This window comes from Lentilactobacillus hilgardii, from assembly GCF_009832765.1.
GTDB classification, from domain to species: domain Bacteria; phylum Bacillota; class Bacilli; order Lactobacillales; family Lactobacillaceae; genus Lentilactobacillus; species Lentilactobacillus hilgardii.
Genome location: NZ_CP047121.1, coordinates 230,686 through 288,356 on the forward strand (window position 1 = coordinate 230,686; position 57,671 = coordinate 288,356).

A 57,671-nucleotide genomic window follows, 5' to 3' on the forward strand; every position below is an offset into this window, starting at 1 on the left:
GCTTCTCAAGTCTCAGATATTTTTAGTCGCTTTAAAAGAGCCTTTTCGGGTAGTTTTGTGTATAAAGTATCAGGTAGAAATCAGTTTTAGCGCTTTAATAACATTATTAGTCATTTATGGCAGGGCGGAAACAGACGGCCAATGTCACACTAATAGTAATAAATAAAATTAAGGTAAACTCGCCACTTGATGATCCAAGAATCACGATAGCATCACCAGGAATCAAAGTTTTTTGAAAATTAACATTAAATATCATGGTAGTGGAGTTTAAGACTAAAAATAGAAAAAAAACAACAATAAGTCTATTTAGTTGTTCTCTCTTTTTAAAGAATTTCCAATTTGAATATTGTGAAAAGAAAATAATCATATTACCAATTAAGGATAAAGGAATTAACGAATTGTGGAATCCAAAAGGCTTAAACATATGGATATAACTTAGAGTCAGTAAGAAGATATTTAGGTAATAACATACTTTCAAGATCGTTTTATCTCTTTTTACTTGCTTATCCTGTTTGTTAAAGTGTTCAATTACTTTGTTATCATTTTTTAGAAGGTCATCGACTTTAATTCCGAAAACTTTACTTAGTTGAATAATAGTTGAAAAGTTAGGAAAGCTACGGCCGTTTTCCCAACTTGAAACAGTTTTTCTAGAAATTGATAATTTCTCTGCTAGTCCGGCTTGAGTCAATCCCTTCGTTGTGCGATATTGTTTTATCTTATTTGCTAAGTTATCCATAGTTATCACTCCATGAAACAAGAATTAGTTTCTTATAAATTAATTATAAGCCATAACATTGCATTGTGTTGTGCTAATTATGGACAAATTAGATATTTTTATTGGTTTTATTAATTATATTTAAATAAAAATAAAGGAAGTGACGCTTATTATCAGTTACAAAAGGATTGATGATAATTCTCGAAGGATCTTAAGAAAAGCAGAATTAGCTAAAATTACTGGTGGTAGAAATAGAAAAAATAAAAAGAGCCTTGGCATGATTGCTTTATGAAAGAGTTTGAAAAACGTTCGGATAAATTTGGAGGAAATTACATGAATAAAGTAGATAAGGATTTATTATTAGTAACACCACTGGAACTTACCCAGATTTCTGGAGGTGCTTATAAGTCTGAGATTATTAAAATTCTGAAGGGACTTATCAATTCACCTATTGTCACACATGGGCCAGTGTCAGTCGGAAAATTATAAGAAACTGAAAGCTGATAAGTTAGCTTATCTAGAATTCAGCGTCATGAACTTTTGGGCGATCTCCATATTGATTCTTAATTGGGAGATCGCTTTTATGTAGGAGGGAATTTAGATGTTTAAAAAACGTTATTATGTTCATCAATTAGATGAAACGGATTGTGGTGCTGCGGCATTGGCAATGATTTTAAAATATTATCATTCAGATATTTCGATTGCGAAAATTCGTGGTGTAGCACAAACCGATAAGAGTGGCACAACCGCTTTAGGGTTAATAAATGCTGCCGAGCATTTTAAGTTAAAAACTCAAGCAATTAAAACTGATATTTCGTTTTTCAAGAGTAATGACCGCAAAGAAATACTAGTACCATTTATTGCTCACATTAATAAGAATCATGGTCTATTGCACTATGTAGTTGTTTTAAAAGTCCGAAAAGATGACTTAGTCATTGCTGATCCAGATCCCAGTATCGGAATCACTAAATTGACTTATACCGAATTCGCTAAGATATGGACTGGAATTGCAGTTTTTATGGCACCAGGACCAACTTACGTCAATATTAAAGATAATAATGATAGTTTGTGGCAAACAGCTAAGCTTCTGTTGAAACAAAAACAAATTATTGCAACAGTTGTTATATCGACATTTTTATCGACGTTCATTACAATTGTTGGAGCCCTCTTTCTACAAAAAATTGTTGATTCCTATGTTATTGATGGTATGACAACAACTCTAACAACAGCGGCAATTTGTCTTTTTTTTGCTTATGTTTTCCATGGAATCTTTAACTATTTCCAAGGTTATTTATCAACAATCCTTGGTCAACGCCTTTCGATTGATGTTTTGCTAAGCTATATTCTCCATCTATTCAAGTTACCGGTATCTTTCTTTGAGACTAGGAAGACTGGCGAGATAACTTCTAGATTTTCAGACGCTAACAATATTATTTTAACGTTAGCGAGAACGGCTATTTCTACATTGCTTAACTTTGGAACCATTATTGTGATTGGAATTGTATTAATGGTAATTAGTATGAAACTTTTCTTGTTATCAATGATTTCAGTTCCAATTTATGCTGCAATTATTTTCTCATTCTATAAACTCTTTGAGAAATGGAATAACGAAAGTATGGAACAAAACGCATTACTTAGTTCTCAGATGATTGAAGATCTACATGGAATTGAGTCAATTAAATCCTTAAACATTGAAAATAAAATGTACGATACAATTGACACAAGATTCGTTAAGACTTTAAAAGCCGATTATGCTTACAGCATTGCCAGCGTCACTCAAGCGGCATTGAAAGATGTAGCTGAATTAGTGATCACGTTGGCAATTCTTTACTTTGGATCACTAATGGCCATCAAAGGTCAAATCTCCTTGGGGCAATTGGTTGCTTTTAATTCCCTGATGGGCTATTTTTTAGGCCCAGTTGAAGCGATCATTAATTTACAAAATGATCTTCAAAATGCCAAGGTGGCTAATAAGCGGCTTAACCAGGTTCTACTGGCACCTGTGGAAGAAAAACAAAAATGTCCGATGGCCTTGAGGGAGAATGATCTAGCTGATCAAACCGAGTTTTCAAAGGTTTCTTTCGAGTATAAGTATGGACAATCAATTTTAAAGAATATTAATTTAAAAATTAAACGTAATGAATCCGTGGCAATTGTTGGATTTAGCGGTTCTGGAAAGACAACACTGGCCAAGTTATTAGTTAACTTTTACAAGCCAATTACCGGAAAAGTGTTGATCAATGGACAAGATATTAGGTTTGTAACCCAAAAGGACCTCAGAAATTATGTCACTTATTTACCACAAACGCCTTTTATTTTTTCGGGTTCGGTTATTGAGAACATTGCCTTAGGATTACGTAAGACACCTAATATGGAAACCATTATTAGAGCAGCAAAGTTAGCTGAAATTCATAAAGATATTGAAAAATTGCCCAACGGTTATATGACGAATTTGTCGGAAAATTCAGGGCTATCCGGCGGTCAAATGCAGCGAATTGCAGTAGCTAGGGCAATTATCAGCGATGCACCAGTGATGATTTTTGATGAATCAACTAGTAATTTAGATTTATTAACCGAAAAAAGAATTTTAAATAATTTAATGGGGATAAAGAATAAGACGCTGATCTTTATTGCTCATCGTCTGGAAGTAGCTCGAAAAGCGGATCGGATTATTGTAATGAATGATGGTCAAATCATTGAAAATGGAACGCATAAAGATCTGATTAATGAACATGGTAACTATTATCAATTGCTGCAGGAGGCCTAGCTTATGAAAAACAGTGTTTTAGAAAGTACGGAATACTACTATCATCGATATACTCCGGTTTGTATGTTGATTGTCCTACCAATATTCTTGTTTCTTGTAGGGCTAGTTCTGTTAAGTAGTTATTTAAGAATGGATGTAACTGTAGCCGGGGCGGGAGTATACGGGCAAACGTCTCAACGGACAACCAGGACAGAACCAATAAAAAACAGTGTTTATGGTTTAGTCAATGAAAAAGATATTTCTGAACTAAAGAATTCCCAGGAAGCCAGATTTACCATTCAAGGAAATCGTAAATTAGCATCCGCTATCAAAGGAAAAATTGTCAAAATCAGTGGTAGTCCCCAAATTATCCATAGCCAGACCTATTATGGCATAGTGGTTAAGCTTAATAGTTCAAATAAAGAAATTAATTTATTAAAAACCGGTATGAATGGCAAACTATCGGTGGTAACCGGAACGGAAACTTATTTTCAATACTTAAAAGACAATATTTGATGTCTAAGGATTGTAGCAAATCCTATTGTATCAGTGTCTATTGCTGCTAGCTAGTCTTCTTGGCAGGTTGGAGAGATACTGTGACTGTCAATTAGTTTTCGCAAGATTTTCTAGATTTTGTCAAAATTAATTATGACTTTTAAAGCTTAATTTTGTATTTACACTGTCTTGAAAAGAGGTGAGATTTGTATGAGTAGAAATAATTTAACTATTTTATCGACTCATAAATTAGTAAGTGTTATTGGGGGTCAGACTTTTCCAATTCCGAATAAGCCTTTTGGGGATCGATACCCAATTACAATTCAGCCAATTATTCGTAACGCCTATAGTTTTTAAAAAATCGTTCCATTGACAGAAGGTGATATGAAGAACGTTGAAGAGGTATATTTAAGCAGTTTAGGCACATTTTAAAGATGCTTCGTTGGTTTACAGGTGAAAAAGGAAAGGAAGAATATATTATTATGAACAAATTAAGCAAGTTTTCTAAAGTTACAGACAAAGATTTATCACGGATTAATGGTGGTGGAGTTTGGTGGACTGTAATCACCACTATTGGCAAGGTTGGTTATTCAGCTTATAAAGATCGAAATGACATTAAGTCAGGGTTTAATAAAGGATTTAAGAAGCCTTAACTTAAAATTATTATTATTATCTGAAAATTGAAAGGAGTAGGTTATATTGAAAAATATTAAAGTGGTTAAGGATTTGGATTTAAAGGCCGTTACTGGTGGGGATTGGGCATCGCCATTTTGGAATTCTTGGGGATATACACAAGGTAAAAAGGCTACGTGGAATTTAAAGCATCCGTTTGTCCGATTTTAGGTGGGATTTAAATGGCAAAAGTAAATAAAAAATTTTATCTTAGTTTAGATTTTTGGGTATGCTTAATTGTTTTTGTAACTAGTGTGAGTGCAGCTGTACACGTTGATTTAGATAGTGTGAATTGGTATGTAGAAACTGTTTTTTCACTGCTTGGATTAGCAGGAATGGTTTACACTTTGTTCTTTAAAAAGAGAAGCGATTACAAATAATTTTTCTGTTGGAATCTTTTGAGACAAAGATCATTTTATCCTGAATAATGTCTACTTTTAAAATCCCGTAAAATCAGTTTAAAAAAACGCTGATTTTACGGGATTTTTACTTTTGGGTAGGAACGTTATAATATAAATTTTTGACTATTGTCCCAGCCTTTTTTTAGATCATTTTTGACCGCTGATTGAGTTTAAGTAATTGTTGATCTGTGCTCAATTTAAGCTTTGTATGAGGTCAATAAGAACATTCATACGAAAAGCGGCTATTGATCAGCTTGTCATCTTAATACCCAGAATACTGATAAGTAGTAGGATGACGAACATCCACGTCAGCATAGAGAGCTTGTCCCCAAACAGAATAATGCCTGCGATGACTGTTCCAACAGCGCCTATACCAGTCCAAACCGGATAAGCGATCCCAATTGGCAAAGACTTGGTGGCGTGTGCCAGTAATAAGAAACTAATAACCATGCCAACAATTGTGACGAGTGTCCAATCCAATTTAGTAAATCCGTGACTGAATTTCATTGAAATCGCCCAAACAACCTCAAATAAGCCAGCAATAATTAATGTTACCCAATTCATAAAAAGTCCTCCTTGTGGTCAAAAAAAGTACCCCTCCTCAATTCCTTCTTAGACCTAATGGAATTGGAAAGCGTACCTGAAAAGTTGCTACCCGGTGGCAGTCGTGTTTAATTACTATATAGAATATCACATCTGGGATTACTTGCCAATTAGTTAGTGATATCATGAGTGAGTTACTGTTTTCTAAGTTGGTCGTTAATGGCTTCTACTTCCCTTTTAGCAATTCGTCTCATTGTTGTGTAAATAATAAAGTAGACGACTAGAAAAATAATGGTGAAACTGACGATTTGGGGGGAGCTGAGGGGAAACCAACCGCTTAAGATGGCCAGCGGCAGGAAGCCAAAATATGTTATCAGTAGATGGATAATGGTCATCTTGGCAATACTCCAATCAGTATTGGAAAAAATCATTGAGCTTAAAGAGAAAATTGTGCCAATTAATGACCAAATCACAACCGATACAGCCGTTGCGGTCAGTGAACCGTTAAAATGTGAAACAAAGGCAGGTGAAGAAGGATAATACTGAGTTGCGCCGTTTAATGCTGAGAATATCAGGGATAATATCATGCCGACGAAAGTACCGACAACGATGCCGGTCATGATTCGATTAATTACTTTTTTCATAATATACGCTCCTTAATGGCTTTTAAATAACGTCTGGACGAACTGGTTTGATAATGATTTCTGAAATGAATTAAAATAATACCACTCTTTGAGATTTCGAACTCCTGAACATAATTCAAGTTAATGATTTCGGTATTTGAGATTCGAATAAATTGCTTGGGAAGCTTTTCTTGGAGCGTGTATAGCCTATCATTAATTTTGATAGGTTGGGATAATGACACGTTGTTAACATAAACGCTTTTCTGGCTGGTAAAGAACGAAAAGCAGTCGGATAAATGAAGCAGACGATTTTTCCCATTTTCTTTACCAATCACTGTTTGATCATGATTTTCAATATAGGCAATAATTTGATTGATTTGTTCATTTCGTTTTTTAAACCCTAGTAAAACAGTATTTGGTTTTAAATCATTAATAATTTTCATTTCAACTTCCACATTTGCTCACCTCCTGATATTGATAGTAATGGTCATGGCTATTTTTGGAAATATTTTTAAGATAAGTGGTCGTGATTGGATGATCATCGGTCATTCTATTCTTCAAAATAAAATTAAGGATAGAGTAGAAAAAAGCCAAGACGAGTGTGACTCATCTTGGCTTCGATTCTCCCTGTAAGAATTAGTGCTTTAAAACGCGAACTCTAAATACGGCATCAATTTTACTCAATGTATCAATTAATTTATTATCTTCCTCGTTCTTTAGGTTATCAAGGTCGATCATTGTGTAGGCAACATCTTTTCTAGCGGCGTTACTCATGCTTTCGATGTTGATGCCGGCGTTTGCTAATGCAGTAGCAATTTGGCCAACCATGTTGGGGATATTCTTATGGATGAGGGTAATTCGGTATGGTGCTTGAAATGGCACCTGAAGATTTGGCAGGTTAACGGAGTTTTGAATGTTCCCGGTTTCCAAGTAAGTCATGATCGTGCGGGCGCCCTGTGTGGCACCATTAACTTCGGCTTCATCGGTGGAGCCGCCAATGTGAGGTGTGACAACAACGTCATCCCGGTTTAATAAAATATCTTCACCAAAATCAGTCATATATGTTTGTAGATGGTGTGCATCTAGCGCCTCAACGGCTGCCTGATTATCAACAATTCCGCCTCGGGAGTAGTTGAAGAGGTGAACGCCATCTTTCATAACGGCTAATTGTTCTTTACCGATTAGGCCAGTTGTTTCTTCATTCTTTGGTACGTGAACCGTTACATAGTCGGCATCCTTTAACGCCTCATCCAAAGTTCGTGCACGGGTAATAGTGGTAGAAATATGCCATGCAGCATCTGAAGATAAGTAGGGGTCATAGCCAATGACGTTCATGCCCAAAGCACTGGCTGCGTTGGCGACCAATGAGCCAACATGACCAACACCAACGACAGCTAATGTTTTACCTGTTAGTTCGGACCCTTTAAATTTAGTCTTGTCGTGCTCAGTCCGTAACGAAATATCTGCACCACTGTTATGAGCTGAGTAGGCAGCGGCATCAAAAAGGTTTCTGGAACTGGCAACCAGTAGTGAGATAATCAGTTCCTTAACAGCGTTGGCGTTACTGCCCGGGGTGTTAAAAACGGCGATACCGTTCTTCGTTGCTCTATCTAAAGGAATGTTGTTAAAGCCGGCACCTGCACGGGCAATAATTTTAAGACTTTTTGGAAAAGATTCATCATGTAAATTAACCGATCGAATCAGGTACGCATCTGCGTCTTTAGTCTTATTTATTTGGTATTGATCGTTAAATTGATCTAATCCTGCTTGAGCAATTGCATTATATGTTTTTATTTGATACATTCTAAATTCCTCCTAATGTTGTTTTTCAAAATTGTGTAAGAAGTCGACTAAGGCTTGAACACCTTCCAGGGGCATGGCGTTGTATAGGCTGGCCCTCAAGCCGCCAACACTCCTATGGCCCTTTAAGTTCTTCAGTCCTGCCTGATCGGCTGCAGAAATAACTTGTTTGTCCAAATCAGGATCATCGGTTTTAAATGGGATATTTGTTAAGGAACGATCGGATTTTTTAATATTATTATGGAATAATTTTGAGTTGTCCAGAAAGTCATAAAGAAGAGACGACTTTTTTTGGTTAAGTGCTTCAATGCCGGCAATACCGCCTTGCTGCTTTAACCATTTAAGAACTAATCCGGTGGCATAGATGGCAAATACAGGGGGTGTATTAAACATTGAGTTCTTCTTGATGAATAGTTCATAATTTAAAATACTTGGAATATGATCAACGTGCTTCACCAAGTCGTCACGAACGATAACAACCGTTACACCGGCGGGACCCAAATTTTTTTGGACGCCACCGAAGATTAACCCAAAATCTGTGACGTTATATTCCTCAGCCATAAAGTTTGATGATAAATCTCCGACTAATGTGACATCGCCATGTTCCGGAAGTGTATGGTAAGCAGTTCCTTCAATGGTATTGTTAGTTGTGATATGAAGGTAATCGTAGTCACTGCTTGAAATAGCGTGTGGCATGTGCGGTAATTCCTGATAATGCTTATCTTTTGTAGAATCAAGGACATCAACGTCTACACCGAGATTAGCTGCTTCATCACCGGCTCTGGTTGCCCAGTGGCCACTATCTAAGAGGGCAATTTTTTTATGGGTGGTAGCCAGGTTCATCGGGACAGCTGCAAACTGACCGGTACCGCCACCTTGGAAGAATAAAATATGATAATTATCAGGAACATGCATCAGGTCTTTAATATCCTGCTTTGCGGTATTAATGATATCGTCGAACATTTGGGAACGGTGAGAAATTTCGAGAATACTCATTCCGGAACCTTGAAGTGAAGGCAATTCCTCCTGAATTTGTTTGATGACCGGGTCTGGAAGCGTTGCCGGACCTGCTGCAAAATTATATACCGTCATGTGCGAAAACTCCCTTTCAAAAAAATATAGCCCTCACAGTTAGCTTGAACAATACTGTGAGGGCTGGTAATGCTTTTTTTATGGCCTCACAGTGATGTTGAAGTTCATCTATGTGAGGCCTTTTGCTAGTTAATTCATATCAAAAGATGGCCTACACAGATGTCACTGTAGACCAGGAGGATGATGTAACTTGTTTGAAACTACCTAAGATAACATTCATTGGTAAGACCTCCATCTCTTTCTAATTAAAATCTAACAGAACGGTGAGAGAAATGCAACCTAATTTTTGGTAATAAGTAAATAAAATTTGCTTATTCAGGATTATTATTCGGGATTTGCAAATGAAAGTCACTTTGTATTTTTAATCAAATATGCGATAATATTCCAAAACAATGCGGAGGAATCTTAAATGACTGACTTTTATTTTGTGCGTCACGGCCAGACGTCGGCAAATGCTGCCGGCTTAAAGCAGGGAACTATAAATAATGATATGACATATTTAACGGAAACCGGAAAGAAACAAGCACAAACGGTGCACAAACAATTTGACATTTCGTTTGCAGATAGAATTGTTGCAAGCCCACTGCAACGGACAAAAGACACAGCAAACATTTTAAATCAGAGCGCACACTTACCGATAACCTATGACAAACGACTTCTCGAAATTTCATATGGTGAGTGGGACGGCTCAAAGAATACCGAGTTGGAAGATAAATATCCTGATGTCTTTGATCATGTTCTGGACGATGTATTACCATCATATGCATCAATTGCTCATGGTGAGACCTTTGACCATGTGATTGACCGGGTTGATCAATTTATGTCCGACATGGTAAAACAATACTCAAATCAAAGGCTCATCGTTGTGACGCACGGTTTTACAATCAAAGCAGCCGTTCTTGCTGCTTTGGGTCGACCAAAGAATCCGATGGTTGTTGAAGAACCGGATAATCTCAGCGTAACAAAAGTGACGCTGGCGTCTGAGACCAAAGCGTACTATCTTCGCTATTACAACAGGGTGGTTAATTCTAAATTTTAATATAGTTTGACAAGTGCTCATAATTCGGCTATATTAATGGCACTAAGTAACGAAGGAGGAAGTCATCTTGCAATTATCAGCTGCTAAACGAATGTGTTGTTCAATGTGTCCAGCTCAGATTAGCGCTGATGGTGGCTTCTTTGGTAAAAATTCATTTAGCAGATTCAATTAACCCCATGTTACGAGTGGGGAGGGCTGCATAATGACTACCAAGAGTGTCTCGATTTCAGTGTTAATGCTGAAACTGGGGGCACTTTTTGTTTACTTCGACTATTAAAATAAGGTGGCGGTTGTTTGAGTTCCGAATGTCAGATGCAAACTTTTAGAGAAGATTTTAATTTATTGGAGGGAAAAATATGCGTCAATTTAAATCAGCATTATTATTGGTCGTTGCAGGTGCTTTAGTGCTGACGCTTGCAGCATGTGGAAAATCATCAACAAAACAATCTTCATCGACAAAGAACCAAACGTTGAATTTGAGTACAACGGCACCGCTGGATACAATCGATATTTCAAAGTCATCCGGTTATGGTCAAACGGGAAACGTATTTGAAAGCTTTTATCGATTGGGTAGGAAGGGCAAGCCTACCGCTGGGCTGGCTAAGAGCAGCCATGTTTCAAAAGATGGCAAGACTTGGACATTTACGTTACGGAGTGCCAAATGGAGTAACGGTGATAAAATTACTGCGCAGGATTTTGTTTACTCGTGGCGACGAACTTTAAATCCCAAGACTAAATCGACTTATGCTTACCTGTTCAGCGGCATCAAAAATGCGGATGCTGTTAATGCCGGTAAAAAGTCACCAAATTTAGTTGGTATTTCGGCACCTGACAGTAAAACGGTTGTTATTAAATTAAACAAACCGATTGCCTATTTTAAAGTCTTAATGTCTTATCCGCTTTTTGGCCCCCAAAACCAAAAAGTTGTTGACAAGTATGGTAAGAAGTATGGGACCAAATCACAGTACATGGTTTATTCCGGACCCTTTAAAATTCAAAATTGGAACGGAACCGGTAACAAGTGGCAATTCGTGAAGAATAATCAATATTGGGATAAAAAGGTTGTCAAACTTCAAAAAATTAATTACACGGTAGTTGGCAGTCCGACAACCGGCTTGGAGCTGTACCAACAAGGAAAGCTTGATCTGACGCCACTTTCCAATCAACAGATTAAAAATTACCAAAACAGCTCACAGTTCAGGCAGTATCCATACTCATTTGTCGGCTATTTGCAATACAATTTCAAGGATAGTAACCGGATCAAGCGAGAGGCCTTTAACAACAAGAATATTCGTCTTGCAATGTCGTTGGCAATCGACCGTTCTGTTTTGACAAAGAAGGTTATGGGAAATGGTTCGAATACGCCTAAGGGATTTGTGGCTTCCGGACTAGCCAATGATCCAAAAACGGGCGAAGACTTCGCCAAACAACAATACGTTAAGGGAACTGTTGATTATAATACGAAATTAGCTAAACAATATTGGGAAAAAGGGTTAAAGCAAATTGGTCAAAAGAAATTGACGGTTTCTATTATGGGGGCCAATGATAGTTCGGATGATCCGGCAACCAGTGCCATTACGCAGTATCTAAAAGCTCAATACGCGAAAGTACTCCCTGGATTTGACCTTCAAATTCGAAATATCCCAAGTCAAAATGCCCAACAGAACGCTTTAAAAGGTGACTTCGATATTTATCTGTCTGGTTGGGGTGGCGACTTTAATGATCCAATCACGTTCCTTCAAATTCCGCAGACGAATACGTCTTATAATTACGGAAAATATTCGAATGCTAAATATGATGCATTGATTAAACGTGCTCAAAACCAGGATGCAAATAATGCAGACAAACGTTGGCAGGACCTGGTCCAAGCCATTCGACTCTTTAATAGTGATCAGGGTATGACTCCTCTGTATCAACAAGTGACTTCCTATTTACAAAGATCAAGCCTAAAGGATGTCATTCACAATACTGCCGGAACACAGTGGAGTTATAAATACGCTTATAAGAAATAATCTTTACAATTTACCATGATAGAAAACACCTTTCAATACAGTCGCTAAGACGTAATCGGCTGACCATATTGAAGGTGTTTTTATTTTACACTCTATAATTTTTGATTTTAATGGACCATCGTATAAATCCAATACATCAAGAATCCTAAGCACAAGCCCAGTGAACCATTAATTAAAATTTTAACGGAGCAGACAAACGTTTCGCGTTTAACCTGTTTATGCGTGAATAAAATCATCTGTTTAATGATGAATGGCAACGGGATGATAATGGCAATCAGAGCCGGTGGATAGACGCCAACATATATTGCGGCAAATACTAGGACGATTGCTAAAACATTCAGCAGATTCCAAATGGCTACCGAATTTTTAACCCCCAAATAATGAACGATAGTATGGCGCTTGTTCATTTCATCTTCGTGTGCATCACAAATGTTATTGGCAAACATGATATTTGCAATCCAAACAAATTCCGGAGACGCCGCAAGTAAAATTTCCAATAATAATTGACCATTCCACTGGAAAATCTGGTAGGAATTTATGTAAACTGAGATTAATGTAATCATGACACCCATTGTGAAGCCGGATGCCAGTTCGCCAAACGGTGTGCTGGAAATAGGAATTGGGCCGCCTGCGTAAAGCAATCCGATTAAAAAGCAGAAGATTCCCATCCAAAGTAAGGGCAAACCGACTTGAATAGTTAGATAAATGCCAAGAAAGGCCGCAATGCCAAACATTGTTGCCATCATGGTTTGGATAAGGTGAATTGAGAGATGTTCTCGCCCGATAATATTAGTCCCGATTTTATAGATCTCCTGATCCGAGTGTCGATAATCACTATAATTATCCCAGATGTCGACAAACATATTGAATAGGAACATGGCAATAAAAAACAAAGTGGCATCAACCGCATTAACTGAATTTAAAAAATACCAACTGAAAAATAGTCCCACAATGAATGGGAAAACACTCGCAGATTTAGCCTTGAATTCAACTAATTCTAAGAAATTTGCTAAACTCATTTAGAACCTCCATAATGTAATTAATTTGAGACAAGTTAAACGTTAGAAATTAAAACGCCATATACAGATTATATAACAAACAACCAGTAAGTGAGGAAACAAAAAATGACACAAACGAATAAGACGCCCGAACCTAAAGTTGAATCGCTTTTTAATAGGATTGCACCAAATTATGACAAAATGAACTCGTTGATTAGCCTTGGTAACCATAAACGTTGGCGGGAAATTGCGATGCAGCGGTTAGATGTTCAACCCGGTAATTTTGCAATTGATGTGTGTTGTGGAACCGGTGATTGGACTATCTCATTAGCTAAGGCGGTTGGGCCGTCTGGACAAGTCATTGGACTTGATTTTAGCAAAGAAATGTTAAAAATTGCCAGTGAAAAAATAAAGGCAGCCGGTGTTCAAGACCGGGTGACTTTGGTTGAAGGAGATGCCATGCATCTTCCTTTTGATGATCGTAAATTTGACGTGGCAACAATTGGTTTTGGTTTGCGTAATGTTCCCGATGCTGACCAGGTGTTACGTGAAATGGTGCGGGTTGTGCGAACTAACGGCAAAATTGCATGCTTGGAGACTTCCCAGCCCACTAATCCGGCCATAAAGATGGGGTGGAACGCCTATTTCAAGACGGTTCCCGTTATGGCAAAGTTTGCGGTCAACAAGTATCGTGAATATCATTATCTCCAGCGAACCACCAAGCAGTTTGTTTCAGCGGAAAAATTGGCTAAGATGTTTGAGGATGCGGGCATGCATAACGTCACTTATCGAACGTTTACAATGGGTGCGGCCGCCTTACATTTGGGACGCGCATAGGCAACTTAGTTAAAATCCCTAATATAAAGTTTTCTTCTCTTGTGATATAATTTGCGCAACCTTTCACACTTATTGTGTAACGGGAAATGTTAATGCGAAAGAGAAGATGATAAAAATGGCAAAAGAAGTTGCAACAAAGAATGCGCCTAATGCAGTTGGGCCATATTCACAAGCGGTACAGGTGGGAAATACACTATATTGTTCGGGACAGATTGGATTGGATCCGGCAACCGGGAAATTAGTTAGTGCCAACGTTGTGGATCAAACAACCCAGGCATTACATAATCTTCAAGAGGTTGTGAAAACAGCTGGTTTTAAGCTTGACGACGTTGTAAAAGTAACGGTCTTTATGGCCAACGTAGCCGATTTTAGTGAGATTAATAAGATCTATGATCAGTTCTTTGGTAACGCCAAGGTACTACCGGCACGTTCAGCAGTCGGCATTGCCGGTTTACCGCTTGGCGCCCAGGTTGAAATTGAAGCGATTGCCTCAAAAAGTTAACTAGCTACAATAAAAAATCATCATCTCTGTTGATTAACAGAAATGGTGATTTCTTTGTCACGCTGGCTTTAGTCCTTTTAAAAGAAACTCGGTGGCTTCCCGACTCGCGTGCTCAATATCAACCGAACCATGTAATAAAGCGGCTGGAAGTACGTACCCCATCACTGTTGTTGCCACATAGCGGATAATGCGGTCAAGAGGCCAATCGACCAGTTGTTTTTCTTCTTGATAATGTTTAAGTGTCTGACCCAACGGTCCCACAATGAGGTTTTCAAATAGATGACTGAAACCTGTGGCAATCGCTTGATTGGTAATGACTTCATGAAGGATAATCCTTAATTGCGGCATACTATTAAGCGCAAAGACCATTCGATCCTTGATAATTGCATGGAGAAATTCTCCAAAACTCGGGTATGACGTATGAGTTACTTCATTTGTGAATTCTGTGGCGGCTTTTGGCATCACCTGCTGGATAAAAGGACCAATTATTGCGGTGAGAATCCCTTCTTTAGTTTTAAACTGTTTGTACACGGTTCCCTCGGAGACACCTGCCAGTTGTGCAATATCACTAGTGCTGGTGCGATCGAACCCCTTTTCCGAAAAAAGTTTGAGGCTTGCGTTAAGAACGGCTTTTTGTTTTTCGGTCAGTTTGAGTTCATTTAAACTTTCGGCGAATAATGCCTGAATATCACTATGAACCATAATGGATAATCCTCCTTTAAACTTGACGGTAACGGCGCATTGAAAAAATGTTCAGGATCAAAAAGAGTGCGGCAAATCCAACTAAAATTCCTAATTTAGGTAGAATATCCATAAAAGTGACCCCCTTTTCAATGACATTGCTCATTGCACTTGCCCCGTAATAAAGCGGCATAATCCGTGCGATGGGCTGAAGCCAGTTGGCCATTTGATCAATCGGGATAATCCCTGAAAAGAAAATTTGAGGGATAACAACAACCGGAATGAATTGAACCATTTGAAATTCAGAGGAAGCAAATGTTGAAATAAACAAGCCCATTGCCAATGCCACAAATGCCAATAGGATATTGATTAAAAGGATATTCCAAACGCTCCCTAAAATTTGAATTTTGAAAGCCAGGATGGTGAATCCGACAATTAATAACGTTTGGATAAGTGCAAAGATACCATAACCGGCTAAATAACCACTAATGATTTCACCGCGTTTAATAGGGGTTGCCAATAGTCGGTTAAGTGTTCCTGTCGTCCTTTCCCGCAATAATGCGATTCCCGAAATCAGGAAAACAAAGAAGAACACAACGAAACCGATCATGATTGGTAAGAGTGTGTCAAAAAAGGTGGAGTCACTGCTGCCATAAAGGTAATGAGTATTGACAGAATAAGTTGTCGCTGATTTAGGCTTGCCTGCAGTTGTTAATGGTGTCTGTGTCTTTACTTGTCGTCTGGCTGCCGAGGGATTTTCTGAAGCCGCTGTTTTGGATGCTGCAGACAAAGACTTTTGCATTTGAGAAAGGGCCCTTTGTTGTGCTTTAATTGTCTTTTGTTGACCCTTAATAGCTGTTGCGGCAGCTTCCATCTTTAATTTGATTTGCGCTTTTTGAAGGCTCTGTTTTAAAATGGCACTTTTACTTTGATCACTATTTTGCAGGGTTAAAGTGATTTGATCACCTTTTTGTGAAATCAGCCCCGCGTAATCGTGATCACGAATAATCGTTTTGGCACTTTCTTTAGATGATACGTCATGAAAATGAACATGATCATTTTTAATTGCCTTGACTAATGTTGTATCAACGTTGCGAATACCCAGGGATGCTGTTTGATCAGTGTTGGATTGGAAAAGAAAGTACATTAATGTCAAAATCAATAGTGGTGCCAAAAACATTAATGCCAGTGTTCGTTTATCACGAAGCATCTCGGTTAATACCCGTTTAACCATTTTAACTGTGCGCATCTTGCTGCCTCCCTGCTTTTAAAAAGACGTCTTCTACTGTTTTTACCTGATAATCTTTAATCAGCTGATCCGGGGTTCCCTGGGCAATCGCGATGCCGTTTCGAATCATCATTAGTTGATCCGATTGCTCGGCATCCTCCATCACATGGGTAGTTAATAGGATCGTTTTACCTTCTTTGGCAATATTGTGAAGCTCGGCCCAAATTTGCTGACGTAATTCCGGGTCAATACCAACGGTTGGTTCATCGAGAATTAAGAGGTCTGGATTTGAAACCAATGCAATTGCTAACGATAATCGTCGTTTCATGCCACCGGAATAGTCCTTTACATATTTATCAAGATCCGGATTCAAGTTAACGATTCCAGCGGCATATGGAATTTGTTTTTTGAGATCGGCTGAACCTAATCCCTGCATGGCACCGAAAAATTTAAGGTTTTCTCGGGCTGTTAGGGCACTATATAGTGCATCGGTTTGAGCCATATAACCAATTTTGCCCAATAGTTTTCTGTTCGGCATCTTCTGACCCAAGACGGTGACCGTTCCTTCCTGCGGTCTCAACATCCCCATAATTGTGCTGACTAGCGTTGTTTTTCCGGCTCCACTGGGGCCGATCAGTCCAAGAATTTCACCATTATGAACAGTTAAATTGATATCTTCTAGAACAATGGTTTTACCGTAACCTTGTTTTAAATTTGAAACTTGAATGGTCGTTGCCATCGAAATCACCTCTCCTTTTTAATGAGTAAGTCCTCACTCATTAGTATAGCGATTTTATTAAAATATGCAAGTGTGATGTTAGTTTGTTGTGATTGGTCCGTTAGTTCCCAGCTTGTGTAGTCATCAACTTGGACTTGCTTTCACGAATTAAAACGGTTATGATAAATGCGTAAGTTATTCTAAGGAGTTTTTAATGATGAAAAGAACAAGCAAAACTCAGTTGAATACTTGTCGTTATTACTTTTGGTTTTTCCAGATCTGATCTGTGATAAGCCAAGAGATTTTCGTGATGGAAATTTAAAGGCCGCACAGATCAAGTGATTGACTGTGCGGGATAAAACCAATTAAGGTGGGTCCTTTCAGTCAATAGTGGCTGGGAGGACCTATTTTTTAGGAGGAAGTAAAAATGAGTAAATTATCAAGCAGGATGAATAAGCGGGTAGCGGCATTGACGCCATCCTCAATTTTGACATTCAACCAAAAAATTTCCAAAATTCCCGATATTGTGAAATTGACATTGGGCGAACCGGACTTTGATACGCCTGAACATGTAAAACAAGCTGCAATTGAGGCAATTAATGACAATGAGAGTCATTACACAAATTCCCGAGGTACCCTTGGATTGCGGAAAGCGGCGACTCATTACTTAGATAAAAAATATGGAGTAGAGTATGATCCCGAAACACAAATTTTAATAACTGCAGGTGCAACCGGAGCAATTTATTCGGCCCTGACGGCGATGCTGAATCCGGGAGATACAGTGATTATTCCGACACCGATTTTCCCACTCTATATCCCAATCGCAATGTTGGGTGGTGCAACACCGATTTTCGTTGATACTTCTGATAATGGGTTTATTTTGTCACCGGAAAAGCTTCAACAGGCGATTGAAGAAAATAAGGATACCGTTAAAGCGGTTATTTTGAATTATCCAACCAATCCAACAGGTGTCACCTATCATAAAGAAGACCTTCAAAAACTGGCTGATGTGATTTCCAAATACGATATTTTTGTACTTAGTGATGAAATTTACAGTGAATTAACCTATGATGGTACCCATGTATCAATGGGATCGATTTTACCGGAGCAGACACTTGTTATGAATGGTGTTTCGAAGTCTCACGCGATGACCGGATGGCGGATTGGTATGATCTGCGGACCAGCGGATGTGATTAACGAAATTGGTAAAGTAAGCGAATTTACCATTACATCCGCCACTACCAATGCTCAGGCAGCCGCCGAAGAAGCTTTCAAAAATGGTATGGATGACGCCGCTCCGATGAGAGCAGCGTATATAAAACGTCGTGATTTACTGATTGATGGGCTTTCAAAATCCGGTTTCTCGTGCCCTAATCCTAATGGTGCTTTTTATATCTTTGCAAAGATCCCAGATAGTTTGAATCAGAATAGTGTTGAATTTTGTAATCAATTAGCTGATGAAGCCAAGGTTGCTGTCATTCCGGGTGCTTCATTTGGACCTGGTGGTGAGGGCTATGTTCGAATCAGTTACGCTGCCAGTGAAGCAGATTTGAAGAAGGCGATTGAACGCATTCAAAAATTTGCCGAGCAGAAGGTTTAGGTATCGTTTTAGACGACAAATTACTATCATATCAAAAAGAAATCGAGGCAATTTAATACGATGAAGATCTTAATGTACACAGTTCGGCCGGATGAACAGGGACCAATTAATGAGTGGGCGAAGCAACATCCCGATTATCACATTGATACCAATACGGTTCCTTTAAATGCCGACACGGTAGATTTAGCTAAGGGATACGATGGGGTTGTCATTTTACAGCATGCTTCGATTCCGGATCCTATTGTTTATCAAAAGCTGCGGGAATTTGGCATTAAGCAATTGTCACTTCGCAGTACCGGTTATGAAATCATTGATTTAGCCGAAGCAACCAAGAATGGTTTGGCAGTGACAAATGTGCCGGGATATTCACCTCGTTCGGTCAGTGAGCTGGTCCTTGCGGATGTGATGTATTTGTTGCGCCACCTTGGGGAAGTTCGCGAACGTGAACAACATGGAGATTTCAGATGGACGAATACCGAAGCTAAAGAAATTCATACCTTAACGGTTGGCATTATTGGTGCTGGAAAAATTGGCAGCGCTGTGGCCAGAATATTTAGAGCATTGGGAGCTACAGTGATTGCGGCTGATCCAATCCATCGTCCGGATTTAAACGATACGTTGACATATGTTGATCATGAAACGGTTTATAAAACAGCGGATATTGTCACAATGCATACACCGTTAACTGATGAGACCCACCACATGATTAATGCAAAAGTCTTTAAGGAAATGAAGTCTACGGCTATCTTTATTAACGCATCACGGGGACCGGTTGTTAAGACAGAGGACTTAGTGAATGCACTGGATAACAAAGAGATTGCCGCTGCCGCGATTGACACGTTTGAAGGTGAAACGCCAATTGTGAACCATGATTTAACCGGAAAACCGATTCATAATGATAATTTGGAGAAATTATTGGCAATGCCAAATGTTAATGTGAGTCCTCACATTGGTTTTTATACGGAAGTTGCTGTTCAAAACATGGTTGAGATTACGTTGAATGATGTAGAGACAATTCTTCAAGGCAAGACGTCATTACATCAGGTTAATTAGAAGATTAATATCGTTTCACTGTTGTTAAGGTGAAGCGACTTTTTTTATCTTCTTTTCAGAAGATGAGCGGTATACTAAAGTTTAATAGGTTGATAGGAGCGTGATTTTATGCGAAGAACTGATCGTGAACTAACAGATATTGGTCAAATTAAATCAATTTTGGCAGATGCCGAGGTCATTCATTTAGGAATTAGAACGGATCGTTATCCATACGTTGTTCCAACCAATTATGGGTATGAGTTTGATACTAATAATCAATTGACATTGTATATCCATGGTGCGCCTGTTGGACATAAACGTGATCTGATTGCTGAGGACGGTCGTGTCGGGTTTGCGATTGACACTGATGGTCAAGTGTTAAATCCAAAGGATCCCGATCACGATACGCCAAGCTTTAAATATAGAAGTGTCATGGGTTATGGGGATGCTAAGCTGGTTGATGACTTGGATCAGAAGCGTTATGCCCTGCAACGGATTGCGTTACATGAGGTTGGTCATGAATGGGCTAACCTGCCTGATGCTGCAGTTGAACATGTTGGCATTATCCAAATTACGGTCAATCAATTTACCGCTAAGGCAAATCCTGGGGATAGTCAAAAGTATGTTCAGAAGTAGGATTGCTGATTGTATAAACCGGGTACGCGATTTATGATGATGGTAGCGGTAACAACTATTTTTATGATTTGGGGATGAAATTATGTTCTTTATTGATACATCACGTCATGGCCAACCGGTTTATGATCCAGTTGTAAATCAATCACTTGATAATTATTTGGTGAACGACCTGAAGCTTCCCGGACACGGGTTAATCATGTATGTTAATCAGCCGGCAGTTATTGTTGGCGTTAACCAAAACGCCTATGCCGAGGTGAATATGCCGTATTTAAAAGAAAAGGGCATTAAACTTGTTCGGCGGACATCCGGCGGTGGTGCCGTTTATCATGACTACGGCAATATTATTTTTGAAAACATTGTCATTAATGATGACACTCATTTTGGCGATTTTAACTATTTTGCGCAACCGATTATCGATGCACTGCATGATATGGGGGCCAAAGATGCTCAATTGCGTGGCCGTAATGATATGGTCATCGGTAACAGTAAATTTTCCGGTATGACGATGTTTAAAGTCGGTCAATCGTATGCGGCTGGCGGAACACTGATGTTTGATTTGGATATGGACGTTGCCACCAAGGTGTTAACGCCTGAGAAAGACAAACTAGCATCAAAAGGGGTAAAGTCGGTTCATAGTCGGGTGACAAATGTGAAGCCTTATTTGGATCCACAGTATCAAAAAATGGATATCGAGGCCTTCAAAGAGGTACTTTTACGACACCTATTCAAGGCGAATTCCCTTGATGATATTGATACTTATCATTTAAATGATCATGATTGGTCAATTATCGACGACCGCTTAAAGGGCAAATACGATACAGATGAATGGAATTATGGCCAAAATCCGGGGTTTGATTACTATGTTTCCAAGCATTATGATATTGGCACAGTTAGTTTTAATTTTTCCCTTTCGCAGGACAATCGAATCTCTGCTATTAAAATTTATGGAGATTTTATTACCGGGGGCAATATTAGCCTGATTGAAAAAGCTTTGGCGAGAACCGAATTAACTCAAAAGGCATTGGTAAGGGCACTTGATTCCGTTGATTTAAAAGCAAATTTAGGCGATATCCAAGCCGATACTTTGGCTGATTTATTAATGGAAAAAACACGTACAAAATAACTTTAATAATTTCATTTACAAAAGAGCCCGCAGGCTGACTGTCTGCGAGTTCTTTTCTTTGGTTTTGATATTTAAACGTGTCATACTAAATTGCATGATTAAAAGTGGTACTCAAGCTAAATGATTGAAATGATCAAATAAACTCGATATAATTCATAAAGTTAGGTACCTAAATACATGAAAATGTTTCATTTGAATAGGGGGCATGGGATGATGCAGCAAACTCAAACCCAAAATAAAGCAGCAAATAAAGCAACGGAAGATGAGAACCAAAGCAATGTTACGATGGCCGGGATGTTTAAATTTGTTTTCGGAACCGTTCTAAAACGACCATGGGTGTTGGTATTGAACGTCGTTGTATTGACGATCCTCTCTTTAATGGATTTCCTGCTACCACAGTTTAACCAGTACATTATCGACCATGTGATTCCAAACAAGAGTGTGTCCCAATTGATTGTCGTTGTGGGGTTACTACTGTTAACAGTTACTATTTCCGGGATCTTTACGTATCTTTCAACCTATTGGATGGGCGTAATGAGTCAGGGCGCTATCACTAATTTAAGAAATCAGTTGTATCGTTACCTGATACGGTTGGATACGCACTTCTTTGAATCCAGTAAAACAGGTGACCTGATGGTGCGGTTAACGTCAGATATTAATAACCTGCAAAATCTGATTTCGCCAAATATGCTTTCTTTAATTGGTAGTTTGTTTACGTTTGTCGGGGTATTGGTTTTCGTGTATTTTGTGAATTGGGAAATGGCTTTGGCAGTCAGCTTAACATTTCCGTTTATTTTCCTGGTTGTCAGAATTTTTCGAACCCGGATTAGGGAATCTTACCGTAAAGCCCGTCAATCTCAAGCTTTGATGACTAACCAATTACAGAATACGCTGACTGAGATTCAATTAATTAAAAGCTACACAACCGAAGATCTGGAAACCAATCGTTTTGATAAGTTAGCCAATATGAACAAGGACAATATTATTGAAGCGACTCGTAACCAAGCAATTTTTTCGCCGTTGATTAATTTTATTGAATACTTGGGAACTGCCATTGTATTATTGCTGGGAACAATTTTTGTTTTCAAAAAGCAGTTAACACTTGGTGAACTGGTGGCTTATCTGAGCTATGTTGGTATTTTACAAAGTCCGATCAGTTCGTTTTCAAGATTACTTAATCAATTCCAACAATCATTAGTTTCTTATGGGCGGATTATGGATATTATGGCGTTAAAGCCGCAAATTTTGGATGCGCCAAGTGCAGTAGATTTTCCAAAAATTAAAACGGGCGTGGTATTTGACCATGTCACATTCACTTATGATGTAGATGATCCCGAAGCGTCCCATAAGCCGGCGATTCGAGATGTCAGTTTTGATATTCCATTTGGCGAACAGACAGCGTTAGTGGGCCATTCTGGAGCCGGGAAATCGACGATCACCGAACTTTTGGATCGCTTGTATGACATTGACAATGGTCAGATCACCTTTGATGGGGTTTCGATTAAGGATATCAAGTTACGGTCGTTACGGCAAAATATTGCGATTGTATCTCAAGACATTTTTATTATTGATGGTACGATTGCAGATAATATTAAATACGGAACGCCCGGTGCTACGCAGGATCAATTATGGGAAGTTGCCAAATTGGCGGATATCGATGCCTTTATTAAAGGGCTGCCGGACCAAATGAAAACCCAGGTTGGTGAACGGGGGATTAAACTTTCCGGTGGTCAAAAGCAACGGATTGCCATTGCCCGAGCCCTATTAAAGGATGCCCAAATTGTCGTGCTTGATGAAGCAACCGCTTCTTTAGACAATGAATCTGAAAAAACAATCCAACATGCATTGGAAAATCTGATGGAACAGCGAACGTCACTGGTTATCGCTCATCGGTTATCGACGATTCATAATGCTGATCAGATTTTGGTCGTTGATGATGGTGAAATTGTTGAACGCGGAAATCATACGAGTTTAATGGCTCAAGATGGTTACTACAAACAATTATACGAAGCACAATTTGAATAGCGTAAACAAAAAAAGGGGGGATCATGACAAAAATAATTGTCTGATCTCCCTTTTTGGTTGGTCAATATTAATATGAATGGTTGGAAGTCAACACTTCGGGAACGTGGTTCAAAAGCAGGTTTGCAATGCCATCCTTACCATCATAAGCAATTCCTTCAAATTCACGTTTAGGGCTAAATTCATTCCATTGAAAACTATGATTGGTTAAATGTCCGAGCCCCTTTAACTTGTTTTTAGGGAAACTTGCGATCGAGGCATCCGATATCATTAGTAGCCGCTTTCGGGTTGAATTGTAAGCCATACTTTGAATTCGGGTTCCGGGCAAATGGCGCAACTTCTGTTTGGTTAGTTTGAACTTGACGGATTTGTGATGAATTTTCCCTTTAAAAATATAGGCACACCAGCCGGGAAATGACCAAAAATAAGCGTTACCGTTTTTATCGAAGGTTAGGTTATGCCCACCCGGCACGCTCAGTCCACGGTTTCTTAAACGAAAGCGAATGGCATGATCTGGACGCAGCCTTTTTACATTGATGTGTTGAATATACCCCCAATTGTTGACAGGAACTCGTGGCGCTTTTTCTTTATCACGCCACATATACATACCATGGCTTTTCCAATTATAAGCGAGTGATTGACCATGTCCGGTAGTAAATAGTGGGCCGACCTTAATCGTTTTATGAATCTGTTTTTGAATAAATGAGTAGTGACCATCCTTTTTAACATAGGCGTCCCGCAATTCATTTGGATGTAATCGGACGCCGAGCAAGTCTAATTCCTGAGTATTAAAGCGAACAATTCTCCCTTTATTATGTAATGACGTGGGGCAGTAAACAACATACATATATTTTTTACCCGTCATGGCGATTGATTGTGGATTTCCCCAATGCTGGCCGTCTTTACCCGGAAATGGCAATACATATCGAGTTGTGAAGGTAACGGGTTTTCCTTTAACGGATTTAATAGTGTGACGCTTGGTTGCGGCCGCTGCATGATGATAGTGTTTTGGAACATGGATATAATGTACCTTCGAATTATTCAGGTAACGCATGTGATGACGATGATAAATCAAACCGGAAGAGCGTTGATGATAGACAACAAATTTTGCGTTTATGGTTGTTGGCCGACATGCAAAGAAAACAGATAACCCCAAAACAAAGAAAAAACATTTTAACAATTTCATAGAGATATGCCCCCTCAGGCATTAATAAAAATAAGTGAACTATTTTATACTAGTATATCTTTATGGAAAAGTAAATTTTATGTAATGGATATTACAAAAAAACGACCAACTCATGCCTTTCGGTGGTTGATCGTCATACCAATGATGATTACTGTTGGTTTATTGCTTTTGAAAGTTCTGCCTCAATTGCTTCTGGTTTTGTAATCGGTGCGTAACGATGAATGAGTTTTCCATCACGGCCAATTAAGAATTTTGTGTAATTCCACTTGATCTTACCGTGACCGGATGTTTCTTTCAAATAGGTGAATAGTGGATCTTCATCATCGCCATTTACAGCGACTCGTTTAGTCATTGGAAAAGTAACGCCGTAATGCAGTTGACAATATTCTTCGGTTTTTTCGTCGCTTTCAAGTTCCTGATGGAATTGATTTGACGGCAGGCCCAAAACAACTAAGCCCTGTTCTTGATATTTTTTATACAAATCTTCCAAGCCTTCTAATTGTGGTGCAAGGCCACACTTGCTGGCTGTATTAACAATTAGCAGTACTTTTCCTTGGTAATCTTTTAAATTAAGTGGTTTCCCGCTCATTTCCGTTTCAGAAAAATCATAAATTGTTGCCAAAACTCATCACTCCTTATGGCTGATTTGATGTTATATAAATTGTACGCTATTAATTAATGGCAAACAAGAAACGGCTTTGAGAAATGAACGCCTTATATTCCGGGTGCTAACCGCTTTGATCCGCACACTATTCGTTTGATTTCAACGCTTCTACCATGTCTACCCGCTTAAGGTGGCGGTGGGCGACCATGATCACAATGAGGTTAAACAGAATCATTAGAATGGTTGCCACAAAATACCATTGAATATGGATGGTTAACGGAAAGACAACGGTTGGCGTTTCTGCCTGATAGAGGACGTATGCTGTTAATAGGTTTCCAAAGCCAAAGCCAACGATAATTCCGATAATTGCCAATACAATATTTTCCCTGGCGATGTACATTGTTACTTCACGATCAAAGAAACCGAGAACCTTAATAGTTGATAGTTCGCGAATCCGTTCCGAAATGTTGATGTTAGTCAGGTTGTAAAGAACCACAAATGATAGGATTCCGGATAACAGGATGAAAATTAAAACGACCGGAGTCATTTGTTGGGACATATTGCTGACGGTCTTTTTCTGATCGGCAGTAAAGTTAACACCTAAAACGTGTGGATTGTCAGCAAGCCATTTTTTACCCAAGTTGGTCCGCTGACTGCTGGTTGTTCCCTGTAATCTGACAAAGAGAGTTTTAGCGATTGCTTTTTTATGAAAAGCATTTTGATAAGCTTGCGGTGAAAGGTACATAAAGTGGCCGATATAGTTTTTAGTGACCGCTGCTACTTTGATTGACACAGCTTTTCCATTGCCGAAAACGATCTTAATTTTATCGCCTTTTTTAATCGCTAGGGTTTTAGCGATTTTTTGAGAAATAATAATGCCCTTGGAAGGGAAACGGAGCTTATTTCCTGAGCTGGTACTATTTAAATGCACGTAACGACCAAAGAATTCGGGCTTACTGGGGACATACATATTAACGTCGTTTAATTGGTTGTGTGTTGACCTGACTTTCACAACAGAGGTGCCAACCGGTGTACTGCTTTGATAATGAGAATTATTTTGAATAGTATGCTTAACATTTGATAATTGATCTTTGTGAGTTGCCTGCACAATAGCCTGATAATGAATCACTTGGTTGAATTGAAGGTGACCTGAAGCGCCAATTGAATCCGAAATGCCAAATCCCGTTAGGATCAGCGCCGTACCACCGGCAATTCCAAGAATAGTCATGATAGCTCTGGATTTAAAACGAAACAGATTTCTATAACTGACTTTCTGGTAAAATTTCAGTTTGGACCATAACCAGGTAAAATGTTCCAGCCAAATGCTTTTGGCAGTCCTGGGGGATTTTGGTCGCATAAGCGAAGCAGGGACCTCGTTAACCTGTTTCAAAATTACATATAGTGCTGCACCAACCGTTGCGACCAATGAAAAGATAGCTGCTAAGAGGATTTGGAACCATTGATAATGAATCACCGGAATGTGGAAAATATATTCTGAGTAAATTGAAATCACAAACCGAGGTAGAAACTGGTTTCCGATAAAACTGCCCAAGATAACGCCAAGTATGCCTGCAAGTAATGCGTAGGCGACATAGTTCCTGGCGATTGAAGCATTAGAAAATCCCAGTGCTTTGAAAGTTCCAATTTGCATTCTTGCTTCCTCAACCATTCGGGTAACAGTTGTAAAGGTAATAAGTGCTGCTAAAAGGAAAAAGAATACGGGGAAGACATTTGCAATTGCCGCGATTCGATCTGCACTTTCCCCATATGCTGAGAAGCCAGCCAAATCTTCTCTTGTTGACCATGTATAAGTTGGGGTTGCAGTCTTGGACAGGTCGTTTTTAGCGTTTATCAGCTTCTGTCTTTCCAAATCTAATTTTTGTTGTTGGGCTGTAAGTGCAGCTGTTGTTTTAATGCGTCCCTGGGAACGAGAGGAAAGCCTGCGTTTAGCTGAAGTTATTTTCTTTTGAGCAGTAGCCAACCTTTCTTGAGCAGGTAATAGCTCCTTTTCCCCCACAGACATTATTTCAGCTTTTCGCTCAGATGTTCGTGATTTAAAAGCAGATTTTAAACGTACGACCTTTTGATTTACAGCATGTTTATATCGGCTTGTGAAACTTCCAAGGCTTTGAAGAGAAGAAAACCTCACGTTAATGGCCGTTGCGACAGGTAAGTTCATTTGGCTGCTTGGGATATAGGCAAAATAGGCGACTTGGCCGGTCCCAATATTGGTTGCACCACGGGTCGTATTATCAATGTATTGAGGCGAATTTGCGAAGCCGACAATCTTGTAATTTTGCTGTTTTAAGTTTGCACTTTTTTTGAATGTATAGGTATTCCCTAATTTATAATGATTTAAACGCTGTGCACGTTGATCCAAAACAATGTCATTTTTTGTTTTTGGCAGGTGTCCACTGACCAGCTTGAGTTGGTTTAATCCATGATTTTGACTAAAACCATAAAGTGCGACTGCGTCTTTATGACGTCCTCCAAGAACGTACTTGAATTTGATTTTTTCAGCTTTGGCCCCAGCAACTTTTTCGGCAGTTTGAACGTCTTTATTGGTAAAACCTTTATCGGATATCACTTGAACATCGCTTAATTGTTGTTTATGAAGAACCGTTTCAGCTGAGTCAATCAGTGCCGGCCCCGTTGCTTTGACCCCGACAAAAATCAAAACGCCCAGCAGGATAATGAGTGAAATCGCAATGAAGCGCCCCATGGATTGGCGAATATCTCGCCATAAAAGTTTGTGCATGATGTCACCTCCTACCACTCAATGTCTGAAACCGGTGTTGGCTTGGCATTGTCAATGACTGAGCGGACTTTAGCATCATTAATATGGATGATCCGGTCTGCTATTTTGGCAATTTCCGAGTTATGCGTAATGATGATAACGGTTTTATGAAAAGTTCTGCTGGCGTCGCTTAGCAATTGCAAGACTTGTTTTCCGGTGGTGTAGTCCAACGCACCTGTCGGTTCATCACACAATAACAGTTTTGGGTTTTTGGCTAATGCTCTGGCAATTGCGACCCGTTGCTGTTCACCCCCTGATAGCTGAGAAGGGAAGTTATCAAGGCGTGCGCTCAGTCCGACTTCATTAAGAACATTAACGGGATCCAGTCCATCTTTAACGATTGAAGTTGCCAGTTCGACGTTTTCTTTGGTGGATAGATTTGGAATGAGATTATAGAATTGGAAAATGAATCCCACATCGTCACGTCGGTATTGCGTTAATTGGTGGTCATTAAATTGAGCGATATCTGTGCCGTCAACCAGGATTTTGCCACTGGTTGGGCTGTCCATGCCGCCCAGAATATTCAAAACGGTTGATTTCCCAGCACCGCTTGGCCCCAGAATAACGGCAAGCGAGCCTTCATTGACTTGAAAACTGATGTTGTTATTGGCCACAATCTCAGTATCGCCCATTTGATATTTTTTGAATTCGTTTTTTACATCAATATATGCCATGTTAAAGTCCCCTTTAGCTCATTAACTGAACACATTGTTCCATTGATACTAGTATGATAGTTTGGAGTAGGAATCGCAATCATCAACTAAAAGCGAAATGTTGTCAAATACGCATCGGTGATCAACATTATTTCAGAATGGCTTTTTAATGGAAAAAGTGTAACGGCACAGCAGGTTGCAAAAATAACTGAAAACAGTGTTTCTTACTAAAAACAATCAATTTTTTGTGGGTTCGATGCCACTTGGGGTTAAAATCAGGTTAGTACTTAATGGGGGTTAGGCTTAAAACATTAGGCACTGAATCTAACAGGATAAAAGTGTGTTCAAACCGGACACTTTTATCCGAATCTGGAGGGAATAGTTGTGAAAGTTAAACAGTTATTATTGGGGACAGTTGCAGGAATTGGACTAGTCGGATCTGGCATGGGGATTGCCAGTGCTGCAACTTATATTCAACGAAGTAATGCATTGATTCAGTATTCAAGCAGTAGTTTGCGAACCGTGAATAATAGTCATGTTCATTTTGTCAAAGCCAACTCGAATTATGCTTGGTCAAAGAATCCAAGTGGTGCTGATACAATAAAGAGCGCTAGCGGTACAAAGTGGGCGTTTGAAACCAAGTACCTGCTGCCAACGACACATGCAGCACTCGGTAAATCCAGTCATGATATGACAAATCCACAAGCAGCAACCTATGCGGGAAAATACTTATTTGTACTTTATGCACCGCATAATACTGTCGGAAGGGGATTTGTTGTTCGCTATGATACGAATGAACTGAATAAGATGAGTTTCAATGCGACACAAAATGCATTATTGACGAAGCGTCCGTCGGGTATTAAGGTTGGCCCACAATTTACGGTTGGACATGGTCAATCGTTGGCATATGATCAAAAGCATCATTCATTGTGGATGTGGCGTGACCGAGCAGATATGAAGTCAACGGCGACTTCCACCATTCAAAAAATCAGTTCATCAAAATTGAAACCCGACAAGGCCATTAAGTTTTCAATGAACAATCGTGGTGCAATGGTACCAGCTGGGCATAATCTAACCTTTGATCGTTCCGGTCATGCTTATTGGTGGGGCATTTCCGGTGGTAAAGTTAAAATTTATCGTGGAGTATTTGGCAAACGAACGGTTAAGGTATCATTGACCAAGCAATTGTTGGCAAAACGAACCGGCACGCATGAGCAGGCGATGGGATACAATCCACATAATGGTCGGCTGTACCTGGTTTCTGATGATTCAATCCAGACATTGCCGGCACGTAAGACATATGGTCGTGGCAGTTTGAAACCCGGTGATATTAAATACACCAGATTTCATTCGGGACGGGAATTTGAGAGTATGACATTTGATAAATCAGGTCACGCCATGCTTTTGACCAATCGAAATCCGGAATTGATGCGGTCGACAAGTCGGTATTAATCATCAGATTTTTATTTGTGGTCTGAAATGGTATCATTAAATTCATCAACAACTAATACGGAGATGGATTATTTGGAACTTTCAGATCATACAAACTGGTTAATCGATTTTTATGAACAGCGGAATTGGTACCAATATTCACCATTTATCAGATTAAACTTTTTGACAGAAGAAGTAGGGGAGTTATCCAGAGCCATTCGGGCTATTGAAATTGGTCGGGATCATCCCGGTGAGAAGGTCAAATCAAAGCCTGAGTTGCGAGATAATTTGGTGGAAGAGTTGGCTGATACGATGGATCAGGTACTGATTTTGTGTGGCAAATTCGATGTTGATCCCGAAAAGTTGATGATGGCCAGTGAAAAAAAGCTGAGAAGTCGATTTCAAAAAGATTAAAAAGGACCAAGGGATACCGTCAATTAGTATTTTTACTGACGGTATCCCTTGGCCTTTTGTGTATCTTAATTTTTTGAGGAAACTTTAAAATTGTTTGAAGTAGACAATAACGGGATAATTAAATTTAAAGCAAAATGTCAGTTATTAAAGAATGGTCCGTTTTTAAAAAATTGAGACTCTAATTGTTGACACCGTGTCACCTACCTGCTATACTCATTTTAATCAATAAATGACACGGTGTCACAATTGGAGGGGATAAAGGATGGTATCAACAACCTTTCTTAATTTGAATAATGAAAAGAAGACGCGAATTCAAAAAGCTTTAATTGACGAGTTTTCAAGTAAACCACTGGCAGAAGCCGAGGTCGCTCCGATTGTAAAGCAGGCGGGAATCGCCCGGGGCGCTTTTTATAAGTACTTTGATGATCTAAGGGATGCCTATCAATATATTTATGAGTTGGCAATGAAGAGTATTCATGGCCGAATCGATCGGGAGGTTGCCGATAATCGTTTTGAACCGGATTTTTATGTTAACCAAGTGACATCGTTTGTTGACGGGGTTTGTCAAAGCGATTATCGTAACTTGGTTAAAATGCATTTGAGGCGAAATGAGTCTCTTATTGACGATCAATTTGACGATGTTCATTTGCAGGGCCGACAATGGGCCGCAATGGTTTTGAGTCATCAGGTTATCAAACAAATATTGTTGAATCCAAAAGAAAAAGATGTGCTGGTTAAACGGCTGCAGGATGTATTGACACAACTGGCACGCGAAAGGAGTTAATCTATGTATTTAGCCTTAAAGGAAATTCGCCATGAAAAACTACGATATACGTTGATTATTGCAATGATCGTTTTAATTACGTATTTAATCTTTATTTTATCCGGACTGGCAACCGGTCTGGCGGGAGAAAATACCCAGGCTATTGAGTCCTGGGATGCAAAAAGTGTTGTTTTGAATCGGGATGCTAATGTTAATTTATCCCAATCAACCATCACCGACGCACAGGTTAAAAATGCCAAACTAACTAAGAATCAAGCGCTTATTGGGCAAGCACCCGTGGTCGTTAAACACAGTGATCGGAAAAAAGAATCTGCACAGTTCGTTGGGGTAAAGAAAAATCAGTATATTGCAAAGGCGTTAACCCCATCCAATGGGCGTCAAGCTCGCAATAACAAGGAAGTAGTTGCCGATGAACAATTTAAAGCGGATGGTTACAAATTAGGAGATAAGATAAAGTTCAACTCATCGTCGACTAAGTATACGATTGTCGGTTTCGTTAAAGATGCAAAATTAAATGTCGCGCCGGTGGTCTATGGGTCACTTAAAACCTGGCAGGAATTACGAGACTTCCCGGGAGGACGATTGGCCGGAAGTGCGATTATTTCAAAGACGGCTAATTTTAATGGCCATGATAAAGCTTTGAAGACTTATTCAAACAGCTACTTCATTTCTAAATTACCGGGATACGCTGCTCAAAATACGACCTTTGGTTTTATGATTGGTTTTCTGATGATTATTTCGTTGGTCATTATTGCTGTGTTCCTGTATATTTTGACGATTCAGGCTCTGCCAACGTATGCAGTACTCCGGGCTCAGGGAATACCGGCGGCAGTCCTTGTTAAAACCATTATCAGCCAATCATTGATCTTAATGGCTGGCGGGATTGTAATTGGCGCACTTTTAACATTTATCACGGCAAATATGATTCCATTTGGGGTGCCGATTTCCTTTAATGTGCCGATGCTGGCAGGGATGTCGATTGGGTTACTCCTGATGGGTGTGATTGGTGCGGCTATTCCGGCTCGAAAAATTGCGACCGTTGATCCTGTACGAGTAATTGGAGGTTAAAGCATGGCAGTTATTGAATTGAAAAATATTAATAAGTATTTTGGCTCTGGAACCAGTCGGGTTCACGTGTTAAGCGATGTTGACTTTTCAGCTGAAAAGGGACAATTGATTTTAGTCATTGGACCATCCGGTTCGGGTAAAAGTACCTTCTTAACGATTGCCGGCGGTTTACAAACACCTTCTTCGGGAGACGTGATTGTTGAAAACCAGTCTGTGGATCAGCTTAGTAAAAAGCAACGGGACAAATTAAGGTTGAATCACGTTGGTTTTGTTCTTCAATCCTATTCACTGGTGCCGTATTTGAAGGTGAAAGAACAATTGGAATTTGTGAGAAAAGTTAAGCCCAAGGGGAATCTGAGTGACTCTGAGCTTAAGGATCTATTGGCACAGCTAGGAATTACCGATTTAGTAAATAAATATCCGGGACAGCTTTCCGGTGGGCAGACACAACGGGTTGCCATCGCCCGGGCATTGTACGCAAACCCGGAGATTGTATTAGCCGATGAACCCACGGCCGCTCTTGATTCGGCCCGGGTAGTAGAAGTCGGTAAATTATTTAAAGAATTAGCCGATACCCGAAAAAAGGCCGTTGTAGTGGTTACCCATGATACCCGGTTAATGGAATTTGCGGATAAAACCTATGAAATCATGGATGGCAAACTTCATTTAAAAAATACAGCAGAAATGGGTCAAACATCTAAATAGTGTGTGTAGCAAAGCGTTTAGCATTCGGAGTGTAAGGCGTTCATTTCGGAAATCCCGGGTTTGGATTTTTGGAATGAATCCCTTACATGCAGAATGCTGCTTTGAGGAGCAGTCCTAAATAGTGTGTGCAGCAAAGCGTTTAGCATTCGGAGTGTAATAGTCACAGGCCGAACAAAAGATAAATTTTGTTCGGCTTTTTTTATTGAATCGGCAGATATTTGTCATAAGGACGATGCTATACTAATAAGTGTAACCGTTTCCTATAACGTATTGAAAGGCGATGATGGCTATCCTCTATGTGGATGTCTCAAGCGGTGATGATTATTTAGCACAACCTGCGATTGGTCAATATCTGTCGACGTATTTTATTACCAATCCGAAGTTTAATGACGAAGTTATCTTCTTCTATCGGCCCAAAACGCCGATTATCATTTGTGGTGTCAACCAAAACGTTTATTCAGAGGTTGATTTAGCCTATTGCAAAGCGCACGGTATTAAAATTGCCCGTCGGGGAGCCGGTGGCGGTGCCGTTTATGTTGATCCCGGGAATTTAACGTATTGTTTTGTTGATAATGATGACAGCCATCATTATTTGGATTTTAAACATTATGCTCAAAATGCAATTGCAACGTTAAAAGATCTTGGTGTTGATGCCGCGATGACCGGGCGAAATGATTTAACGGTTGACGGTAAGAAGTTTTCCGGCATGTCGGCGCTAAAAATCGGCAATCGTTTTTCAACCGGCGGAACCTTAATGGTTGATGTTGATTTGGATAATGCTTCCAGAGCGTTACGACCACCAAAGTCAAAAATGGCGTCTAAAGGCGTTAAGTCTGTTCATAGTCGGGTAACTAATTTAAGGCCATACTTTAGCAGCCACTATCAAAATATGACTTTGTCACAATTGCAAACCAAGTTTCTTTTAAAGCTTTTTCACACAACTAACCTCAATCAAATTCCTACCTATGTGATGACAGATGAGGATTGGCGGGCAATTGAAAAAGCTGCCACCAAAAAGTTTGGCGATCAAAAGTGGATTATGGGTGAACAAACGACAGATATGTATTACCATTTGCAACATTTTGCCGGAGTTGGTACCGTAGAAATCAGTTTTTCTGTTGATAGCGGTGTCCTTACCCATGCTAAAGTATTTGGTGATTTCAATAAAATGAATGGCAATCTGCACCAAATCGAAACCCAGTTGATCGGAACGCCTTATAACACTGCGAGCTTGACCGAAGCGTTCACACAGGGTGACGTTGCCCAAAATATTGGCAATATTGAGCCTGCTTCTTTAGCCGAAATGTTGATCGATCAGCAGTTTGCTGACAAGGCAACAATTAATTAAGGAACTTTTTGAATGCTCATCGCTGACAGTCTTTTGTGTATGGGGTAACATGAAGATAAGCACGTGAAAGGCTGAAAGCCGAAGATGCTTCTCAAATTCTATCATTAGCAATAGTGAAGAGGTAATGCATAAATGAGTGGTGAAGTCCTTGGATCCATGTTTAACCAAAATGGCTATTCAACGGCACGAATGCGAGCGGTTTGGTCCGATGAAAATCGATTGAAAATCGTTTGTAAGGTTGAAACGGCTGTTGCCTATGCAATGTCGAAAAACAAAAAAATGCCGCTGTCTGCTTACGAAGAGATAAAGGAAAAGATTGTTCCCGAGAATTATGATATGACCAAGCTTCGGTTATCTGCAGCTAGAGCAGGACACTTTTTAGCGGGATTTGTCAGTTATTCCCAACAGTTATTTGAGGATGGCGGGGGTCAGTACCTGCACTATGGTGCCGCCAGTGAAGACGTGGAGGATACCTGTTATGTACTGCAACTAAAGCAGGCTGATAAGATCATCATGGATTACTTAGTCAAATTTGGTTCCGTTCTTTATGATTTGGCTGATAAATATAAAAAAACCATTAATGTGGCAATGGCCCATCGAACTTATAGTTCACCTTCGACATTGGGATTTAAGCTGGGAATTATTTTAAACGAGCTTGACTACCTGATGCGACGTTTGGACAGCCTGTCCGACTTTACGTTTGCCGGTTCATTAACCGGTGTTGAAGGGCTGTCAACAATGGTTGGTGACAATTACGATCAGGTTGAAACTGATTTTTGTGATTATCTTGATTTACAAGTCCCGGAAATGTATTGGCATACACAGCGTGAACGTTTTACAGAATACTGTCATGTTTTAACAATGATTGCACAAATGCTTGGGAAACTGGGAAAAAATCTGCTGACAATGAGTCAAACACAAGTTGGCGAATTCCAAGAAGCATATGCACCCGGACGTCAGGGATCAACCGTTATTCCGACAGTTCGCGAACCATATATGTGTGAAGCAATTGTTAATTTATCGACAATTATCCGAAATGAAATGCCATTAATGTATGATACCATGCAGGTAAGCGGCGAAAAGGATACCGCAGTCTGGCGGGATATTTACGTTGTTTTGCCTGAAATGACCATGTATTTATCCGGTCAGCTTAACTATGCGACAACTATATTGAAGACAGGAAAGTTTGATACCAAACGAATGGCTGAAAATTTTATCTTGGGCGATGGCACAATGTATTCAGGTGCATTGATGATGGCATTGGCTAAAAAAGGAATGGGCAGACAGGATGCACATGAATTATTGGTTCGATTACGGGTTAAAGCGGATGAAGAGAATAAATTATTAAAGGATCTGTTTTACTCCGACGACACGATCGCAAAGTATCTAAGTCGGCAGGATTTGGATAAAGTGATGTCGCCGGAAGCGGGCGTTCCCCATGCACTTGAGAAAACAAATAAAATTCTCGGCTTGTATCGGAAACGTCATCCACTAAATAAAAAAGGGGTAATTAACAATGGCACAAACAGCTGATGATGCAAAGTATTTATGGCAGAAGAAACTAGATAACGTACATATCCGAATTGGGTTTAATGACGTGGCCCGTCAGGAAATCGGCGAAATTTCATTTGCTAAATTTCCAGATAATTTGACGGAAGTGAAGCTTGGTGACGTTATTTTATCGATTGAGGGTGCCAAAGCGGTTTCAGAAGTGCATACGCCGGTAGCCGGCAAGGTCGCAAAGGTTAACGTAGCACTTAAAGACCATCCGGAATATTTAGAGAGTTCGGACGAGGATAAGAATTGGGTCGTTGAACTGTTTTAGAAGATAGCGTGCAGTTCGGGTATGTCAAGATACCAAAAAGCTGATGCCATTATGAGACATCAGTTTTTTGGTAACATAGTTAACTGCCAGCTGGCATATAACATCGTCGTTTTCTGTAACATAAGTTTCCGTCATTTTAGCCTTTAGCTGCTTCCAAGGCCTTGACATAGGCATCATAGGTCATTGAATCAAAACAAACCATCGTGACGTCGAGTGGGGTGTCGAAGTCTTGAATAGCCGCTGTTGCAATCCCAGCGGCTTTGTCTAAAGGGAAATCGTAAATTCCGGTACTGATGGAAGGAAATGCGACTGTTTGGCAATGGTGCAAAACCGCTTGTTTTAAACTGTTAACGTAGGAATCTTTTAATAGCTGTGGTTCATTTCGCTGACCACCGTGCCAAATTGGACCGGGTGTGTGGATAATATACTTAGCCGGTAAATTAAACCCAGGTGTTGTTTTGGCTTGGCCCGTTGGACAGCCGTTTAATTTCCGACAGGCTTCATCAAGCTGAGGACCGGCAGCTCGATGAATGGCACCATCAACACCGCCACCACCGGAAAGTGCCCGATTAGCCGCGTTGACAATTGCGTCAACGTTGACTTTTGTGATGTCACCTTTAATCACGTTTAGTTTTGCCATATGGAAACCTCCTTGTACGATCTATACTAGTTTTTATTATACGACGATATTAATAGGTTAGAAGCTTCCAGTGCGGATGAGACGCATCTTGATGAGACAGGTTAACAGTAGCCTTATTGTGTCTTAGTAAAAATTTTTATTTCCTTTTGGAATATTTTTGTTATAATTAGAATACATAAAGAGCCTAAACCGCGTTATAAGTGCTTTTTACATAAATAATCACATTTATTTTTAATTGATTATATGTTTTATGAACATGGATTGGGTTGCGATTCATAAACAATGGTCCAGCAGGTTACTTGGCACTTGTCGCAAGGGTCATTAATGAAGTATCAACTTACAAGGAGGGATCCCTTTGGATAAATCAGCGAACGGACTTTCACCAATTGAACAAGCGGCGATGGCATCATTACAAGACGTGATTGATCCTGAACTTGGGGTTGATCTGGTTAATTTGGGCTTGATATATAACGTTAGTGTTGATGATACACATTGCATTGTGACCATGACATTAACAACAATGGGGTGTCCACTGGGGAATTTGCTGACGGATCAAATCAAAACCGCTGTGACAGCTGTTGACGGGATCACGACTTGCAAAATTCATTTAGTTTGGGACCCGGTTTGGGATATTAATAAAATGAGCCGATTTGCAAAAGTTGTTTTAGGGATACACGGATAGACATCATAGAATGGGTTGGTAATGATATGGATATTAAAAAATTTGTGGATCGACGAAAAGCCTTGAAGTTATCCCAAATGAAACTTTGTAAGGGAATTTGTACACAGGCAACGTTAAGTAAATTTGAACGGAATGGCCGCGTACCCTCGCTTTCAATTTTAAATAAATTGTGTTCCAGAATGGGCATGACGGTTGATGAGCTTAATCAAGACCCTTCTTCCTCGGTCACGGTTATCAGAAGACGGTTGAATGCGATTGAGAAAGACTTGATGATGGAAAATTATCTACAGGTGCAATCAGCGCTTAAAAAGATCAACGAGGCTCATATCACAGCGATTCCTTTGAGAATGCAGTTTTTCTATCTGAGAGGCATGTTAAACGCAGTAACTAACAAAAAGCCTGATGAGGTATTATTTGATTTTTCACAGATTCTGGATGAATTAGACGAAAAACACCAAACAATTTTTACTCAACTAGCCTACATTGGCTCTGGTATTACTTATACGCGAATCAATCAGCCCGTACGTGCAGATTTCTTTTTTAAGAAGGCACATGAATTTATTAACGAGGCACTGAAAACGTCCTCCGATGATGAGGAAGGGCATGATAACTACTTACGACTTTTAACGCTCATCTTTTATACTGCTAACTATTATGCATCAAAAAGTAATTTAACTTTGAGTGACAAATTACTTAAATCAGGTGTTGAATTATGTTCGCAAAACCACGTGACGTATTATTTACCGCGGTTAAAATTTTTAGCCGCACAAAATGCCGTTCATGAAAAAGCTAACGAGGATGACATCAGGCAATTACTGGATGAAGCGCTCGCCTTTGCCCGCTTAAATCATAATCAAGTCATTGAATTACGGGTTGCGGCATTGAAAAATGGTTACGTTAGTAATGTTTAAATGAACAACTAAATAGAGATCGCAGGGCGTACTCAATTAAGAGCCGCTTCCTGCGATCTTTTTTAGGCTGATGCTCGTTAAATAACGTTAAAACTCGATTAAATGGTGGTGGACAGCGTACCTGACCAACTCCGGTCGGGAATTTAATGAGAGTTTGTGCATGATACTGGCCTTGTGAGCTTCTACCGTTTTGGTTGAAATAAAGAGACGATTGGCAATTTCTTTGTTTGTATATCCCAGGGCCATTAACGGGAAGACTTCCCGTTCTCGTTTGGATAGGCTCCGGTAACCTTGAAGATGGGCATCAACGCCACCGGCCTCAATTTGCTTAATATCGGATTTGGATAGCGTAATATTTTGATCTATGTATCGCCGATTTGCCGACAAGGCATTCAATCCACTAATGAATTCGCTGTCTGGCGAGCTCTTTAGGATATAAGACAAGGCGCCATTATGAATGGCTTTGTTAATGTATTCCTGTTCTTCGTGCATTGAGAGAATGAGTATTTTGACATCGGGAAAATGTTCGTGAATTCGTTGAGTGGTGACCAGCCCACTTTCACCAGGCGGCATACTGAGGTCCATCACTAGGATGTCGATATTGCCCTGTTCAACACGTGCATAAGCGTCAGTACCATTGGCCGCTTCCGAAACCACTTTAAAATCGGGTTGCCCGTTGATTAAATAGGCGAGTCCCTGACGAACAACCGCATGATCATCTGCAATTAAAACTTTTAGCATAAGCATTTACCTCACTACGAAAGTACAACCGGAAACTTAGCGGTGACCGTTGTGCCGGATCCGGGTTGGGACTTGATTTCAAAAGTCCCGTTTAAGGCTTTAATTCGCTCGTTCATATTCATTAAGCCAAGCGAACGACCATTAAAACGATGGTGCTTGGGAACATCAAACCCGATGCCGTCATCAATGATTTCCAACATAATATAATGTTCATGTGCAACTAACAAAATATTGATTTCACTGGCTTGAGCATGTTTAAGGGCATTATTAATAGATTCCTGGCCAATTCGATATAAGACACTTTGAACGTCTGTGGATAGATTATCCGTTTTGGCATTTCCAACGACAGAAATGTTCACCCCGGAATTTTCTGAAAGCCGCTTTGCCAAAACGCGTAAGGCAGGTAGTAGTCCAAAATTATCCAAAACCGAAGGGCGAATATCAAGCGCCATACCCTTTACCTCGGTCAACGTATCGTTAAGCTGATGCTCAATTTCTCTGGTTAATTCAGTAACCTGATCATGTGTCAGCACATCTTCACTTAATCGGCGAACACCCATAATAGCGGAATAAACACCTTGTGCAATACTGTCATGAAGGTCCTGCGAAATGCGTTTGCGTTCTTCTTCGTGCGCTCGGTTAACATATTGATTGAGTTGGCGCTGCTGTGCTAATTGATCCATCCGTTTGATGACGCCACGATTTTTAAGCGTGAGTGAAAAAACATGGTCATCCTTATCGATTAGGCGATAAACCAGGAAATATCTCAGCGGATGGGCTGATTCCTGTGCTAAGGTAATTGGGATGGAAATTTCCTGCATATGGTTTTTAATGGCGCAACTAAAGCAGCTATCGGTTTGCGAAAAGCGCTGCTTGACGGCGGTATTTGCAACTTCCAATAGATATTGCGGATCAATTTTGACTATTTTTTGAAGATCATTGGCAATTCGATTACAAACAATTAGGTCATTGTTTTCAAAAATGAGAATAGCATCCGTTGCATCGTCAAAATAGCGTTTGATCCAGTTGTGGGTTTCCAGCATTAATGGTCCTCCTTTCGTTCAAAGATAACATGTCTCTGACAGGAGTTATAAAATAATTCCGTTTAACATAAGATTATAACAGGATTAGAGGAAAATGAAAGATGCCTTTAACGAAAAAGTTGTAAACCAGAATGGCTGTTGGTACATAGGTGTTAATTTAACAAGTATTCAAACGGTTGCTCTGCAATGATGACAAGATGATTAATTCTTATTTTTTGTTAGTGTGATTGGTCAAAATCACGGTACTGGTACTTGTCAGCTGATCGTAATTTGTAATAGTCACCTGCCAGGTTTGAATGCGATGACCAAGTTGCAGTGGGGTTGCCGTTGCGATGATGAGACCGGAAGTCACTGGCAGTAAGTGCTGTGTATTAATACTGACACCAACCGCGTACTCATCCGGTCCAACGTTTTGATTTGCGCCGAGCGACGCAGCCGTCTCTGCCATGACAGCGTTGACGCCACCGTGTAAAAGTCCATATGGTTGTTTGACAGAGTCGCTTACTTCAAGTGATATAATAACCTTAGTTTTGTCGATGGAGATCGTTTTAATACCAAGTGTTTCCATTAAGTTACTCATTATAATCACACCTCATAATTTGAAAGGATTGGAATTTAAATGACATCAGTCAATTGGAAATCAGTTAAGAAATATAAAGAGATTATTTTTGAACGTGCAGATAAGATCGCAAAGATTACCATGAACCGACCGGAAAAGATGAATGCTTTTACACCGGTTACGGTTCAAGAGATGATTGATGCATTTAATATCTGTCGTGATGATAGCACAATCGGCGTGATCATTCTAACCGGTGCAGGTGACAAGGCATTTTCTTCCGGTGGTGATCAAGGTGTTCGTGGCAATGGTGGGTATGTTGGACCGGATCATATTGCCCGATTAAACGTCTTGGATCTGCAACACTTAATTCGAATTATTCCCAAGCCGGTTATTGCAATGGTTAAGGGATGGTCAGTTGGCGGTGGCAATATTTTGCAGCTGGTTTGTGATTTGACAATTGCGGCTGATAATGCGCAGTTTGGGCAGACGGGACCAAAAGTCGGCAGTTTTGATGCCGGTTATGGTTCTGGATATCTTGCTCGAGTTATTGGTCATAAACGAGCCAAAGAAGTTTGGTTCTTGAATCATTTTTATAGTGCAGAAGAAGCTTTTCAGATGAATTGGATCAATAAGGTTGTTCCGTTAGCTGATGTTGAATCCGAAACCCTTGACTGGTGTAACGAGATTCTGACAAAATCACCAACTGCGTTACGCTTTATCAAGGCAGCAATGAATGCGGACACTGACGGATTGGCCGGCCTGCAGCAATTAGGCGGTGATGCAACGATGTTATTTTATACGACTGATGAAGGTAAAGAAGGTCGGGATGCGTTTAATGAAAAGCGGAAACCGGATTTTGACCAGTTTCCGAAATTTCCTTAAAGAGGTTAAGCAAGTTGGATAATTGGATGACAAAGCAAGCAGCTCTTTTTCCTAAAAGGATCGCCGTTGATGATGGAGAAGAACGGTTAACATTTTCAGAATTGGTTAAACGACTTGAACAACTTTCCGGCCAATTGGGTCGCGTTGGAGTCTTGCAAGGCAGCCGGATCGCAATTATGACTAAAAACGGATTGTTGGGTTATCAAATGGCATTGGCTGTTCTTGGAAGCGGGCAAACAATTGTCTGGATTAATTGGCGGCTGGCCGATAATGAAATTAAACGACAGGTGCGTGATAGCCGGCCAACAATATGTTTGGTAGAAGATGCATTATGGCGCGACAGTTTTCACAATGGCTTTATGAAATTCAGTCAGGTTCAGCAAATCAAGTCACAACCGAGGCAACTGGTTTCTCAATTCAACTCGGGTGATGTTGCCAGTGTGATGTATACGTCCGGGACAACCGGTGAGCCCAAAGGTGTCATGCAGACGTTCGGCAATCACTTTTCATCTGCAATTGCCTCGTCACTGAATCTGGGCTTAACGTCACATGATGACTGGTTATGTGCTGTTCCGATTTTTCATATCAGTGGTTTTTCAATCATTATGCGTGGGCTTATTTATGGGATGACGGTACGATTGGTTTCCCATTTTGATCCTGTTTTGGTCGATAGACTGCTGAGAACAGAACCTGTCACAACAATTTCGGTTGTGCCATATATGTTAAAAAAATTGCTTGATTTGAGAGACCAAAAATCAGGGGCTTATAATCCGGACTTTCGTTGTATGTTATTAGGTGGCGGCCCCATTGATCGACAGACTTTGACCAGGTGTCAGACATATCATGTCCCGGTTGTTCAATCGTATGGGATGACGGAAACCTGTTCACAGATTGTTGCCTTAAACGATGTCGATGCGGATACTAAAATCGGTTCTGTTGGCAAACCACTCTTTCTCACACAGCTTAAATTGTCAGAAAACGGTGGTGAAATTTTAATCAAGACGCCGGCACTCACTTCCGGTTATCTCAGTCGGCCAGAAGCACTGTTTAATAAGAAAACAACGGACGGCTGGTACCGTACCGGAGATGTCGGACACCTTGACAGTGATGGTTTCCTGTACGTTGATGGCCGTATTGACGACATGATCATTTCCGGTGGTGAAAATATTTTTCCGGATGAAATCGAAGCGGTTTATTCGGCTTATCCCGGGGTTGATGAGGTTGCAGTCATTGGTGTTAGTGATAAGCAATGGGGACAATCTCCCGTTGCATTTATAGTCAGTTCAAAGCCACTTTCGACTCAGAAGTTAGTTGCATATGGTCGTCAAAGATTAGCTCACTATAAAGTTCCCAAGCATTTTTATCAAATTGATCATTTGCCAACGAATGCGGGTGGCAAAGTACAGCGGTATAAATTAAGAAAACGCCTGAATGATAGATAGAAATCTAAAATAAGCAGTGGAAAGGATCTAAATAGACCGATCAACACCACTGCTTTTTTGACGAGTTGTCAACCGGCTGGTTTTAACAAATTGGAGGAACAAAAACGGGATTATGAGAAATGATTATTTGAAGAAATTGATGTTAACCACTATTTTTTTAGCACTTTGTGTTGTTGGCGCAAACGTTAAGATACTGGGATCAATTGCGCTGGATTCAGCTCCGGCTTTCTTGGGAGCCATTTTATTAGGGCCGGCAATCGGTGCATTTTTAGGCTTTTTTGGTCATTTATTGTCAGCGATGCTGGCCGGTTTTCCATTAACGTTGCCGGTTCATCTGATTATTGGGGTGATGATGGCTGCCTGCATGTTCGTGTTCGGTCTGCTTCGTCAGCGTTTAAACTTGTCCCGTGGTTTGGTCATCGTCATTTCCGACGCGATCGGTTATTTGATAAACGTCCCTTTGGAATTAACACTGCTGTATCCGATTTTAAAACAGTCGGTAGTTGCTCTCTTTCTACCACTAACGATTGCGACTGTATTGAATTTGATTTTGTGTGAATTGGTTAGCGCGGCATTGCCGAAACGAGTGAGAAGGACTTTTAAAGCCTTGAAACATTGATGATCGTGGTTCGGATTAAAGGAGGGTTCTGTTTTGAAATTTCGTGATTTAACGATTAAGCCGATTAGCGACAAGACTGCGTTGGTGATCGCATGTGACGTCAGTGCCGGTATTGGTGAGAAGCCGGATGATCTGGTACACGTTACGGCCGATGTTACAGCGGCATTTGCACTAAGGGTACCTTTAATGGAACTGCTTTGTTTTGGGGCGACACCCATTTCGGTTGTTGATACGGTTGGTAATGAAATGACCCCAACCGGTGAAAATATGATTGCCGGACTGAAGCAGGAATTAAAAAGGGCTGGATTGTCGGATATATCGCTGAATGGTAGTACTGAAGACAATATGCCAACCCGGACAACTTCAATTGGGGTAACGGTGATTGGGATCGCGACAAGACGAGTTGATGATTTATTTCAAAAACAGCCTATGGTCATTTATCAATTGGGACGACCATTAGTAGGCGACGCCGTTAAACAACATTTTAGTGATCTATTTTCCTACAACCTGATTAATGAACTCAGGTCTGATTCAGCAGTGATTGACATGTTGCCGGTGGGATCAAAAGGCATCGCATTTGAAATTAATCAACTGGCGAAGACACATCAACTGAAAGTAGTAGACGGTAGTGTAATGGAAACAGAAGAAATGGTTAAATCTGCCGGCCCGGCAACCGTTGCCTTGATTGGTGTCAAACCGGAGAAAAGACGGGTATTTGAACGGCACTTTCCGCAGGTCAGTTATCTAATGAGTTTAACCTAATTGTGATTGGAGACCGAAAAGACATGATTCAAGGATTTATTTTATATACTCAGTTTTTTACCCGTATTCGAATCCCGGTTGAAATTAAAGACCCCGGTCATAAATTTCGAGATAATATCCAGTACTTTACGCTGTTTGGACTGATATTAGGGTGCTTGGAGGCCACTTTATTTTTAGGCTATACATATCTTTTCCCACAGTGGTTTGCATGGATGTTGTTTTGGATGACGGATGGCATGATAACCGGTGGTTTTCATTTGGACGCTTTGGCGGACACGGCAGACGGTGTTATGTCATCGCGGACACCGGATAAAATGTTCAAAATTATGAAAGACAGTCGGCTGGGTACGATGGGAACCCTAGCGTTAATTTATTTTTATGCGATCCTTTTTGGGGTAGGGGCAATCTTGGCCGTCAGGTTTGATCGCTTTCAGTTAACGATGCTTGTACTAATCAGCGTTATGATGGCCAAAACAGGTATTTCACTATTATTTTATAAAATGACGTATGCTGGTGAAGCACCGGGACTTGCGACTATTTGGCAGGGAATTAAGACGTGGCGGATTGGTATCAGTCAGGTTGTTTCTCTTGTTGTTATTGGCGTATTGCTGGGATATCCCGGCCTTATTAGTTATCTGGCTGTACTGATTGTCGCGTACGGCTATCGACGGTATATGTTGGCCCTGCTGGGTGGCTTCAGTGGTGATACGCTGGGCGGTTTTGCGGAAATTTCGCAGGTCATTTTCCTATTGGCGTATGTCATTGTTACCAAATTAATGTAGGTGGTATCGAGATGAAATTATATGTTGCCAGACACGGTCAGACTGATTACAATCAACAGAAAAAGTTTTACGGTTCATCTGATGTGCCGTTGAATGCAAATGGGCGCAAAGACGCGGCTAAACTAGCAGATAAATTTGAAGCATTGCCCTTAGGACTCATTGTAACAAGCGATTTAAAACGAGCCCGGCAAACTGCCCGGCCTATTATAGCGACACACCCGGAAAGCGATAGTCAACTATCCTCAAAATTGGAGGAAAGTCATTTTGGTGCATGGGAAGGTCTTAATGCTGATGAAATCCAAGCAACATTCCCTGAGGATTGGCAAAACTGGCTTGATGATCCCTTTCATGTTTCTCCTACGAATGGAGAGAACTTTCAAGACTTTAATACCAGAGTATTGGCGGGCCTTAAGAACATTCTTTCAGACGCTGCTTCAAACGATCACATCTTACTGGTCGCTCATCTTGGCGTGCTGCGAGTGATTAACCAATCATTTTTTCCTGAAAGTAATTTTTGGGAGCAGAAATTTCCGGCGGGGACTTATTCAGTTTATCAACTGGATGAGGTCGGAAGGTGTGTGGGAGTGGTGTATGACGTTTAGTGAAAATAAGTTCGATAGTTAAATTAGCCTGTACGGATATGATGACAAATAGTTTATGACAGAATATGCTCTTTCAGGGATAAAAATAAATTAGAAATTTAGCTGAAAGCATAGACGAAAACAAGAAAGCGCTTCCATATAATGTAAGTGAAGCATTTTTACAATATTAATTTATGGGAGTGAATATAATGGATGGCAATATTCAAAATATCGATGCCAAATCAAAAGCTGCAGTGAACGTATCGAGACGATATTGGTGGAAAGTTGTAGCGCTTTGTTTCGTAGGATGGATATTAATTTATGCTGATCGGACTATTTTGAATCCTGTGCAGGAGCAAATTGGTGCTCAGTTTCATATTGGAAATACACAGTTGGGATTAGTCAACAGTATTTTCTTTCTAACATATGCAATTTGTCAAATTCCCTTTGGGATACTTGGTGATCGGGTTGGTAGACGTTTAGTTATCATGGGCGGTTTTATTGTATTAGGAATTATGACATTTTTTAGTGGGTTTGCATTTTCGTTTGGTATTTTTCTATTATTTCGTGCATTAGCTGGTGCTGGCCAAGGAACTTACTATGGGCCTCAATATGCATTATCTACAGAGGCTATTCCGACTAAAGATTTAACCTTAGGAACTGCCATTATTAATAGTGGGATGGCATTCGGAACATCTGGCGGCTATCTTTTATCGAGTAGTATGGTGCTCCAGCACGGAATGGCATGGCAAACACCATTTTATGTTATGGCATTACCAACTATTATTGTTGGCGTTTTGTTTTATGTAGTATTAAAAGAAAAGGTTATTCGTCCTGAAGATCAAGGAAACACTGAAAAAACTGCAGAAGTTAAAAAATCGGAAGAAAGTAAGGTCCAACTTAAGGATCTATTCAAGAATCGGAATTTAGTATTTGCATTTATCTTATGCTTTTGCTCTATTTACGCAAATTTTGTAATTTTAACTTGGCTGCCCCAATTTTTGCAGGTAGAAAGAGGATTTCAAGGAAGTAGTGTTGGCTTTATTTCATCACTAGTACCATGGGCTTCAATCCCTGGTGCAATTGTATTCGCAAGAATTTATGATAAATTAAAAAAGACAAAATTAATGATTGCATTTTTAGTGCCGATTTCACTGGTTGCGGTGTTTGGAATTGCTTTTGTAACTAACAAGTTATTATTGATTGTTTTATTAATTGTTTATGGCCTAACCGGTAAATTAGCAATTGATCCAATTCTTGTGGCATTTGTTACTAAGAATTCACCAAGAGGATCATTATCAACTGCGCTGAGTGCATATAATTTTATTGGAATGTCTGGTTCTATTTTGGCTCCCTACTTAACGGGATGGATTTCAGATCAATTTGGTTCAATGCAAATCGGATTTTATTTAGCAGCTGTTCTACTGTTGGTTGGATTAGTTCTATTCACGTTTACGAATGATAAAAAGAATTTGGTTCAAGGATAAACAGCTAACAGAATAAGGAAGTCAGTACAGCAGTCCTCAATGGCAAACATTAAGGACTGCTTTTATTGTTCTTGTACCTTTAGGGCCTTGTTTATCTTAAAAAATGTTTGGTTTGGATCGAGCATGTCATTATTGTAATTAGTAATCCGTGAGGTACTTAGTCTTACAGGAGTGCTTGTGAACTAGAGCAAGTATTACAGTAGAAGGCGTTTCCGCTCTTATGATGAATAATATTATTGTTTGATAGGTTGGCTTATTTTATAAGCTATAACTAAAAATAATTAAGTGGGCTTATTGTGGTCCTAAAAAAATATTTCGCTAAATATATTCGCCCTTGTCAACAAAAAAACAGCCATCTTTTTTGATGGCCGTAACTATAATTAATCTATTTTAACTTTTTTATTTGATTTTGGGTCGCTCTGATCCTTATCCTTTTCGGGAAACCAGCGATACATAACGGCTTTAAAAAAGTCGGAACCATAATCTAAGAAGAAAACACCTAAAAGCATACAACAAGCTAACTGGAGAACAAAGACGTACCAATTATTGATTTTTATATTTAGTGATATTTCCATAAATGTTCCCCAAGCTAGTAACCAAGCTGGAATAAAAGTTGCTTTAAGAAGCGTTCCTTGAAGTAGAATTGCAATGAGGGCCATTATACCGAAGACACTTGAGGTCCACCAAAGCATATTCATATTTGGAATTTGAAATAAATTATAAGCAATTAAGCCCCAAATAATTCCCATTCCAAAACTTAGAGATACGTTCCACGGATTTTTCTTTGATTCGTCCATTCCAGCATAAAATGCTGATGTGATGAATGCTACTGGGGCCATCCAGAAAGCTAATGATCCGGATATAAGACCATAGAAAAAGGTAAATATACCAATTCCCAATGCGCTATAGGTGACCTCTTTGCCACTAGCAATATATTGTTTCATTTAAACCGCTCCTTGTATTAGCAAAATCTACGGTAAAGATGCTCACAGTTGAACAACTTATTTAACAAGTTCATCATAAACAATTCTGAAAGCGGTTACATGGTAGGCAGTAGATAAAAATTCACACTCCTGTTTATCTCTTAAAGCTAATCAGTGTTCTGTTACGGCATCTAACCAGCTAATTAATTTTCGATAACAATCAAGGTTGGTTTCATTGACTTCTCTATCAAAATCATGTTCCTTTGAATTGATAGGAATTAACTTAGAATTTGGTAGCTTTGCTTTTAACATGATTGAATTAATGAACGGGACATCTGGATCAGATGAGGACTGACACATGTAAGTCGGTGGAAAGTTTTGTAGTGTACTTTTTGAAAGTTGCTTTTCTTTACTTTGAGTTTCCTTAAAGATCATTTTCTGCCACTGACTGCTTTGACGAGCATAAACATACAATAAGAACCGTTCTTCTACAGAACTTGAGGTGACAGGAGACGTTGAAATCATCGATTGTGCCTCTTCGAAGGTCACTTTTGGGTAACTGGCATACATTGAATTTTTCTTTTGTAAATTAGTGGATAATAAGCTTTCAAAGCCATAGAAGTCGACGAATGCTTTGGGCTTTTGGCTAAGATTTTCTGTCATTAATTGCAGACAAAGGTAAGCACCAGCTGAGCGACCAAAAAGAATATAGTCATTATTGAGTAATCCTAGTTTTTTACTGTTCATTAGAAAGAACTTTAATCCATCATTAACGGATTGAATTATTGCGCTATAGGAACATTCGGGAGCTAAACAATAATCAATTGAAAATAGTGAGTAACCTGACTCTAGAAGAAGTTTGACGTAAGGAGCTGGTAAGTCGTTTCGATTACCGTAAATTAGACCGCCACCGTGAATATAAAAAATGGTTGGTTTTTTAACTTTTGCCTCAGATTTCCAAAATGTGGCATGAACTGTAATTTTCTCACCTGTGCTGTAACTAATAGTTTGCAATTAAAATCATTCCTTTCATACTGTTTCATCATTTAGTACATTAAGCACCCGAATACCAACGTTTAATCTAAAGACTTCATCTACATCTGAAAAATTAATACTTGTTCTTTCCTGAATTTTATTTAGTCTATAGCTCATTGTCTTGGGATGGATAAAGAGCGCGCTTGCACTAGCTTTGGCATTTTGATTATGTTCGAGATAGGTCTTTAACGTTGTATATAGTTCTGGTTTGTCTTTGTAAATTTTTAGAAGATCTTCTGGAACAAAAGACCTTAATTTTTCTGGATTATCAACTTGAAATAGGAATCTGTAAAATCCGAGATCGTTGTAGTTGAAAATCTGGTTCCGTTTATTTAAATGGCTGGCAATCTGAAGTGTTTTCAATGCCTGTGATGCATAGACCTTAAAGTCCTTTGGATGACAAGTTTCACTTAATCCAATCTGAAAGTTTAGATTAGGATGAGTGTCCTCAAGTGTCTGCAGTATTTTTTGTAAGTTATCCTGAAGCTTTTCGGGAGTTTGCTGATCCTCCGAAATGATTAGAATAATTCTATTTTGGCGAATACGATAAACTGTATTAGGCCAGTATAGTTTAAATTGACTAACGACGCGATCAGCTTCTCGGGGATTATCTCGATAGTAATCTGGCTGTACTTTTTCTTCTTTTAAGGCTTGCACAACGGTGACGCGATAATTGCTTGTTTCTACAAGGTTAAAGTGTTTCAAAGTAGCTTGGAATTCCTCTTCACTTGCAATTTTTCCGTTAATAAGATCATCAATGATGTCGTTGGCATATGTTCTTAACCCTTGATTTAAGGCGGTTTGTTTTAGAACTTCCATTTGTGTGAAGTTAACAGCATTTTCAATAGCCATAAAATCGACATCTTGAAGGATCTGATTTTCTTGTAGCACTCCAAGGTAAAGCTGATCTTGGCTCTGAGGAATTTTTACCATTAATAATTTAAAACTCTTGTCAGTTAATGTTACCTCATAGTATTGATAATTTGTATACTCCTTTTTTGGCACAGGTCTTCTTTGGGTGAAATCAATTTCTTTTAATTTATGCGTATTTTGATCATTATGAATAATATTGGAGGCAATATTATCTTCGATTTTAAAAATAAATGTTGGATTACTTACTAAAGATGAAAGTAAGTTAACGATGGCGTTGAATGAGCTGTTTTGGATTGCTAATTGAATAAATTGCTGATTTATTTTTTTGTATTGATTCAGCAATAAATTTTTTTCGTTGAACAGTAATTGCATTGATTCCAGCATGATGTCGTTATATTTAATATTTTTGGGGATTTCAATTAACGGAATTTTGTACTGATTGCAATCATCAATAATAGTCTGAGGGATTTCGTTAACAAATCTTGAAGTCTTGATAATTAATCCACTGCAATTGTGATTATGAAGTGATCGCATGAATTGGCCGATTGCTTTTTCTGAAAGGTTATCGAATCCATATAATGATGATAGCAGAACTTCGTTTGGTGTAATCCATTGCTCAACGTCAGGTGCTTCGGTGATCATAATATTTTCAACGGGATTATTTAAACCTGCTGATCCAGCAATTAACTTTGAATTATTAAGCGATTCTATTTTTTGAATATCTTTTAATATGATGGCCATATTCTTTCCTCCTTGTATTAATGTTCAACATTAAGGATACTCTTGAAAGGATAAAAATCAATTTAAAGAAAGCGATTTCTATTATCCTTATAAGATATAAAAGCGCTTTCTTTATTATCTAGATAAGTAAATGTAATTGACTCCAAAAATTCTTATTATAAGAGCGTAAGTTAAATTGTTAACCAGCAAAGGGAGGAAACCAATTTGCTATATACAGTAATTAGAAAAAATAGTTATCAAGATTCTATCAATTTGATGCTTCTAACCAAAAATATTAGTTCAATGCCTGGTGTTAAAGAAGTTCAGGTAATGATGGGGACAGATGCAAATAAGGATATTTTTGATGAGGCAGGGTTATTAACTGATGAAGCTAAGTCTGCTGAGCCAAACGATATGATGATCGTTCTTGATGCTGATAAAAAAGATGTCATGGATGATGTTTTGAAACAGATTGATAAATTTCTAAATGATTTATCAGTAAAAAGTGATGATTCTGATAGTGATTCTAAAAAAGTTACCAATTGGGATGACGCTATGAAGAGTATTCCAGATGCTAACTTAGCAGTTATATCGGTTCCTGGGTTATATGCAGCAGATGAAATTGATAATGCATTAGATCATAATTTAAATGCTTTTGTCTTCAGTGATAATGTATCGCTTGAGGATGAAAGCAGATTGAAGAAAAAGGCACATAAAAAAGGGTTGCTTGTAATGGGCCCCGATTGCGGAACAGGAATTATTAGTAATGTTCCGTTAGCTTTTACTAATGTGGTTCGCTCGGGCAATATTGGATTAGTGGGTGCTTCTGGTACTGGAATTCAAGAAGTTACCAGTATGATTGAACGCCTTGGTGGTGGAGTCACGCATGCAATCGGAACCGGCGGTCGAGATTTATCGGATAGTGTAGGTGCGATAACCATGGAGGATGCGATTGCTGGTCTTGCCCATCATGATCCAACTGAAGTGATAGGCATTATTTCCAAGCCACCGGCAAAAGAAGTTCGTGATGATGTGGTTAGTTTACTTCATAGCATTGATAAACCAGTGGTTGCAATTTTCTTAGGTGAAAAACCAGATCATCATGAAGATTCGGTATATTTGGCTCATACATTGGAAGAAACAGCAAAAATTGCAATGGATTTAGCCGATAATAAACCCGTTAAAGATAATTATTATTCTAAAAAACCACTTGCAGATGCAGATCCTAAGCTTGAAGGAAAGCATATTATTGGCTTGTATTCTGGTGGCACACTTGCGTATGAAGCTGGAATGTTGGTTTCTGAAGCATTAAATCTGGGTGGTATTATTTCCGAAGATGGTTATGTTCTTAAAGCAAAAGGCAATGAGGTATTGGATCTTGGTGATGATATTTACACTCAAGGACGTCCACATCCAATGATCGATCCACGAATTCGGATTGAAAAAATTAGTGAGTATGCTAACGATCCTAAGACTGGCGTTATTCTTTTGGATGATGTTCTTGGATATGGTACCGATGATACAATGGCTGAAAGCCTTGCAGATGCTGTTAATAACGTTTCTAGAAAACATCCACGTATTAAGTTTGTTGCAACAGTTGTTGGAACAAGAGATGATCCCCAAGATTATGATGCTGCAAGAAAAACGTTACAAGATGCGGGTATCATTGTTCTTGATAGCAATGCACAAGCTGTTAGGTATGCACTCAACTTAATTGGTAAAGATTTAAATGAACCCGATAAAAAGGTTGTTAACTATACAGGTGGAACACGTGAAGTGCCAACTCCAAGTGAATCCGTTCTTGATCTATTGTACACAAAGCCACGAGTAGTTAACGTTGGACTTTCAGAGTTCTTAGATCCAGTTATTAAGTTTGGTGGTACTGGTGTTCAATTCGACTGGAAACCAGTTGCTGGTGGAAATCCGAAGCTGATTAAAATTATTAAAAAAGTTAAGGCTCTTCAAAATCGAGATCAAGAAAACGCAAAGATTGTTGATGCATATAAGAAAGCCGCTCCATTTTTGGTAGACGTTGTTCCTGCAGGAACAGTTATTTCAGAGCTTAAGGGACATACATTACTTCATGCCGGTCCTCCAATTGAATATAATGAAATGACAGAACCTATGCAGGGTGGTTGTATTGGCGCAATCCTTTTTGAAGGCTGGGCTGATAATGAGGATGATGCACGTCAAATGCTTGAAAGTGGGGATGTTAAATTCCTTTGCAATCATGATGTTAACGCAGTTGGCCCAATGGGAGGCATTACGTCGGCTCATATGGCGGTACTAGTGATTAAAAATGCACTTAAGGGCAATGACGCGTACTGCACAATGAACGAAGGTATTGGAAAGGTACTTCGGTTTGGTGCTTATTCTGAAGAAGTAATAACTCGTTTAAAGTGGATGGCAAATGTGTTGGCTCCAACATTAAGCGCTGCACTCAAGAAACTTGATGGTGGTCTAAATGTTAATGTTATGATGGCTAAAGCAATTACTATGGGTGATGAATTCCATCAACGTAACATCGCCGCTACATTAGTATTCCTCAAAGAAGTGGCACCGTTGATTGTTTCGCTTAATATTAGCGAAAAGGATAAGCAAGATGTTATTCAATTCTTGGCAGATACTGATCAATTCTTCTTGAGCATTATGATGGCAACAGGAAAGTCAATGGTTGATGCCGCAAGAACTTATAAGCATGGAACAGTTGTTACAACAATGACTCGAAATGGTAAAGACTTTGGTATTCGAATCAGTGGTTTAGGTGATCAGTGGTTCACAGCACCGGTTAATACACCGCAAGGACTGTTCTTTACTGGCTTTTCTCAAAAAGATGCTAATCCGGATATTGGTGATAGCGCAATTGCTGAAACTGTTGGATTTGGCGGAATGGCTATGATCGCTGCTCCTGGTGTAACACGATTTGTTGGTGCAGGCGGTTTTAAGGACGCACAAAAGATTAGCAATGAAATGGCTAAGATTACGCTTGATCGAAACCCTAACTTTACGATTCCAACTTGGGATTACCAAGGAACAGCTATCGGGATCGATATTGTAAAAGTTGTTGAAACTGGGATTACACCAATTATTAATACTGGAATTGCAAGTAAAGTTGCAGGTGTTGGTCAAGTAGGCGCTGGTACTGTCCATGCTCCGCTAGCTTGTTTCGAGAAGGCCTTAATTGCTTATGCCAACAATATGGGACTGCTAGAAGACGATGATGCAACGTTATTAGAAAAAGAATTAGTTAAGGAATAAGTGATGTTTATGAGCCTTAATCATAATCAAACAAATGGAGAGAAGAGCAATATGCTCCCTCTCCATTTGTTTAATAAAGACCATGGAATTATCAATACCATGTTTCAGCATAGTTTTAATATTGATTTCCCAGACCTACTTTTTCACGTCGGAAATGAATCTGATTCACTTTCTTGTACGGGGATTACTCTGGAAGATGATGTAGTGGATGAATTATTAAAATATATTGATGTAAATGATCCTGTGTCTTTTATTAAGGGAAAGTTGTACCTTTATACAAAGAAAGAAATAAGAACGATTGATTTAGAGCCTTTAAAAACTGTTGATTTAAGAATTCCACAAATCAAGCTAGATTTAAATTTCCTAAAAAAGATTATTGAGAAATTTAATATTATTGATTTTCAGAATGATTGGGGACTAAGTGATGAATATTCTCCCAATAAGGTTATTAAAATGCTCATTGAAAGCTGTGATCCAGAGCAAATCATGGAAACTCTGAAGTTTCTTTATGGGCGAGGGCGAGGTCTTACCCCAAGCGGTGATGATATTATCGTTGGCTTTACAAGCGTTCTTAGCGCCTTTGGATTTAAACAGTTAACCTTATGGAAAGAGCAAGTGAAAATCATCTTAGAAAGTCGTGCAACGACTGATGTTTCTGAATCATATATTCAGGCAGTCTTGGAAAACTATACTTCAAAGAAAATGGTTCAATTCTTGAAAGTTATTCGAGATAAAGATAAGGAGCAGTTGGCTTCTTCACTTTTGGATATTCAGAATTTTGGCCATACTTCAGGAACGGATACGCTACTGGGAATGTATGCTGCTTTTATGTTATTGAAGAGTAAATTTATCCACTGAAGATAAAAAAATATATTCGAGTTATACTCGGTTACCGGTGCTTTTGAAGAAGATGTGTGTGAGAATATGTATGTAAGCGTTATCATACGATGAATTGTTGTTGCCAATAGGTTTAATCATTTGAGGTGAAAATAATGATAGACATTTTGTTGAAGCAAGTACGTTTGAACGATAATCAGTCATTAAAGGATATTGCGATTTCTGATGGAAAAGTTCAGAAGATTGCTGATGAAATTAATAGTCCAGCAAATCAAATTATTCAAGGGAATGGGCATGTTTTAATACCTGGTTTGGTTGAGTCGCATATTCATTTGGATAAAGCATTAATTTCTAATCGAGTTCATAATCAGTCTGGAACTTTAAAGGAAGCTATTCAGGTTACTGCTGAAGCTAAGCCAACCTTTACAGAAGATGATATTTATCAACGAGCTAAAAGAGCACTTGAAATGGAAATTGAGCACGGGGTCACCAATATGAGAACCCATGCTGAATTTTCTCCTGAAACTGGTTTTGTCGGTTTTAAAACTATCCTTAAACTTAAGGAAGAATATAAAGACATGATTGACATGCAAGTTGTTGCGTTTCCCCAGGATGGTATTTTTAAACTTCCGGGGATGACTGAGATGATGGATGAAGCTATGAAGATGGGGGCTGATGTTGTCGGTGGTATTCCTTACGTAGATCCAGATCCAAAACAACATATTGACTTCTTATTTGATTTAGCAAAGAAGTATGATAAAGATATTGATTTTCACCAAGACTTCTTTGATGATGCAGATAATATTTCTATTGAGTATCTAGCACGTAAGACGATTAAAGAGGGATATCAAGGAAGAGTGACAGTTGGACATGAAACTGCATTGGCTGCGTTACCACTTGAAAAGCTAAATCCAATTATCGATTTGTTACATGAGGCTCAAATTAATGTTATTTCATTACCAGAAACCGATTTACATTTAGGTGGACGAACAGACACCTATAATGTTCGCCGGTGTGTCACACCTATTCGTAGACTGCGAAAGGGTGGAGTAAATGTTGCGCTTTCTACTAATAATATTCGAAATCCGTTTACCCCATTTGGTAATGGTGATATTATGCAGGTTGGTTTTTTAGCCGTACCTGCGGCACATCTTGGTGGTTTGGCGGATTTACCATCAGTATTGGATATGTTGACGGTAGATCCGGCAAAAATTTTGAAGCTGGACCATTATGGAATTAAAGAAGGTAATATTGCAAATCTGGTTCTTCTTGATACCAAACGAAAAGCTGATGCAGTTATTGATATTCCAGAGCGACTTTATGTTATTAAAGATGGCAGAGTCACGGTCAAAACTGAGAAAAAAGTTTCAACTTATCGTAAAAATAAGGAAAAAATAAACATTTAGAGTGATAAATTAAAAATAGAGAAGCAGGAGGAATTACTTTGTCAAAAATCGTCGTTGCCCTTGGCGGCAATGCTATCCTTTCCAAGGATGCATCCGCACAGGCTCAAATGAAAGCAGTTAAAGAAACAGCAAAGGAACTCGTTAATTTTATCAAGAATGGGGACCAGCTCATTATTACCCATGGAAATGGACCACAAGTAGGAAACCTACTACTTCAGCAGAGTGCTGCAGACAGTGATGAGAATCCGGCTATGCCACTTGATACCTGTGGTGCAATGACACAGGGAAGTATTGGCTATTGGTTCCAAAATGCTATGAAAGAGGAATTACTGGATAGTGGCATTGACAAAGACGTTATGGCAATTGTGACCCAAACGATTGTGGATGAAAATGATCCGGCTTTCCAAAACCCATCCAAACCAATCGGACCGTTTTATAAAGAAACAGAAGTCGAAGGTCTAAAGGCTCTTCATCCGGACTGGCAGATTATCGAAGATGCCGGTCGTGGCTACAGACGGGTTGTGCCGTCACCTAAGCCGTTGGAAATCAATGAATATCGTGCCATCAAGCAGGTTGTTGATGCTGGCATCGTTCCAATTGTTTCAGGCGGCGGTGGCATTCCGGTTGTTCGAAAAGGTAACCGGCTGGTTGGAACGGAAGCTGTTATTGATAAGGATTTCAGCGCCTCAAAAATTGCCCAACTAATCGATGCTGATAAACTGATTATTTTAACGTCTGCCGGCGGTGTTTTTTACAACTACGGCAAACCCAATCAGGTTGAACTTAAAGAAGTTAGCGTTGATGAGATTCAAAAACACATTGATGCAAAGGAATTTGCCAAAGGCAGTATGCGGCCAAAGGTTGAAGCAGCTACCAGCTTTGTTCGAAATACCGGTAATCCGGCTGTCATCGGTGATCTTGAAGATGTTAAAGAGATCATTAAAGGCAATGAAGGAACCACTATTGTCAGCGAAAGTGTGCCGGCTACAGTGAAGTAGTTGAGATTGTTTTGAATAAAATAAAGACGCCATACAAGAACAAAACCTTGTATGGCGTCTTTATTTAGAAAGTCTAAGCTGATGCGTATGATCATGCATGGTGGGCTTAAAGGGCAGTCAAAGGAATCAATAACCTGATTGTACCAGCAATGGTAATTCC

General features: G+C 39.4%; 60 protein-coding genes (2 of these 60 only partly in view). 38 read left to right on the top strand and 22 right to left on the bottom strand.

What is annotated here, in order from left to right; genetic code table 11:
- Positions 1-90, top strand: the 3' portion of a protein-coding gene (locus GQR93_RS01050) for a hypothetical protein (RefSeq protein ID WP_155114970.1). It extends 84 nt beyond the left edge of the window; the window shows 90 of its 174 coding nt (coding positions 85-174); its start codon lies off the left edge, out of view; its stop codon occupies positions 88-90.
- A 16-nt stretch (positions 91-106) separates the two neighbouring features.
- On the opposite strand, the gene GQR93_RS01055 is transcribed toward GQR93_RS01050, so the two are convergent.
- On the bottom strand, positions 107-736 hold the full coding sequence (locus GQR93_RS01055; protein WP_003551433.1) for a helix-turn-helix transcriptional regulator: 630 nt from the start codon (positions 734-736) through the stop codon (positions 107-109).
- Positions 737-1,048: 312 nt separating this feature from the next.
- Here GQR93_RS01055 and GQR93_RS01060 point away from each other — a divergent pair, with 312 nt between their 5' ends.
- The 7 genes from GQR93_RS01060 to GQR93_RS01090 all read left to right on the top strand — a co-directional run bounded on the left by GQR93_RS01060 (position 1,049) and on the right by GQR93_RS01090 (position 5,008).
- Positions 1,049-1,204, top strand: coding sequence for a hypothetical protein (locus GQR93_RS01060; RefSeq protein ID WP_159298618.1), 156 nt, complete (start codon positions 1,049-1,051; stop codon positions 1,202-1,204).
- A gap of 112 nt (positions 1,205-1,316) precedes the next feature.
- A complete protein-coding gene (locus tag GQR93_RS01065) occupies positions 1,317-3,482 on the top strand; it encodes a peptide cleavage/export ABC transporter (RefSeq protein ID WP_003551455.1) in 2,166 nt (721 codons plus the stop codon).
- Positions 3,483-3,485: 3 nt separating this feature from the next.
- Positions 3,486-3,977 (top strand): hypothetical protein, encoded by a 492-nt coding sequence (locus GQR93_RS01070; protein WP_035444224.1) that lies wholly within the window; start codon positions 3,486-3,488, stop codon positions 3,975-3,977.
- Between the two features lie 189 nt (positions 3,978-4,166).
- Positions 4,167-4,313, top strand: a complete 147-nt coding sequence (locus GQR93_RS01075) for a hypothetical protein (RefSeq protein WP_003551458.1) — start codon at positions 4,167-4,169, stop codon at positions 4,311-4,313.
- 125 nt (positions 4,314-4,438) lie between these two features.
- On the top strand, positions 4,439-4,609 hold the full coding sequence (locus GQR93_RS01080; protein ID WP_155114971.1) for a hypothetical protein: 171 nt from the start codon (positions 4,439-4,441) through the stop codon (positions 4,607-4,609).
- A 46-nt stretch (positions 4,610-4,655) separates the two neighbouring features.
- The gene (locus GQR93_RS01085; RefSeq protein ID WP_003551462.1) at positions 4,656-4,799 is read left to right on the top strand and encodes a hypothetical protein; all 144 of its coding nucleotides are present in this window, start codon (positions 4,656-4,658) and stop codon (positions 4,797-4,799) included.
- A gap of 11 nt (positions 4,800-4,810) precedes the next feature.
- A complete protein-coding gene (locus GQR93_RS01090; protein ID WP_003551464.1) occupies positions 4,811-5,008 on the top strand; it encodes a hypothetical protein in 198 nt (65 codons plus the stop codon).
- Between the two features lie 270 nt (positions 5,009-5,278).
- Here GQR93_RS01090 and GQR93_RS01095 read toward each other — a convergent pair whose 3' ends face one another.
- The 5 genes from GQR93_RS01095 to serC all read right to left on the bottom strand — a co-directional run bounded on the left by GQR93_RS01095 (position 5,279) and on the right by serC (position 9,087).
- Entirely contained in the window at positions 5,279-5,593 is a 315-nt protein-coding gene (locus GQR93_RS01095; protein ID WP_003551466.1) for a DMT family transporter, read from the bottom strand.
- Between the two features lie 173 nt (positions 5,594-5,766).
- Complete coding sequence (locus tag GQR93_RS01100; RefSeq protein WP_003551468.1) at positions 5,767-6,216, bottom strand: DUF3021 domain-containing protein; 450 nt, start codon at positions 6,214-6,216, stop codon at positions 5,767-5,769.
- A complete protein-coding gene (locus GQR93_RS01105; protein ID WP_003551470.1) occupies positions 6,213-6,650 on the bottom strand; it encodes a LytTR family DNA-binding domain-containing protein in 438 nt (145 codons plus the stop codon). Before GQR93_RS01105 ends, GQR93_RS01100 begins: the two co-directional genes overlap by 4 nt.
- Before the next feature lie 181 nt (positions 6,651-6,831).
- Positions 6,832-7,998: a phosphoglycerate dehydrogenase gene (locus tag GQR93_RS01110; RefSeq protein WP_003551474.1), complete on the bottom strand. Its 1,167-nt coding sequence runs from the start codon at positions 7,996-7,998 to the stop codon at positions 6,832-6,834.
- Between the two features lie 12 nt (positions 7,999-8,010).
- Positions 8,011-9,087, bottom strand: coding sequence for a 3-phosphoserine/phosphohydroxythreonine transaminase (gene serC, locus GQR93_RS01115; protein WP_003551476.1), 1,077 nt, complete (start codon positions 9,085-9,087; stop codon positions 8,011-8,013).
- A 409-nt stretch (positions 9,088-9,496) separates the two neighbouring features.
- On the opposite strand from serC, the gene GQR93_RS01120 reads away from it, so the two are divergent.
- Both GQR93_RS01120 and GQR93_RS01125 read left to right on the top strand, forming a co-directional pair.
- Complete coding sequence (locus GQR93_RS01120) at positions 9,497-10,126, top strand: histidine phosphatase family protein (RefSeq protein WP_003551479.1); 630 nt, start codon at positions 9,497-9,499, stop codon at positions 10,124-10,126.
- Positions 10,127-10,482: 356 nt separating this feature from the next.
- Positions 10,483-12,138, top strand: coding sequence for a peptide ABC transporter substrate-binding protein (locus GQR93_RS01125; RefSeq protein ID WP_003551480.1), 1,656 nt, complete (start codon positions 10,483-10,485; stop codon positions 12,136-12,138).
- A gap of 107 nt (positions 12,139-12,245) precedes the next feature.
- Here GQR93_RS01125 and GQR93_RS01130 read toward each other — a convergent pair whose 3' ends face one another.
- Positions 12,246-13,157, bottom strand: a complete 912-nt coding sequence (locus GQR93_RS01130; protein WP_003551481.1) for a 1,4-dihydroxy-2-naphthoate polyprenyltransferase — start codon at positions 13,155-13,157, stop codon at positions 12,246-12,248.
- Between the two features lie 105 nt (positions 13,158-13,262).
- Here GQR93_RS01130 and GQR93_RS01135 point away from each other — a divergent pair, with 105 nt between their 5' ends.
- Positions 13,263-13,973 carry a demethylmenaquinone methyltransferase gene (locus GQR93_RS01135; RefSeq protein ID WP_003551482.1) on the top strand — a complete coding sequence of 237 codons (711 nt, stop codon included), beginning with the start codon at positions 13,263-13,265 and terminating at the stop codon, positions 13,971-13,973.
- A gap of 106 nt (positions 13,974-14,079) precedes the next feature.
- Positions 14,080-14,475 carry a RidA family protein gene (locus GQR93_RS01140; RefSeq protein ID WP_003551483.1) on the top strand — a complete coding sequence of 132 codons (396 nt, stop codon included), beginning with the start codon at positions 14,080-14,082 and terminating at the stop codon, positions 14,473-14,475.
- A 57-nt stretch (positions 14,476-14,532) separates the two neighbouring features.
- Here GQR93_RS01140 and GQR93_RS01145 read toward each other — a convergent pair whose 3' ends face one another.
- From GQR93_RS01145 to GQR93_RS01155, 3 genes are read right to left on the bottom strand one after another with little or no spacing between them, the layout of a single operon-like run.
- Complete coding sequence (locus GQR93_RS01145; protein WP_003551484.1) at positions 14,533-15,177, bottom strand: TetR/AcrR family transcriptional regulator; 645 nt, start codon at positions 15,175-15,177, stop codon at positions 14,533-14,535.
- 16 nt (positions 15,178-15,193) lie between these two features.
- Entirely contained in the window at positions 15,194-16,405 is a 1,212-nt protein-coding gene (locus GQR93_RS01150; protein ID WP_003551485.1) for an ABC transporter permease, read from the bottom strand.
- Complete coding sequence (locus GQR93_RS01155; RefSeq protein ID WP_375711584.1) at positions 16,392-17,129, bottom strand: ABC transporter ATP-binding protein; 738 nt, start codon at positions 17,127-17,129, stop codon at positions 16,392-16,394. Before GQR93_RS01155 ends, GQR93_RS01150 begins: the two co-directional genes overlap by 14 nt.
- 400 nt (positions 17,130-17,529) lie before the next feature.
- Between GQR93_RS01155 and GQR93_RS01160 the strand changes: the two genes are divergently transcribed.
- From GQR93_RS01160 to GQR93_RS01180, 5 genes are all read left to right on the top strand, one after another.
- Positions 17,530-18,702 (top strand): aminotransferase class I/II-fold pyridoxal phosphate-dependent enzyme, encoded by a 1,173-nt coding sequence (locus GQR93_RS01160; RefSeq protein ID WP_035444229.1) that lies wholly within the window; start codon positions 17,530-17,532, stop codon positions 18,700-18,702.
- A gap of 60 nt (positions 18,703-18,762) precedes the next feature.
- Positions 18,763-19,755: a D-2-hydroxyacid dehydrogenase gene (locus GQR93_RS01165; protein ID WP_003551491.1), complete on the top strand. Its 993-nt coding sequence runs from the start codon at positions 18,763-18,765 to the stop codon at positions 19,753-19,755.
- A 108-nt stretch (positions 19,756-19,863) separates the two neighbouring features.
- A complete protein-coding gene (locus GQR93_RS01170; protein WP_003551492.1) occupies positions 19,864-20,370 on the top strand; it encodes a pyridoxamine 5'-phosphate oxidase family protein in 507 nt (168 codons plus the stop codon).
- 82 nt (positions 20,371-20,452) lie between these two features.
- A complete protein-coding gene (locus GQR93_RS01175; protein WP_003551496.1) occupies positions 20,453-21,493 on the top strand; it encodes a lipoate--protein ligase in 1,041 nt (346 codons plus the stop codon).
- A gap of 177 nt (positions 21,494-21,670) precedes the next feature.
- Entirely contained in the window at positions 21,671-23,518 is a 1,848-nt protein-coding gene (locus GQR93_RS01180) for an ABC transporter ATP-binding protein (protein ID WP_003551498.1), read from the top strand.
- A gap of 67 nt (positions 23,519-23,585) precedes the next feature.
- Here GQR93_RS01180 and GQR93_RS01185 read toward each other — a convergent pair whose 3' ends face one another.
- From GQR93_RS01185 to GQR93_RS01200, 4 genes are all read right to left on the bottom strand, one after another.
- Complete coding sequence (locus GQR93_RS01185; protein ID WP_159298619.1) at positions 23,586-24,701, bottom strand: hypothetical protein; 1,116 nt, start codon at positions 24,699-24,701, stop codon at positions 23,586-23,588.
- 148 nt (positions 24,702-24,849) lie between these two features.
- Positions 24,850-25,323 carry a glutathione peroxidase gene (locus GQR93_RS01190; protein ID WP_003551502.1) on the bottom strand — a complete coding sequence of 158 codons (474 nt, stop codon included), beginning with the start codon at positions 25,321-25,323 and terminating at the stop codon, positions 24,850-24,852.
- 127 nt (positions 25,324-25,450) lie between these two features.
- A complete protein-coding gene (locus tag GQR93_RS01195) occupies positions 25,451-28,063 on the bottom strand; it encodes an ABC transporter permease (RefSeq protein ID WP_035444232.1) in 2,613 nt (870 codons plus the stop codon).
- Between the two features lie 11 nt (positions 28,064-28,074).
- Positions 28,075-28,776, bottom strand: a complete 702-nt coding sequence (locus GQR93_RS01200; RefSeq protein WP_003551504.1) for an ABC transporter ATP-binding protein — start codon at positions 28,774-28,776, stop codon at positions 28,075-28,077.
- A 363-nt stretch (positions 28,777-29,139) separates the two neighbouring features.
- Between GQR93_RS01200 and GQR93_RS01205 the strand changes: the two genes are divergently transcribed.
- From GQR93_RS01205 to GQR93_RS01240, 8 genes are all read left to right on the top strand, one after another.
- Complete coding sequence (locus GQR93_RS01205; RefSeq protein WP_003551510.1) at positions 29,140-30,207, top strand: hypothetical protein; 1,068 nt, start codon at positions 29,140-29,142, stop codon at positions 30,205-30,207.
- 63 nt (positions 30,208-30,270) lie between these two features.
- Positions 30,271-30,600, top strand: a complete 330-nt coding sequence (locus GQR93_RS01210) for a MazG nucleotide pyrophosphohydrolase domain-containing protein (RefSeq protein WP_003551512.1) — start codon at positions 30,271-30,273, stop codon at positions 30,598-30,600.
- 262 nt (positions 30,601-30,862) lie between these two features.
- The gene (locus tag GQR93_RS01215; RefSeq protein ID WP_003551514.1) at positions 30,863-31,384 is read left to right on the top strand and encodes a TetR/AcrR family transcriptional regulator; all 522 of its coding nucleotides are present in this window, start codon (positions 30,863-30,865) and stop codon (positions 31,382-31,384) included.
- A 3-nt stretch (positions 31,385-31,387) separates the two neighbouring features.
- Positions 31,388-32,452 carry an ABC transporter permease gene (locus GQR93_RS01220; protein ID WP_003551516.1) on the top strand — a complete coding sequence of 355 codons (1,065 nt, stop codon included), beginning with the start codon at positions 31,388-31,390 and terminating at the stop codon, positions 32,450-32,452.
- Between the two features lie 3 nt (positions 32,453-32,455).
- Positions 32,456-33,157, top strand: a complete 702-nt coding sequence (locus tag GQR93_RS01225) for an ABC transporter ATP-binding protein (RefSeq protein WP_003551524.1) — start codon at positions 32,456-32,458, stop codon at positions 33,155-33,157.
- Positions 33,158-33,437: 280 nt separating this feature from the next.
- Positions 33,438-34,505, top strand: coding sequence for a lipoate--protein ligase (locus GQR93_RS01230; protein ID WP_003551526.1), 1,068 nt, complete (start codon positions 33,438-33,440; stop codon positions 34,503-34,505).
- A gap of 132 nt (positions 34,506-34,637) precedes the next feature.
- Complete coding sequence (locus GQR93_RS01235; RefSeq protein WP_003551528.1) at positions 34,638-36,038, top strand: lyase family protein; 1,401 nt, start codon at positions 34,638-34,640, stop codon at positions 36,036-36,038.
- The gene (locus tag GQR93_RS01240; RefSeq protein ID WP_003551530.1) at positions 36,022-36,330 is read left to right on the top strand and encodes a glycine cleavage system protein H; all 309 of its coding nucleotides are present in this window, start codon (positions 36,022-36,024) and stop codon (positions 36,328-36,330) included. Before GQR93_RS01235 ends, GQR93_RS01240 begins: the two co-directional genes overlap by 17 nt.
- Before the next feature lie 136 nt (positions 36,331-36,466).
- On the opposite strand, the gene GQR93_RS01245 is transcribed toward GQR93_RS01240, so the two are convergent.
- Complete coding sequence (locus GQR93_RS01245; protein WP_003551531.1) at positions 36,467-36,970, bottom strand: O-acetyl-ADP-ribose deacetylase; 504 nt, start codon at positions 36,968-36,970, stop codon at positions 36,467-36,469.
- A 400-nt stretch (positions 36,971-37,370) separates the two neighbouring features.
- On the opposite strand from GQR93_RS01245, the gene GQR93_RS01250 reads away from it, so the two are divergent.
- Entirely contained in the window at positions 37,371-37,652 is a 282-nt protein-coding gene (locus GQR93_RS01250; protein ID WP_187117513.1) for a metal-sulfur cluster assembly factor, read from the top strand.
- 26 nt (positions 37,653-37,678) lie between these two features.
- Positions 37,679-38,563, top strand: a complete 885-nt coding sequence (locus tag GQR93_RS01255; RefSeq protein WP_003551536.1) for a helix-turn-helix domain-containing protein — start codon at positions 37,679-37,681, stop codon at positions 38,561-38,563.
- A gap of 87 nt (positions 38,564-38,650) precedes the next feature.
- Here GQR93_RS01255 and GQR93_RS01260 read toward each other — a convergent pair whose 3' ends face one another.
- From GQR93_RS01260 to GQR93_RS01270, 3 genes are all read right to left on the bottom strand, one after another.
- Positions 38,651-39,304, bottom strand: coding sequence for a response regulator transcription factor (locus tag GQR93_RS01260; protein ID WP_035444235.1), 654 nt, complete (start codon positions 39,302-39,304; stop codon positions 38,651-38,653).
- Positions 39,305-39,318: 14 nt separating this feature from the next.
- Positions 39,319-40,347 (bottom strand): sensor histidine kinase, encoded by a 1,029-nt coding sequence (locus GQR93_RS01265; RefSeq protein ID WP_003551538.1) that lies wholly within the window; start codon positions 40,345-40,347, stop codon positions 39,319-39,321.
- A gap of 208 nt (positions 40,348-40,555) precedes the next feature.
- Positions 40,556-40,927, bottom strand: a complete 372-nt coding sequence (locus GQR93_RS01270) for a PaaI family thioesterase (RefSeq protein ID WP_003551539.1) — start codon at positions 40,925-40,927, stop codon at positions 40,556-40,558.
- A gap of 39 nt (positions 40,928-40,966) precedes the next feature.
- On the opposite strand from GQR93_RS01270, the gene menB reads away from it, so the two are divergent.
- From menB to GQR93_RS01305, 7 genes are all read left to right on the top strand, one after another.
- Entirely contained in the window at positions 40,967-41,788 is an 822-nt protein-coding gene (gene menB / locus GQR93_RS01275) for a 1,4-dihydroxy-2-naphthoyl-CoA synthase (protein WP_003551540.1), read from the top strand.
- Positions 41,789-41,802: 14 nt separating this feature from the next.
- Positions 41,803-43,230, top strand: a complete 1,428-nt coding sequence (locus tag GQR93_RS01280; protein WP_225430370.1) for an o-succinylbenzoate--CoA ligase — start codon at positions 41,803-41,805, stop codon at positions 43,228-43,230.
- 112 nt (positions 43,231-43,342) lie between these two features.
- Complete coding sequence (locus GQR93_RS01285; RefSeq protein WP_003551542.1) at positions 43,343-43,849, top strand: ECF transporter S component; 507 nt, start codon at positions 43,343-43,345, stop codon at positions 43,847-43,849.
- 33 nt (positions 43,850-43,882) lie between these two features.
- On the top strand, positions 43,883-44,611 hold the full coding sequence (locus GQR93_RS01290) for an AIR synthase related protein (protein WP_003551543.1): 729 nt from the start codon (positions 43,883-43,885) through the stop codon (positions 44,609-44,611).
- A gap of 23 nt (positions 44,612-44,634) precedes the next feature.
- On the top strand, positions 44,635-45,393 hold the full coding sequence (locus tag GQR93_RS01295) for an adenosylcobinamide-GDP ribazoletransferase (protein WP_035444237.1): 759 nt from the start codon (positions 44,635-44,637) through the stop codon (positions 45,391-45,393).
- Between the two features lie 11 nt (positions 45,394-45,404).
- Positions 45,405-45,995, top strand: coding sequence for a histidine phosphatase family protein (locus GQR93_RS01300; RefSeq protein ID WP_003551547.1), 591 nt, complete (start codon positions 45,405-45,407; stop codon positions 45,993-45,995).
- Between the two features lie 188 nt (positions 45,996-46,183).
- Positions 46,184-47,461, top strand: a complete 1,278-nt coding sequence (locus GQR93_RS01305; protein ID WP_035444239.1) for an MFS transporter — start codon at positions 46,184-46,186, stop codon at positions 47,459-47,461.
- Positions 47,462-47,841: 380 nt separating this feature from the next.
- On the opposite strand, the gene GQR93_RS01310 is transcribed toward GQR93_RS01305, so the two are convergent.
- The 3 genes from GQR93_RS01310 to GQR93_RS01320 all read right to left on the bottom strand — a co-directional run bounded on the left by GQR93_RS01310 (position 47,842) and on the right by GQR93_RS01320 (position 51,033).
- On the bottom strand, positions 47,842-48,405 hold the full coding sequence (locus GQR93_RS01310) for a DUF1097 domain-containing protein (RefSeq protein ID WP_003551551.1): 564 nt from the start codon (positions 48,403-48,405) through the stop codon (positions 47,842-47,844).
- Positions 48,406-48,555: 150 nt separating this feature from the next.
- Positions 48,556-49,398, bottom strand: a complete 843-nt coding sequence (locus tag GQR93_RS01315; RefSeq protein ID WP_003551553.1) for an alpha/beta hydrolase — start codon at positions 49,396-49,398, stop codon at positions 48,556-48,558.
- Between the two features lie 15 nt (positions 49,399-49,413).
- On the bottom strand, positions 49,414-51,033 hold the full coding sequence (locus GQR93_RS01320) for a PucR family transcriptional regulator (protein WP_003551556.1): 1,620 nt from the start codon (positions 51,031-51,033) through the stop codon (positions 49,414-49,416).
- Between the two features lie 204 nt (positions 51,034-51,237).
- Here GQR93_RS01320 and GQR93_RS01325 point away from each other — a divergent pair, with 204 nt between their 5' ends.
- The 4 genes from GQR93_RS01325 (at position 51,238) to arcC (ending at position 57,511) form a co-directional block, all read left to right on the top strand.
- Complete coding sequence (locus GQR93_RS01325) at positions 51,238-54,270, top strand: bifunctional FdrA/YlbE family protein (protein WP_080544193.1); 3,033 nt, start codon at positions 51,238-51,240, stop codon at positions 54,268-54,270.
- A 9-nt stretch (positions 54,271-54,279) separates the two neighbouring features.
- A complete protein-coding gene (locus GQR93_RS01330) occupies positions 54,280-55,128 on the top strand; it encodes a DUF2877 domain-containing protein (RefSeq protein WP_225442036.1) in 849 nt (282 codons plus the stop codon).
- A gap of 134 nt (positions 55,129-55,262) precedes the next feature.
- Entirely contained in the window at positions 55,263-56,513 is a 1,251-nt protein-coding gene (locus GQR93_RS01335; RefSeq protein WP_003551563.1) for an amidohydrolase family protein, read from the top strand.
- A 38-nt stretch (positions 56,514-56,551) separates the two neighbouring features.
- Positions 56,552-57,511: a carbamate kinase gene (gene arcC / locus GQR93_RS01340; protein WP_003551565.1), complete on the top strand. Its 960-nt coding sequence runs from the start codon at positions 56,552-56,554 to the stop codon at positions 57,509-57,511.
- A 126-nt stretch (positions 57,512-57,637) separates the two neighbouring features.
- On the opposite strand, the gene GQR93_RS01345 is transcribed toward arcC, so the two are convergent.
- Positions 57,638-57,671: the 3' portion of an HAD family hydrolase gene (locus GQR93_RS01345; protein WP_159298621.1), read on the bottom strand. The gene runs 620 nt beyond the window's last position; 34 of the gene's 654 nt are visible here — the last part of the coding sequence; its start codon lies beyond the right edge, outside the window; its stop codon occupies positions 57,638-57,640.

Bases quoted from the DNA above. Each gene is read 5' to 3' on its own strand.
- GQR93_RS01200 (WP_003551504.1), bottom strand. From the start codon at position 28,776: ATGGCATATATTGATGTAAAAAACGAATTCAAAAAATATCAAATGGGC.
- GQR93_RS01220 (WP_003551516.1), top strand. From the start codon at position 31,388: ATGTATTTAGCCTTAAAGGAAATTCGCCATGAAAAACTACGATATACG.
- GQR93_RS01180 (WP_003551498.1), top strand. From the start codon at position 21,671: ATGAAAATGTTTCATTTGAATAGGGGGCATGGGATGATGCAGCAAACT.
- GQR93_RS01075 (WP_003551458.1), top strand. From the start codon at position 4,167: ATGAGTAGAAATAATTTAACTATTTTATCGACTCATAAATTAGTAAGT.
- GQR93_RS01185 (WP_159298619.1), bottom strand. From the start codon at position 24,701: ATGAAATTGTTAAAATGTTTTTTCTTTGTTTTGGGGTTATCTGTTTTC.
- GQR93_RS01170 (WP_003551492.1), top strand. From the start codon at position 19,864: ATGCGAAGAACTGATCGTGAACTAACAGATATTGGTCAAATTAAATCA.
- GQR93_RS01310 (WP_003551551.1), bottom strand. From the start codon at position 48,405: ATGAAACAATATATTGCTAGTGGCAAAGAGGTCACCTATAGCGCATTG.
- GQR93_RS01240 (WP_003551530.1), top strand. From the start codon at position 36,022: ATGGCACAAACAGCTGATGATGCAAAGTATTTATGGCAGAAGAAACTA.
- GQR93_RS01070 (WP_035444224.1), top strand. From the start codon at position 3,486: ATGAAAAACAGTGTTTTAGAAAGTACGGAATACTACTATCATCGATAT.
- GQR93_RS01135 (WP_003551482.1), top strand. From the start codon at position 13,263: ATGACACAAACGAATAAGACGCCCGAACCTAAAGTTGAATCGCTTTTT.
- GQR93_RS01285 (WP_003551542.1), top strand. From the start codon at position 43,343: ATGAGAAATGATTATTTGAAGAAATTGATGTTAACCACTATTTTTTTA.
- GQR93_RS01245 (WP_003551531.1), bottom strand. From the start codon at position 36,970: ATGGCAAAACTAAACGTGATTAAAGGTGACATCACAAAAGTCAACGTT.
- GQR93_RS01060 (WP_159298618.1), top strand. From the start codon at position 1,049: ATGAATAAAGTAGATAAGGATTTATTATTAGTAACACCACTGGAACTT.
- GQR93_RS01300 (WP_003551547.1), top strand. From the start codon at position 45,405: ATGAAATTATATGTTGCCAGACACGGTCAGACTGATTACAATCAACAG.
- GQR93_RS01270 (WP_003551539.1), bottom strand. From the start codon at position 40,927: ATGAGTAACTTAATGGAAACACTTGGTATTAAAACGATCTCCATCGAC.
- GQR93_RS01335 (WP_003551563.1), top strand. From the start codon at position 55,263: ATGATAGACATTTTGTTGAAGCAAGTACGTTTGAACGATAATCAGTCA.
- GQR93_RS01150 (WP_003551485.1), bottom strand. From the start codon at position 16,405: ATGCGCACAGTTAAAATGGTTAAACGGGTATTAACCGAGATGCTTCGT.
- GQR93_RS01210 (WP_003551512.1), top strand. From the start codon at position 30,271: ATGGATTATTTGGAACTTTCAGATCATACAAACTGGTTAATCGATTTT.
- GQR93_RS01095 (WP_003551466.1), bottom strand. From the start codon at position 5,593: ATGAATTGGGTAACATTAATTATTGCTGGCTTATTTGAGGTTGTTTGG.
- GQR93_RS01330 (WP_225442036.1), top strand. From the start codon at position 54,280: ATGAGCCTTAATCATAATCAAACAAATGGAGAGAAGAGCAATATGCTC.
- GQR93_RS01230 (WP_003551526.1), top strand. From the start codon at position 33,438: ATGATGGCTATCCTCTATGTGGATGTCTCAAGCGGTGATGATTATTTA.
- GQR93_RS01260 (WP_035444235.1), bottom strand. From the start codon at position 39,304: ATGCTAAAAGTTTTAATTGCAGATGATCATGCGGTTGTTCGTCAGGGA.
- GQR93_RS01250 (WP_187117513.1), top strand. From the start codon at position 37,371: ATGGCATCATTACAAGACGTGATTGATCCTGAACTTGGGGTTGATCTG.
- GQR93_RS01140 (WP_003551483.1), top strand. From the start codon at position 14,080: ATGATAAAAATGGCAAAAGAAGTTGCAACAAAGAATGCGCCTAATGCA.
- GQR93_RS01265 (WP_003551538.1), bottom strand. From the start codon at position 40,347: ATGCTGGAAACCCACAACTGGATCAAACGCTATTTTGACGATGCAACG.
- GQR93_RS01305 (WP_035444239.1), top strand. From the start codon at position 46,184: ATGGATGGCAATATTCAAAATATCGATGCCAAATCAAAAGCTGCAGTG.
- GQR93_RS01235 (WP_003551528.1), top strand. From the start codon at position 34,638: ATGAGTGGTGAAGTCCTTGGATCCATGTTTAACCAAAATGGCTATTCA.
- GQR93_RS01125 (WP_003551480.1), top strand. From the start codon at position 10,483: ATGCGTCAATTTAAATCAGCATTATTATTGGTCGTTGCAGGTGCTTTA.
- GQR93_RS01255 (WP_003551536.1), top strand. From the start codon at position 37,679: ATGGATATTAAAAAATTTGTGGATCGACGAAAAGCCTTGAAGTTATCC.
- GQR93_RS01065 (WP_003551455.1), top strand. From the start codon at position 1,317: ATGTTTAAAAAACGTTATTATGTTCATCAATTAGATGAAACGGATTGT.
- menB (WP_003551540.1), top strand. From the start codon at position 40,967: ATGACATCAGTCAATTGGAAATCAGTTAAGAAATATAAAGAGATTATT.
- GQR93_RS01165 (WP_003551491.1), top strand. From the start codon at position 18,763: ATGAAGATCTTAATGTACACAGTTCGGCCGGATGAACAGGGACCAATT.
- GQR93_RS01195 (WP_035444232.1), bottom strand. From the start codon at position 28,063: ATGCACAAACTTTTATGGCGAGATATTCGCCAATCCATGGGGCGCTTC.
- GQR93_RS01130 (WP_003551481.1), bottom strand. From the start codon at position 13,157: ATGAGTTTAGCAAATTTCTTAGAATTAGTTGAATTCAAGGCTAAATCT.
- GQR93_RS01100 (WP_003551468.1), bottom strand. From the start codon at position 6,216: ATGAAAAAAGTAATTAATCGAATCATGACCGGCATCGTTGTCGGTACT.
- serC (WP_003551476.1), bottom strand. From the start codon at position 9,087: ATGACGGTATATAATTTTGCAGCAGGTCCGGCAACGCTTCCAGACCCG.
- GQR93_RS01160 (WP_035444229.1), top strand. From the start codon at position 17,530: ATGAGTAAATTATCAAGCAGGATGAATAAGCGGGTAGCGGCATTGACG.
- GQR93_RS01175 (WP_003551496.1), top strand. From the start codon at position 20,453: ATGTTCTTTATTGATACATCACGTCATGGCCAACCGGTTTATGATCCA.
- GQR93_RS01110 (WP_003551474.1), bottom strand. From the start codon at position 7,998: ATGTATCAAATAAAAACATATAATGCAATTGCTCAAGCAGGATTAGAT.
- GQR93_RS01225 (WP_003551524.1), top strand. From the start codon at position 32,456: ATGGCAGTTATTGAATTGAAAAATATTAATAAGTATTTTGGCTCTGGA.
- GQR93_RS01090 (WP_003551464.1), top strand. From the start codon at position 4,811: ATGGCAAAAGTAAATAAAAAATTTTATCTTAGTTTAGATTTTTGGGTA.
- GQR93_RS01320 (WP_003551556.1), bottom strand. From the start codon at position 51,033: ATGGCCATCATATTAAAAGATATTCAAAAAATAGAATCGCTTAATAAT.
- GQR93_RS01215 (WP_003551514.1), top strand. From the start codon at position 30,863: ATGGTATCAACAACCTTTCTTAATTTGAATAATGAAAAGAAGACGCGA.
- GQR93_RS01120 (WP_003551479.1), top strand. From the start codon at position 9,497: ATGACTGACTTTTATTTTGTGCGTCACGGCCAGACGTCGGCAAATGCT.
- GQR93_RS01055 (WP_003551433.1), bottom strand. From the start codon at position 736: ATGGATAACTTAGCAAATAAGATAAAACAATATCGCACAACGAAGGGA.
- GQR93_RS01145 (WP_003551484.1), bottom strand. From the start codon at position 15,177: ATGGTTCATAGTGATATTCAGGCATTATTCGCCGAAAGTTTAAATGAA.
- GQR93_RS01295 (WP_035444237.1), top strand. From the start codon at position 44,635: ATGATTCAAGGATTTATTTTATATACTCAGTTTTTTACCCGTATTCGA.
- GQR93_RS01080 (WP_155114971.1), top strand. From the start codon at position 4,439: ATGAACAAATTAAGCAAGTTTTCTAAAGTTACAGACAAAGATTTATCA.